Annotated in this window: 43 protein-coding genes and 1 pseudogene; 20 read left to right on the forward strand and 24 right to left on the reverse strand. The window is 61.6% G+C overall.

The features are described from left to right. Positions 1-396: 396 nt before the first annotated feature. Positions 397-1,152: an MBL fold metallo-hydrolase gene (locus AC1D17_RS19530; RefSeq protein WP_477566991.1), complete on the forward strand. Its 756-nt coding sequence runs from the start codon at positions 397-399 to the stop codon at positions 1,150-1,152. Between the two features lie 59 nt (positions 1,153-1,211). On the opposite strand, the gene AC1D17_RS19535 is transcribed toward AC1D17_RS19530, so the two are convergent. From AC1D17_RS19535 to AC1D17_RS19580, 10 genes are all read right to left on the reverse strand, one after another. Beyond that, a complete protein-coding gene (locus AC1D17_RS19535; protein ID WP_477566992.1) occupies positions 1,212-1,982 on the reverse strand; it encodes an enoyl-CoA hydratase in 771 nt (256 codons plus the stop codon). 37 nt (positions 1,983-2,019) lie between these two features. After that, positions 2,020-2,910, reverse strand: coding sequence for a 3-hydroxyisobutyrate dehydrogenase (gene mmsB, locus AC1D17_RS19540; RefSeq protein ID WP_477566993.1), 891 nt, complete (start codon positions 2,908-2,910; stop codon positions 2,020-2,022). Next, entirely contained in the window at positions 2,907-4,010 is a 1,104-nt protein-coding gene (locus AC1D17_RS19545; protein WP_477566994.1) for an enoyl-CoA hydratase/isomerase family protein, read from the reverse strand. Before AC1D17_RS19545 ends, mmsB begins: the two co-directional genes overlap by 4 nt. Next, positions 3,994-5,385, reverse strand: a complete 1,392-nt coding sequence (gene lpdA, locus AC1D17_RS19550; protein ID WP_477566995.1) for a dihydrolipoyl dehydrogenase — start codon at positions 5,383-5,385, stop codon at positions 3,994-3,996. Before lpdA ends, AC1D17_RS19545 begins: the two co-directional genes overlap by 17 nt. A gap of 4 nt (positions 5,386-5,389) precedes the next feature. Then, positions 5,390-6,661 (reverse strand): dihydrolipoamide acetyltransferase family protein, encoded by a 1,272-nt coding sequence (locus AC1D17_RS19555; RefSeq protein ID WP_477566996.1) that lies wholly within the window; start codon positions 6,659-6,661, stop codon positions 5,390-5,392. Between the two features lie 2 nt (positions 6,662-6,663). Beyond that, positions 6,664-7,677, reverse strand: a complete 1,014-nt coding sequence (locus AC1D17_RS19560) for an alpha-ketoacid dehydrogenase subunit beta (protein ID WP_477566997.1) — start codon at positions 7,675-7,677, stop codon at positions 6,664-6,666. A 1-nt stretch (position 7,678) separates the two neighbouring features. Next, positions 7,679-8,911, reverse strand: coding sequence for a thiamine pyrophosphate-dependent enzyme (locus tag AC1D17_RS19565; RefSeq protein ID WP_477566998.1), 1,233 nt, complete (start codon positions 8,909-8,911; stop codon positions 7,679-7,681). 67 nt (positions 8,912-8,978) lie between these two features. Further along, complete coding sequence (locus tag AC1D17_RS19570) at positions 8,979-10,106, reverse strand: acyl-CoA dehydrogenase family protein (protein WP_477566999.1); 1,128 nt, start codon at positions 10,104-10,106, stop codon at positions 8,979-8,981. 15 nt (positions 10,107-10,121) lie between these two features. Further along, positions 10,122-11,309: an acetyl-CoA C-acyltransferase gene (locus AC1D17_RS19575; RefSeq protein ID WP_477567000.1), complete on the reverse strand. Its 1,188-nt coding sequence runs from the start codon at positions 11,307-11,309 to the stop codon at positions 10,122-10,124. Positions 11,310-11,330: 21 nt separating this feature from the next. Further along, on the reverse strand, positions 11,331-12,098 hold the full coding sequence (locus tag AC1D17_RS19580; protein ID WP_477567001.1) for a 3-hydroxyacyl-CoA dehydrogenase: 768 nt from the start codon (positions 12,096-12,098) through the stop codon (positions 11,331-11,333). Positions 12,099-12,293: 195 nt separating this feature from the next. Between AC1D17_RS19580 and AC1D17_RS19585 the strand changes: the two genes are divergently transcribed. Further along, positions 12,294-13,304, forward strand: a complete 1,011-nt coding sequence (locus AC1D17_RS19585) for an AraC family transcriptional regulator (RefSeq protein ID WP_477567002.1) — start codon at positions 12,294-12,296, stop codon at positions 13,302-13,304. Positions 13,305-13,353: 49 nt separating this feature from the next. Here AC1D17_RS19585 and AC1D17_RS19590 read toward each other — a convergent pair. The 12 genes and pseudogenes from AC1D17_RS19590 to AC1D17_RS19645 all read right to left on the reverse strand — a co-directional run. Then, positions 13,354-13,457 (reverse strand): annotated as a pseudogene (locus tag AC1D17_RS19590) (GntR family transcriptional regulator); the annotation flags it as partial. A 40-nt stretch (positions 13,458-13,497) separates the two neighbouring features. Beyond that, on the reverse strand, positions 13,498-15,582 hold the full coding sequence (gene pbpC / locus AC1D17_RS19595; RefSeq protein WP_477567003.1) for a penicillin-binding protein 1C: 2,085 nt from the start codon (positions 15,580-15,582) through the stop codon (positions 13,498-13,500). After that, positions 15,582-21,032: an alpha-2-macroglobulin family protein gene (locus AC1D17_RS19600; RefSeq protein ID WP_477567004.1), complete on the reverse strand. Its 5,451-nt coding sequence runs from the start codon at positions 21,030-21,032 to the stop codon at positions 15,582-15,584. Before AC1D17_RS19600 ends, pbpC begins: the two co-directional genes overlap by 1 nt. A 178-nt stretch (positions 21,033-21,210) precedes the next feature. Beyond that, on the reverse strand, positions 21,211-22,380 hold the full coding sequence (ssuD, locus tag AC1D17_RS19605; protein ID WP_477567005.1) for an FMNH2-dependent alkanesulfonate monooxygenase: 1,170 nt from the start codon (positions 22,378-22,380) through the stop codon (positions 21,211-21,213). A 252-nt stretch (positions 22,381-22,632) separates the two neighbouring features. Then, positions 22,633-24,030, reverse strand: coding sequence for an FAD/NAD(P)-binding protein (locus AC1D17_RS19610; RefSeq protein ID WP_477567006.1), 1,398 nt, complete (start codon positions 24,028-24,030; stop codon positions 22,633-22,635). A 240-nt stretch (positions 24,031-24,270) separates the two neighbouring features. Next, positions 24,271-24,663 carry a BRA0787 family protein gene (locus AC1D17_RS19615; RefSeq protein WP_477567007.1) on the reverse strand — a complete coding sequence of 131 codons (393 nt, stop codon included), beginning with the start codon at positions 24,661-24,663 and terminating at the stop codon, positions 24,271-24,273. A gap of 164 nt (positions 24,664-24,827) precedes the next feature. Further along, positions 24,828-25,544: an ABC transporter ATP-binding protein gene (locus AC1D17_RS19620; protein WP_477567008.1), complete on the reverse strand. Its 717-nt coding sequence runs from the start codon at positions 25,542-25,544 to the stop codon at positions 24,828-24,830. Continuing rightward, complete coding sequence (locus AC1D17_RS19625; protein WP_477567009.1) at positions 25,525-26,289, reverse strand: ABC transporter ATP-binding protein; 765 nt, start codon at positions 26,287-26,289, stop codon at positions 25,525-25,527. The genes AC1D17_RS19620 and AC1D17_RS19625 overlap by 20 nt, the downstream gene beginning before the upstream one ends. Beyond that, the gene (locus AC1D17_RS19630) at positions 26,286-27,293 is read right to left on the reverse strand and encodes a branched-chain amino acid ABC transporter permease (protein WP_477567010.1); all 1,008 of its coding nucleotides are present in this window, start codon (positions 27,291-27,293) and stop codon (positions 26,286-26,288) included. Before AC1D17_RS19630 ends, AC1D17_RS19625 begins: the two co-directional genes overlap by 4 nt. Before the next feature lies 1 nt (position 27,294). After that, a complete protein-coding gene (locus tag AC1D17_RS19635) occupies positions 27,295-28,158 on the reverse strand; it encodes a branched-chain amino acid ABC transporter permease (RefSeq protein WP_477567011.1) in 864 nt (287 codons plus the stop codon). A 130-nt stretch (positions 28,159-28,288) separates the two neighbouring features. After that, entirely contained in the window at positions 28,289-29,461 is a 1,173-nt protein-coding gene (locus tag AC1D17_RS19640) for an ABC transporter substrate-binding protein (RefSeq protein WP_477567012.1), read from the reverse strand. A 358-nt stretch (positions 29,462-29,819) separates the two neighbouring features. Further along, entirely contained in the window at positions 29,820-30,050 is a 231-nt protein-coding gene (locus AC1D17_RS19645) for a hypothetical protein (RefSeq protein ID WP_477567013.1), read from the reverse strand. Between AC1D17_RS19645 and repA the strand changes: the two genes are divergently transcribed. The 12 genes from repA (at position 30,037) to AC1D17_RS19705 (ending at position 45,097) form a co-directional block, all read left to right on the forward strand. Continuing rightward, complete coding sequence (gene repA / locus AC1D17_RS19650; RefSeq protein WP_477567014.1) at positions 30,037-31,263, forward strand: plasmid partitioning protein RepA; 1,227 nt, start codon at positions 30,037-30,039, stop codon at positions 31,261-31,263. The genes AC1D17_RS19645 and repA overlap by 14 nt on opposite strands. 190 nt (positions 31,264-31,453) lie before the next feature. Continuing rightward, on the forward strand, positions 31,454-32,458 hold the full coding sequence (gene repB, locus AC1D17_RS19655) for a plasmid partitioning protein RepB (RefSeq protein WP_477567015.1): 1,005 nt from the start codon (positions 31,454-31,456) through the stop codon (positions 32,456-32,458). A gap of 231 nt (positions 32,459-32,689) precedes the next feature. Continuing rightward, entirely contained in the window at positions 32,690-34,000 is a 1,311-nt protein-coding gene (gene repC, locus AC1D17_RS19660; RefSeq protein WP_477567016.1) for a plasmid replication protein RepC, read from the forward strand. Positions 34,001-34,077: 77 nt separating this feature from the next. Continuing rightward, positions 34,078-36,588, forward strand: coding sequence for a DNA translocase FtsK (locus AC1D17_RS19665; protein WP_477567017.1), 2,511 nt, complete (start codon positions 34,078-34,080; stop codon positions 36,586-36,588). A gap of 419 nt (positions 36,589-37,007) precedes the next feature. After that, on the forward strand, positions 37,008-37,868 hold the full coding sequence (locus AC1D17_RS19670) for a DUF1403 family protein (protein ID WP_477567031.1): 861 nt from the start codon (positions 37,008-37,010) through the stop codon (positions 37,866-37,868). Between the two features lie 2 nt (positions 37,869-37,870). Next, positions 37,871-38,569, forward strand: a complete 699-nt coding sequence (scpB, locus tag AC1D17_RS19675; RefSeq protein WP_477567018.1) for an SMC-Scp complex subunit ScpB — start codon at positions 37,871-37,873, stop codon at positions 38,567-38,569. A 115-nt stretch (positions 38,570-38,684) separates the two neighbouring features. Further along, entirely contained in the window at positions 38,685-39,278 is a 594-nt protein-coding gene (locus tag AC1D17_RS19680; protein ID WP_477567019.1) for a DUF922 domain-containing Zn-dependent protease, read from the forward strand. 328 nt (positions 39,279-39,606) lie between these two features. Further along, on the forward strand, positions 39,607-40,764 hold the full coding sequence (locus tag AC1D17_RS19685) for a Gfo/Idh/MocA family protein (RefSeq protein ID WP_477567020.1): 1,158 nt from the start codon (positions 39,607-39,609) through the stop codon (positions 40,762-40,764). Between the two features lie 11 nt (positions 40,765-40,775). Next, positions 40,776-41,660, forward strand: coding sequence for a carbohydrate ABC transporter permease (locus AC1D17_RS19690; RefSeq protein WP_477567021.1), 885 nt, complete (start codon positions 40,776-40,778; stop codon positions 41,658-41,660). Next, positions 41,657-42,517: a carbohydrate ABC transporter permease gene (locus AC1D17_RS19695; RefSeq protein ID WP_477567022.1), complete on the forward strand. Its 861-nt coding sequence runs from the start codon at positions 41,657-41,659 to the stop codon at positions 42,515-42,517. Before AC1D17_RS19690 ends, AC1D17_RS19695 begins: the two co-directional genes overlap by 4 nt. 115 nt (positions 42,518-42,632) lie before the next feature. Further along, positions 42,633-43,796 carry an ABC transporter substrate-binding protein gene (locus tag AC1D17_RS19700; RefSeq protein ID WP_477567032.1) on the forward strand — a complete coding sequence of 388 codons (1,164 nt, stop codon included), beginning with the start codon at positions 42,633-42,635 and terminating at the stop codon, positions 43,794-43,796. A gap of 167 nt (positions 43,797-43,963) precedes the next feature. After that, complete coding sequence (locus AC1D17_RS19705; protein ID WP_477567023.1) at positions 43,964-45,097, forward strand: ABC transporter ATP-binding protein; 1,134 nt, start codon at positions 43,964-43,966, stop codon at positions 45,095-45,097. A gap of 120 nt (positions 45,098-45,217) precedes the next feature. Here the strand turns inward: AC1D17_RS19705 and AC1D17_RS19710 are convergent, their stop codons facing one another. Both AC1D17_RS19710 and AC1D17_RS19715 read right to left on the reverse strand, forming a co-directional pair. Continuing rightward, entirely contained in the window at positions 45,218-46,675 is a 1,458-nt protein-coding gene (locus tag AC1D17_RS19710; protein WP_477567024.1) for a M81 family metallopeptidase, read from the reverse strand. Between the two features lie 23 nt (positions 46,676-46,698). Beyond that, positions 46,699-47,190 carry a hypothetical protein gene (locus AC1D17_RS19715; RefSeq protein WP_477567033.1) on the reverse strand — a complete coding sequence of 164 codons (492 nt, stop codon included), beginning with the start codon at positions 47,188-47,190 and terminating at the stop codon, positions 46,699-46,701. 114 nt (positions 47,191-47,304) lie between these two features. Between AC1D17_RS19715 and AC1D17_RS19720 the strand changes: the two genes are divergently transcribed. From AC1D17_RS19720 to AC1D17_RS19745, 6 genes are all read left to right on the forward strand, one after another. Then, complete coding sequence (locus AC1D17_RS19720) at positions 47,305-47,694, forward strand: RidA family protein (protein ID WP_477567025.1); 390 nt, start codon at positions 47,305-47,307, stop codon at positions 47,692-47,694. Between the two features lie 123 nt (positions 47,695-47,817). Then, positions 47,818-48,681, forward strand: a complete 864-nt coding sequence (locus tag AC1D17_RS19725) for a MurR/RpiR family transcriptional regulator (RefSeq protein ID WP_477567026.1) — start codon at positions 47,818-47,820, stop codon at positions 48,679-48,681. 27 nt (positions 48,682-48,708) lie between these two features. After that, positions 48,709-49,485: an SDR family oxidoreductase gene (locus AC1D17_RS19730; protein ID WP_477567027.1), complete on the forward strand. Its 777-nt coding sequence runs from the start codon at positions 48,709-48,711 to the stop codon at positions 49,483-49,485. A 17-nt stretch (positions 49,486-49,502) separates the two neighbouring features. Next, positions 49,503-51,422 (forward strand): beta-N-acetylhexosaminidase, encoded by a 1,920-nt coding sequence (locus AC1D17_RS19735; RefSeq protein ID WP_477567028.1) that lies wholly within the window; start codon positions 49,503-49,505, stop codon positions 51,420-51,422. A gap of 23 nt (positions 51,423-51,445) precedes the next feature. Then, positions 51,446-52,882, forward strand: a complete 1,437-nt coding sequence (locus AC1D17_RS19740; RefSeq protein ID WP_477567029.1) for a M81 family metallopeptidase — start codon at positions 51,446-51,448, stop codon at positions 52,880-52,882. A gap of 170 nt (positions 52,883-53,052) precedes the next feature. Then, positions 53,053-53,992, forward strand: a 940-nt coding sequence (locus AC1D17_RS19745; RefSeq protein WP_477567030.1) for an MFS transporter, incomplete at its 3' end; no start/stop codon positions are given.

A 53,992-nucleotide genomic window follows, 5' to 3' on the forward strand; every position in this document is an offset into this window, starting at 1 on the left:
CCTGAGGTCATTGCCAAAAGGCAGCAGGCGCTGGCGCGCATGGAGGCAGCGGAATGAACCGCTGGCACTCATAGTCTCAAAGCTAAAGCCGAAGGGGTGTCCTTCACCCGCCCCCGCTCCTCCCTCGCAACCCGGCCCAGCCGGTCGGATCGGGGGCTGCCGTCAGCGCCAGCGGAGATGCTGAGTGTCGCATTTCTAACTGGCTGGCGACGTCGCGCATCTAACCAGCTTTGACAGAACCTGTAGCCGCAAAGTTAAAGTGTCCTGTTTCTGCAAAGTTGGAATGTCACTCTCCCCGGGTTTTGATGCCCCTCTCTTTCGGGGCTTGATTTTACCGTGGCCGTGGTGAGGATGGCGGCCGAACATATCCGCCAATTCTGCGCCAGGAAATCCCCCATGAAACTTCAATTGTTCCGCAACGCCACGTTGAAGCTCGACTATGCCGGGCGTACCGTACTGATAGACCCCTATCTGGCGCCGAAACACAGCCTGCCGTCGTTTACCGGCCGGTCGCCCAATCCGATGGTCGAGCTTCCAGCTAAGATCGACGATATTCTTAAGGGCGTGGAACTGGTGATCGTTTCACACCTGCATGACGATCATTTCGATAGCGTCGCCATGGAGCGCGTGCCGAAACATCTGCCGCTTTTCTGTCAGCCGGGCGATGAGGCGACGATCCGCGAGGCGGGGTTCACCAATGTGATGCCGCTGACCGAAAGCGCAACCTGGGAGGGGCTGACGCTGACGCGCCGCGAAGGTAGCCACGGGCTCGGGCCGGTGGTCGAGCTGATGGGGCCGGTCATGGGGTTCAGCCTTGAGGCGGCGGGCGAGCCATCTCTCTATTGGGCCGGTGATACGGTGCTTTATCCGCCGGTGGCGGCTGTGATCAGCGATACCAAGCCGGATATTATCGTCACCCATTCCTGCGGCGCACGCTGGGATGGCGATCTGATCGTCATGGACGCTCAGGAAACGGTTGCCGTGTGTGAAGCGGCGCCGGATGCGATCGTCATCGCCACCCATATGGAGGCGCTCGATCATGCGACGATCAGCCGTCAGGACCTGCGCCAGGCCGCAGATGAAAGGGGCATCACGCCGTCGCGGCTGCTGATACCTGCGGATGGTGAGACGGTGGTTCTGAACCGGCCCTAACCGGGTAGGTAATGCGCTGAAGGCCGGCCCCTTCAGCGCATCGTATATCGGCCGAAATTCTATTTGCCCTGAAACTGCGGGGGACGCTTTTCGATGAAGGCGGCCATGCCTTCCTTCTGGTCGCTGGTGGCGAACAGCGCGTGGAAGATGCGGCGTTCGAACAGGATGCCTTCCCGCAGGCCGCCTTCGAGCGCGCGATCGACCGCCTCGCGCGCCGCCATGGTGGCGGCCTTGCCGTAACCGGCGATCGTGCGGGCGGCGGCCAGCGTCTCATCCATGAGCTTGTCTGCCGGCAGGACGCGGGCGGCAAGCCCGCAGCGCTCGGCCTCGGCCGCATCCATCATTCGTCCCGTCAGGATCATGTCCATCGCCTTTGCCTTGCCGACCAGCTTGGTCAGCCGCTGCGAGCCGCCCATGCCGGGGATGACGCCGAGCTTGATCTCGGGCTGGCCGAACATGGCCGTGTCGGCGGCAAAGATCATGTCGCACATCATCGCCAGTTCGCAGCCGCCGCCGAGCGCATAGCCGGAGACCGCAGCGATCTTCGGCGTGCGGAAGGATGCGAACCGGTCCCAGGCGGCAAAGAAGTCTTCGCCGAACATGTCTGGGAACGACTTGCCGGCCATCTCCTTGATATCGGCGCCTGCGGCAAAGGCCTTGTCGGAGCCCGTCAGCACGAAACAACCGACGCCCGGGTCGCGGTCAAGCGGCGCAAGTTCGGTCGCCAGTGCGTTCATGATCTCGGAATTGAGCGCGTTGCGGGCAGAGGGCCGGTTCAGCGTAACGATGACCACCCGGTCCTGCTGTTCGACGATGATCGGTTTTTCCATGGGCGTGATCCTCTTGGCGGACGGTTCAAGGTTTTTGTCAGGCGGTGCTGCCGGATTGTTGCCGTAGCATGTCGATGATGCCGGAGAAATCCTTGTCGGCGTTTCCAAGCTCGTTGAACAGCGCGTAAAGCTCGGCGGCCTTGGCGCCAAGCGGCGTCGTGGCGCCGGCCGACTGCGCTGCCTCCTGCGCAAGCTTCAGGTCCTTCAGCATCAGCGCACCGGCAAAGCCCGGCTTGTAGCCGTTGTTGGCCGGCGACGTGGGAACCGGGCCGGGCACCGGGCAGTAGGTGCTGAGCGACCAGCACTGGCCCGACGATACCGAGGCGACATCGAAAAGCGCCTGATGCGACAGGCCGAGCTTTTCGCCGAGTACGAAGGCCTCGCCGACGGCGATCATGCTGATGCCGAGGATCATGTTGTTGCAGATTTTGGCCGCCTGCCCTGCCGCCGGTCCGCCGCAATGGATGATGCGCTTTCCCATCGCTTGGAAGACCGGCTGAGACTTCGAGAACACATCCTCACCGCCGCCGATCATGAACGTCAGCGTACCGGCAGCGGCGCCGCCCGTTCCGCCGGATACGGGCGCATCGAGCGACGGGCAGCCCTTCCCGGCCGCCATCTCATGCGCCTTGCGGGCGCTGTCGATATCGATGGTCGAGCAGTCGATCAAAAGCGTGCCGGATGGGACCACTGCCACCAGTTCCTGCCAGACCGACAGGACATGTTTGCCGGCGGGAAGCATGGTGATGACCGTATCGACGCCCGCGACGGCTTGGCCAAGCGACGCGCAGGCGGTGACGCCCTTGCTGCGCGCTTCCTCCAGCAGCGGCTGCGAAAGATCGAAACCGTTGACCGCATGGCCTGCCTTGACGAGATTGGCGGCCATCGGGCCACCCATATGACCGAGACCGATAAAGCCGATCGTCATGTTCGTGATCCTTCCTTGATCATATCCGCAAAAAGCGGGTGGGCAGATGGCTGGAAATAGGCGTCGATATCGGCTGCGGTGACATCGGCAAGCCGGGCCGGCCGCCACTGCGGATTGCGGTCCTTGTCGATCACCGCGGCACGCACGCCCTCGTAGAAATCATGGCTGCGCAGAACCGCGGCCGTTGCCGCAAATTCCCGTTCAAGGCAGTCTTCCAGCCGTGCGGTTTGCCGGCCAAGCCGTAGCAGCCGCAGCGTGACGCTCAGACTGAGCGGTGATTTGACCGAAAGAACGGACAGGGCCTTTTCGGCGAAAGGACTGCCATCCCGGCGCAACGCCTCCAGAATGTCTTCGATGGTGTCGAAGTCGAAGAGGCGGTCGATTGCTTCTCTCACGGGTTCGAGAACACCGGCTGGCGGCATTTCTGAACAGCCTTCGATCGCGGCTGAAACCGCTTCACGCGGAGTTCCCGCTGGCAGTGATGCCAACATCTCGATCAAGGCCGGAAGCCGCCCGGAATGGACAAAAACATCGGCAAGGCCGGCGAGGATGGCGTCGGCGGGGCCGAGCGGTTCGCCGGTCAGGCCGGCATAGGTTCCCAGCTCGCCTGCATGGCGTGTCAGGAACCACGATGCCCCGATATCCGGGAAAAAGCCGATGCCGGTTTCCGGCATGGCAAGGCGGGTGCGCTCCGTGACGATCCGGTGGCTGCCATACACGGAGATACCGACACCGCCGCCCATGACGATGCCGTCCATGACGGCGACATAGGGTTTCGGAATGCGGCCGATGCGGGCGTTGAGCGTGTACTCCTCGCGCCAGAACGTCGTTGGCGCGTCCGAGCCGGCTTTCCCGCCGTTATAGATGGCGCGGATATCGCCGCCGGCGCAAAGGCCGCGCTCCCCCTCGCCGGTGACAAGCACGGCTGCAATGGCCGGGTCATCCTGGAAATCGTCCAGTGCCGCCTCGATGTCGCGCACCATCCGCAGTGTCAGACTGTTGAGCGCCTTGGGGCGGTTGAGCCGGATACGGCCGAGCCCGCCGTGGCGTTCAACCAGTGTCTCGGGTTCAGCGGTGGCGGTTTCAGATATGGAGGGCATGGCCAAGGGCTTTCAAGGCGGCTTCCTGGAAGCCTTCGCTGCGTGTCGGATGCGCATGGATCGTCGCGGCGACGTCCTCGAGGCGGGCGCCCATTTCGATTGCCAGCGCAAAGGCGCTCGACAGCTCGGAAACACCGGCGCCAACGGCCTGGATGCCGAGAACGAGATTGCTGTCCGCACGCGCGACGATGCGCACGAAACCGTCTTCCGAGAGCATGGTCATGGCGCGGCCATTGGCATTGAACGGGAATTGCCCGGCACGGACGTCGTAACCCTGCGCACGCGCCTCGTCCGGCGACAGGCCGGCAGTGACGATTTCCGGGTCGGTAAAACAGACGGCCGGAATGCAACGCTTGTCCCATGTGCGTTTCCTGCCGGCGACGATTTCGGCGACCATCTCGCCCTGCGCCATGGCGCGATGGGCCAGCATCGGCTCGCCGGTGATGTCGCCAATGGCGTGGATGCCGCGCATCGAGGTCCGGCACCGGTCGTCGATGCGCAGAAATTTGCCGGCGCGGTCTAGGTCCAGCTCGTCCAGTCCCCATCCCTCCGTGCGCGGCTTGCGGCCGACGGTCACGAGGATCTTGTCGGCCTCAAGCTGTTCTTCTCTACCTTCGGCGGTCTCGATCAGCAGCGCATTGCCCGAAAGTCCCTTGGCGCTGGCACCGGTCAAAACACGAATGCCGAGATCGGCGAGCCGCTTGGCCACCGGCTTGACCAGCTCGGCATCATATTGCGGCAGGATCTGTGGCGTCGCTTCGACAACGGTCACCTCGGAGCCCAGTTTTGCAAAGGCGGTGCCCAGTTCAAGTCCGATATAGCCGCCTCCGACCACGACCAGCTTTTGCGGCACAGTTTTCAGAGACAGAGCTTCCGTGGAAGAAATCACCGGGCCGCCGAAGGGCAGGAACGGCAGTTCGACCGGCTCAGAACCTGTGGCGATCACGACTGTTTCTGCGCGGATGACCTGCGTTCCGGTTTCCGTCTCGACCTCGACGGTCTTGCCGTCGCGGAATTGCGCCCGGCCATGGACGATCTTGACCTTGGCCTTGCGCAGCAGGCCGAGCACGCCACTGTTTAGCCGGCCGACGATGCCGTCCTTCCAGGCGATGGTCTTGGCGAGGTCGAGCTTTGGCGTCTCGACAGTGATGCCGAGCGGACTTTTGGCATCAGCCATATGGCTGACCTTCTCGAATTCCTCGGCAGCATGGATGAGTGCCTTGGAGGGAATGCAGCCGATATTGAGACAGGTACCGCCGGCCTTGACGGCCTCGACGATGACGGTATCGACCCCGAGCTGCCCGGCCCGGATGGCGCAGATATAGCCCCCCGGGCCTGCGCCGATGACGAGAAGTTTGCAGACGATCTCTTTCATGGGCTCAGCTTTCAATGAAAATCAGCGCGGGGGTTTCGAGCAGGACCTTGATCCGCTGGACGAAGGTCGCCGCATCCCAGCCGTCCACCACCCGGTGGTCGAAGCTGGACGACAGGTTCATCATCTTGCGCGGGATGAACTGGCTTCCGTCCCAGACCGGGCGGGTCATGATCTTGTTGACGCCGACGATCGCCACTTCCGGGTGATTGATGATCGGTGTGGTGGCGATGCCGCCCATGGCGCCGAGCGAGGTAATCGTGATGGTCGAACCGGAGAGTTCTTCACGCAATGCCGAGCCTGTGCGGGCGGCTTCCGCCAGTCGCACCAGTTCGGCCGCGCACTCCCAGATGCCGCGCGCTTCCGCATGGCGCACCACCGGCACGGTTAGGCCCGCCGGCGTCTGAGTGGCGATGCCGATATGCACGGCTGCGTGTCGGCTGATGATGCCGGCGTCGTCGTCGAAGGTGGCATTGACGACGGGCTGTTCATCGATGGTCCTGACCATTGCCCGCATCAGGAAGGGCAGGATCGTCAGTTTCGTCTGGTCCGGCTTGCGGCCGGCGTTCATCGTCGCGCGCAGGTCTTCCAGATCGGTGACGTCGATTTCCTCGACATAGGTGATATGGGGAATGCGTGACGTCGCCAGCACCATCTTTTCCGAGATGCGGCGGCGCAGGCCGGTGACCTTGATCTCCTCGACGCCGGTTTTGCGGGCAAGGCCCGCGGGCGCCGGTTGCGGTTGCGCGCCACGGGCAAGGAACTGGTCGAGGTCGTCATGGGTGATGCGCCCGGCCGGGCCGGTGCCCGTCACCTGACGCAGGTCGATGCCGCCCTCCTGTGCCCGAAGGCGCACGGCAGGCGAAGCAAGCGGCCTTTCTTGAGGTGTCTGCGCCGCAGCGCGGGCAACCGGCGCGGCCTGAGCGGATTTCCTGATCTCGACCGGCGGCGGGGTTTCCACCTTTGCGGCGGGCTGTTCGGCAGTTTCGACGCTCACCGTTTCGGCCATCGGAACCGCATCCGCCTCGCCGCCCTCGCCTGCGACCTGAATGCGGACCAATGGCGCCTTGACGGCAACGGTATCGCCGATCTCGGCGCCGAGCCAAAGAACAGTGCCCGTGACCGGCGACGGGATTTCAACCGTTGCCTTGTCGGTCATGACGGCGGCAAGCACCATGTCTTCGCGGACGGGATCGCCGGGCTTTACATGCCATTCGACGAGTTCGGCTTCCGCCACGCCTTCGCCGACATCCGGCATCTTGATGACAAATTCACCCATGGTCACGCCTCCATGACTTCGGCGAGCGCGCGTCCGACACGGCCGGGTCCGGGGAAATAATCCCATTCCTGCGCATGCGGATAGGGCGTGTCCCAGCCCGTGACGCGGACGACGGGGGCCTCCAGATGATAGAAGCAATGTTCTTGCACGAGTGCTGCAAGTTCGGCGCCATAGCCTGAAGTCAGGGTTGCCTCGTGCACGACGACGCAGCGGCCGGTCTTGGTGACCGATTGCACGATCGTATCGAGATCGAGCGGCAGAAGGCTGCGCAAGTCGATCACTTCCGCATCGATGCCCATTTCTTCGGCAGCGGCCAGCGCAACGTGGACCATGGTGCCATAGGCGACAACGGTGACCGCAGAGCCCTGCCGGCGGATTTCGGCCTTGCCGATCGGGATGCTATAGTGACCTTCCGGTACCTCGCCCAGTTCATGCCTGGACCAGGGCGTCACCGGTCTTTCATGATGGCCGTCGAAGGGGCCGTTGTAGAGGCGCTTCGGTTCGAGGAACATCACGGGATCTGGGTCTTCGATCGAGGCGATCAGCAGGCCCTTGGCATCATAGGGATTGGATGGAACCACCACCTTCAGGCCGCAGACATGGGTAAACAGTGCCTCCGGGCTCTGGCTGTGCGTCTGCCCGCCGAAAATGCCGCCGCCGGTCGGCATTCTGAGTACGATCGGGCAGGTGAAATCGCCGTTCGAGCGGTAGCGGATACGGGCGGCTTCCTGGGTGATCTGGTCATAGGCCGGATACATATAATCGGCGAACTGGATTTCGACGCAGGGTTTCAGGCCGTAGGCGGCCATGCCGATCGCCGTGCCGACAATGCCGCTTTCGCTAATCGGCGCATCGAAGCAGCGGGTCTTGCCGTATTTTGCCTGAAGTCCCTGGGTGCAGCGGAAGACGCCGCCGAAATAGCCGACATCCTCGCCGAACACGACCACGTCATCGTCGCGCTCCATCGAAACGTCCATGGCGCTGCGCACGGCCTCGATCATCGTCATTCTGGCCATATCAATATCCTGCCTTCTGCCGCTGGCGGCGAATATGGGGCGGCATCTCGGCGTAAACGCCTTCGAAGATATCACGCACGGACGGCTTTCCACCCGCATGCAGCGTTCCGTGTGCTTCCGCCTGCTTCTGCGCCTGGATCACCTCGTCCAAGATTTCGGCTTCTGCCTGCACGTGGCGTTCCTCCGACCAGACATCTTTCACGATCAGGTGCTTCTTCAGGCGCAGGACGGGATCGCCGAGCGGCCAGGCTTCGGATTCCGTTTTCGGGCGGTAGGCGCTCGGGTCGTCCGAGGTCGAATGAGCGCCGACGCGGTAGGTGACGTATTCGATCAGCGTCGGGCCGAGATTGCGCCGGGCGCGCTCGGCCGCCCACCGGGACACGGCATAGACGGCGAGATAATCGTTGCCATCGACGCGAAGGGCCGGAATGCCGAAACCGAGGCCGCGGGCTGCAAACGTTCCAGAACCGCCGCGCGCGATGCCCTGGAAGGTCGAGATTGCCCACTGGTTGTTGACGATGTTGAGAATGACCGGCGCCTTGTAGGTCGAGGCAAAGACCAGCGCCGAATGAAAGTCTGATTCAGCCGTCGAGCCGTCGCCGATCCAGGCGGCTGCGATCTTGGTGTCGTTCTTGATCGCCGACGCCATGGCCCAGCCGACCGCCTGGACATATTGGGTGGCGAGGTTGCCGGAGATCGTGAAGAAGCCATGCTCCTTGGAGGAATACATGATCGGCAGCTGGCGGCCGCGCAGCGGATCGCTTTCGTTCGAGAAGATCTGGTTCATCATCTCGACCATCGGATAATCGTCGGCGATCAACAGCCCCGCTTGACGATAGGTCGGGAAGTTCATGTCGCCCTTCTTCAGCGCCTTGCGGAAGGCGCAGCTGACGGCCTCCTCGCCCAGATGCTGCATGTAAAAGGAGGTCTTACCCTGCCGCTGCGCCATCAGCATGCGGGCATCGAAGGCCCTGAGCTTCATCATGTTGCGCAGGCCGGTGAGCAGTTCCTCATCGGACAAGAGGCCTGCCCATGGTCCGACGGCTTCGCCGTCGCGGTTCAAGACGCGAATGATCGAATAGGCGAGATCGCGGATGTCTTCCGGCGCAGCATCGATCTCGGGGCGCGGGACGGAGCCGGCCTTGGCTATATTGACGTTGGAAAAATCCGGCATGCCGCCGGGGCGGACGGCGGGTTCCGGAACATGCAGGCTCAATTGCGGGAACTCGGTCATGCCGTGCTCTTCCTCCTCTTGGACCCAAGCTTTCCTTGCTCACTCCCGGAAAGCGGGGTCTCTTGTTTTATAGACTACGCGCAATGACGATGCGCTGCACGTCGCTTGTTCCCTCATAGATCTGGCAGATGCGGACATCGCGATAGATGCGCTCGACCGGATAATCCGACATGTATCCGTAGCCGCCATGGATCTGGATCGCGTCCGAGCAGACTTTTTCCGCCATTTCCGAAGCAAACAGCTTGGCCATGGAGGCTTCCGTCAGACAGGGCTCTCCAGCTTCCTTGAGTTCGGCGGCGTGCAGCACCATCTGCCGTGCCGCCGCGATCTGCGTCGCCATGTCGGCAAGGCGGAAGGCGACGGCCTGATGCTCGATGATCGGCTTGCCGAACGTGATGCGTTCGCGGGCATAATCGCGGGCGGCCTCGAAGGCGGCGCGCGCCATGCCGACCGATTGCGAGGCGATGCCGATACGGCCGCCTTCGAGATTGGCAAGCGCGATCCTGTAGCCCTCTCCCTCGGCGCCCAGCCGCAGGTCAGCGGGTATACGCATGTTGGTAAAGGCGATCTGGCAGGTGTCGGAGGAATGCAGGCCGAGCTTGTGTTCGACGCGAACGACCTCATAGCCTGGCGTATCCGTCGGCACGATGAAGGCGGTAATTCCCTTTTTGCCGGCATCGGGATCGGTGACCGCGAAGACGATGATAACGTTGCCGTTCTTGCCTGAGGTGATGAACTGCTTGGCGCCGTCGAGCACATAATGATCGCCGTCGCGGCGGGCGCGGGTGCGCAGGTTCGAGGCATCCGAGCCGGCCTGCGGCTCGGTCAGGGCAAAGCCGCCGATCCATTCCCCGGAGGCCAGTTTCGGCAGGAAGCGCTGCTTTTGTTCCTCGGTGCCGAATTTCAGGATCGGCACACAGCCGACCGAACTGTGCACACTCATGATGGTCGAGCAGGGGCCGTCACCGGCAGCGATTTCCTCAAGCGCCACGGCATAGGCAACAGTGCCGGTTTCCGAGCCGCCATAGGCTTCCGGCACCAGCATGCCGAGGAAGCCGAGTTCGCCCATCTCCTTCAGCTCGTCTTTTGGAAACGCATGCGACACGTCGCGCTCGGCGGCACCCGGCATAAGCCGCTCGCGGGCAAAATCGCGAGCCATGTCGCGAATCTGGATTTGCTGTTCAGACAGGATCATTGACCGGCGCCCTCCCTAATGCCGCTCGACCGCAATCGCCGTCGCCTCGCCGCCGCCGATGCAGAGCGAGGCCATGCCGCGCTTCAGATCGTAGCGCTCAAGGGCCGCCAGCAATGTGACAATGACACGGGCGCCGGATGCGCCGATAGGATGGCCGAGCGCGCAGGCGCCGCCATGCACATTGACCTTGTCGTGCGGCAGGTCGAGATCGCGCATCGCCGCCATGGCGACGACGGCGAAAGCCTCGTTGATCTCGAACAGGTCGACATTTGTGAGGTCCCAGCCGGTGCGTTCGCTGAGTTTTTTCAGAGCGCCGATCGGGGCGGTGGCAAAGAGATTGGGCGCCTGCGCGTGGGTTGCGTGGCCGGCGATGGTGGCAAGGGGCGACAGTCCCCGGCGGTCGGCCTCGGAGCGGCGCATCAGCACCAGCGCCGCTGCGCCATCGGAAATCGAGCTGGCATTGGCGGCTGTCACCGTGCCGTTTTCGCGAAAAGCGGGTTTCAGGGTCGGGATCTTTTCGAGCCTTGCCTTGCCCGGCTGCTCGTCGCGCTCGACGACCTGCTCCGTCTTTCCCGTCTTGATGATGACAGGCGTGATCTCGGCGTCGAAAAGGCCCTCGCGGATGGCTTTCTGCGCGCGGYTGAGCGACGTCACGGCAAAATCGTCCTGTGCCGGACGGGTGAACTGGTAGGCCTCGGCGCAGTCTTCGGCGAATGTCCCCATCAGGCGTCCCTTGTCATAGGCATCCTCCAGCCCGTCGAGGAACATATGGTCGATGACACGGCCATGGCCGAGCCGGTAGCCGCCGCGGGCACGATCCAGCAGATAGGGCGCATTGCTCATGCTTTCCATGCCGCCGGCAACCGCGATGCTGGCGCTGCCCGCCAGGATCAGGTCATGCGCCAGCATCGCGGCCTTCATGCCCGAGCCGCACATCTTGTTGACGGTGCTGGCGCCCGTCGAAAAGGGCAGGCCAGCGCCGATCGCCGCCTGCCTTGCCGGGGCCTGCCCCTGCCCTGCCGGTAGCACGCAGCCGAACACCGCTTCTTCGACCGCATCCGGCGCAACGCCGCTGCGCTCCAGGGCGGCACGAATGGCTGCGGCGCCAAGTTCAGGCGCTGTCGCGTCCTTCAGGTCGCCCTGGAAACCGCCCATGGCGGTGCGGGCGGAGCCGACGATGACGATGGGATCATGCAGTGTCATTTCAACCTCCAGGAACCAGCCTCAACGCGGCGCCATGCGCAGCGCGCCGTCAAGGCGGATGACCTCGCCATTCAGCATGGTATTTTCGCAAATATGGCGCACCAAAGCGGCAAATTCATCCGGGCGGCCGAGGCGCGGCGGAAACGGCACGCTCTTGCCGAGCGCTTCCTGGGTTTCGGGCGGCATGCCGGCCATCATAGGCGTTTCGAAAATGCCGGGTGCGATGGTAACGACGCGGATGCCGTAGCGGGCAAGCTCGCGGGCGATCGGCAGCGTCATGCCGACGACGCCACCCTTGGACGCCGAATAGGCCGCCTGGCCGATCTGTCCGTCGAAGGCGGCGATAGAGGCCGTGTTGACGATGACGCCGCGTTCGCCCTCGCCGTCCGGTTCCTGCGTCTGGATGGCGGCGGCGGCAAGACGGATCATGTTGAATGTACCGACCAGATTGATGCCGATCGCCTTCGCAAAGCTTTCGAGGCGATGCGGACCGTCGCGGCCAAGCATCTTTTCGCCCGGCGCAACGCCGGCACAGTTCACCAGGCCATGCAGGTGGCCGAAGGTCTCGAGCGCTGCTCCGATCGCGGCCTGCCCGTCGGCCTCGCTGGTGACGTCGGTGCGGATGAACCGCGCGCTCGATCCGAGATCGGCAGCGATCTGCGCGCCGGCATCCTGGTTGATATCGGCGACGACAATGCGGGCGCCAGCCCCAGCCAGCAGGCGGGTGACGGCCGCACCAAGACCGGAACCGCCGCCGGTCACCACAAAAACCTTACCGGAAATATTCATGGCGCTGCCCTTGCTGTACGAAGGCGCGCGGCAGCCTGTCCTTGATACGTCATGCAGCCTCCCCGCCGCGTTCCGCCCATCATGCCTGATTTTAATCATAGCATCTTGCAGAACTTTACGCTCGCGCGGTATTGCAAGCGATGACAGAACTGTCCTTCATTTTTCGGCCGGTTTTGCCATATGAGAGGAAGGCCGATGGTGGACGCGGACCGGCGGATGATCTCGCCCTCGTTTGTCGAGGAGGCGCTCGATTGCTTGCGCCGCGCAGGCAAGCCGACAGCGCCGCTTTTGGCTTCGCTGGGATTGCCGCCCGTTGTGGAAAAGCCGATTTCCGCCGAAAGCTACGGTGCGTTGTGGCTGGCGGTCGCGGCCGAAGTGGACGACGAGTTCTTCGGCATGGGCGAGCGGCCGATGCGCAGCGGCAGTTTTACGCTCCTCTGTCACTGCGTGCTGCATGCGAAGACGCTGGATCAGGCCTTGCGGCGTGCGCTTCGTTTTCTCGGCGTGGTGCTTGAGGATCCGAGCGGCGAACTCGTCACCCGCGATGGGCTCGCTGAAATCGTACTGACGGACAAGGGCAAGGCCCGTTCGGCCTTTGCCTACCGGACCTACTGGATCCTGCTGCACGGTATCACCTGCTGGCTGGTCGGGCGCCGCATCCCGATCCGCAGGGTGGATTTTCGCTGCACCGAACCGCTGGAGGGCGCCGACTACCGCCTCTTCTTCGGTGCGCCTGTACAGTTTTCACAACCCGTCAGCCGCCTCGCCTTCGATCGTGCGGTGCTGAAACTGCCGATTGTTCGCACCGAACAGGCCTTGAAACAGTTTCTTCGCGGAGCGCCCGCCAATATTCTCGTGCGCTACCGCTATGACGCCGGTCTTGCAGCCGCTGTGCGCAAGCGCCTGCGCCAGCAGGCGCCGGCGGCCTGGTCCGGGTTTAGCGCTCTCGCCAGGCAGATGCACATGTCTTCGTCGACGCTGCGCCATCGCCTGCAAGGTGAAGGTCAAAGCTATGCCGGCATCAAGGACGAGATCCGCCGCGACCTTGCCATCGAGATGCTGCTGAACAGCGATGCCAGCGTCGGAGAGGTCGCCGCGCAACTTGGCTATTCCGAACCAAGCGCCTTCCACCGCGCCTTCCGAAAGTGGACGTCAAAGAGCCCGGCAGCGTTCCGGCGGGAGACAGCAACGCCCAGCAGCGGATAGGGTCGCAAGTCGGTTCAGGGGTGCTGGTCAGATCAAACGTGCCAGTTGCTCAAGGCGATGCCCGCACCCTGTTCCAGGCATTGAACAGGTGCCGGCCAAGCACCTCGGAGAGGCGGCCTTGTCGCCGGCTTCGAGCGCCGAAATCATTTCCTCGCTCGCCAACGGCGGCGGCACCGCATTTGCCGGGATGATGCTAGTTGAGAAAAACCTGCACGCTTGCTGCCCGACCGGCTGCGTCGATGACGGTCAATGTGGAATAGCCCGCACCATCCGGGATCCACTGATTGGTCCGGCGTCGCGACGTCTGCGGCAGTGGCTTGCCATTGGCAAGCCACCGGAAGGGCGCCCGCCCGCCCTGCAGCTTGAGGACAAGCGGCATGGAGGTCCCGTCGGTATCGACGCCCAATTCGACGCGGGCTCCTTCGGGGGGATAGACGATCTGTGGCGCCGCCTCGCGGATCGTAGCGGAAACGAGACCTGTGGAGGTCAGCGAAAAGCGGCGCTGGCTGATCGGCAATTGCGATTGGGCAATACGAACCGCGCCGGCCGGAGCCCGCGGCAGCGGCGTCACGGCAACGCCGGATTTGGCAAAGCCCTCGAACAGGATCGGTGCGGCCGTTCCATAGCCGGTCAGGCCCGGTACGGCGCTATTGTCCGGCCGGCCGGTCCAGACGCCGAGAACGTAGCGGCCGTCAAACCCGACGGACCAGGCGTCGCGGTAGCCGTAGCTCGTTCCGGTCTTGTAGGCGATGCCGCGCTGGACGGCGCCTGCCGGCGGCAGTACGCCGGAGAGAATGTCGGATATCTGCCATGTGGCGACCGGATCGAGAAGCGGCTCGCTTTCGATCGGTCCCGGTTGTTCGCGGATGCCGTCGCCAAGCCGGACCGGTTTGCCGCGATTGGCAAGGGCGGCGTAGAGCTGGACGAGGTCTTTCAGATTGATCCCCAGTCCGCCCAGCCCGATCGCAAGGCCCGGTGCCTCGTTGGGCGGCAGGATCGGCCTGACTTCGGCGCGCCGGAAGCGCACCATCAGGCGTGTCGGCCCGACGGAATCCAACAGCCGCACGGCCGGAACGTTGAGGGACAGTTGCAGCGCCTGGCGGATGCTGACGTCACCCTGATAGGTCATGTCGAAATTGCGCGGCCGGTAGCCGAAGAAATCCGCCGGCCGGTCCTCGATGATCGTTTCCTGGGAAACCAGTCCTTCCTCGAAGGCGAGGCCGTAGATGAATGGCTTGAGCGTCGAACCCGGCGAGCGGGAGATGCGCGTCATGTCGATCCAGCCAGAGCGGCTGGCATCGAAATAATCGGCGGAACCGAGCTCTCCCACGATCTCGCCGGTGCGTGCATCGGCCATGACCATGGCGATCGATACTTTGGGGCCGAGCCGGGCGGCGGCCTCCTTTGCCACCGTTTCCAGACCTTTCTGGATCGTCCGGCGCAATGTCGTCTGATGCTGAATAAGCTTCGGTTCTTTCCGCCGCGCCGCCTCGGCGACATGGGCGGCAAAGGCCGGCAATTGCAGGCGGCGAGCCGGCACTGCGACCAAGGCGGCCCGCTCGGCCTCCCCTTCCCCGATCACGGCGGAAACCGCCATGCGCTCCAGCACCCGTTGGCGCGCCGTCTCAGCGGCTTTCAGGTGCCGGTCAGGGCGCCGTTTCTCCGGAAGCTGGGGAAGCGCCACAAGCAATGCGGCCTCCGAAACGGTCAGACGTTTTGGTTCCTTGCCGAAATAGGCCAGACTCGCAGCACGAATGCCTTCGAGATTGCCGCCGTAGGGTGCATGGGTGAGATAAAGATCAAGGATTTCTGCCTTGCTCAGGCGCCGCTCGATCTGCACGGCGCGGGCAAGCTGGCGAATTTTTGCCGCAAACGAACGCCCCTCGCGCGGTTCGATCAGGCGCGCCACCTGCATCGAGAGCGTCGAGGCGCCCGAGACGATCCGTCCGTGGGTGGCGAACTGCCACGCGGCGCGCATCAATGCCCAGGGGTCGACACCCTTGTGCTCCCAGAACCGCTGGTCCTCATAGGCAATCAGCATGCGCACGAATTGCGGATCGACGTCTTTCGCCGTCGTCTGCAGCCGCCAGCGGCCCTCCGGTGTCGCAAAGGCGCGCAACAACTGCCCGTCCGCATCGAGCACTTCGGCCGAGACCGTGCGGGCCTGTTCCAGCGGTGGCGGAAAGGCGCGGTCCGCGGCCTCCAGACCAAACATGATGGCGACGCACAAAAGTGCGGAGCCCAGCAAGGCTGCGCAGGTTTTCGCCCAGAGAGACATTACTCGACCGCCTGAACCTCCATGCGCCCCATCGCGGAGCGCGCGGAGAATTGCGGCCGGTACATGTCCTCGACGCTGGCGGCCGGATGATCGTAGGTGCCCGGTGTGACGGCGCGCACGACATAGGCGACGGTGATCGTGCGGTTATCTCCCGCCGAACGGTCGAAGGCGGCGACGAAGCGATCGCTGCGGAACTCCGTATGGGCCGCCTCGACTTCGCCGATCCATTCGAAATTCGACAGTTTGGCGCTATCGACAAGGGTCGGATTGTCGATCTCGAAACCGGCCGGCAGAAGGTCGGTAATCAGTACGCGTGACGGCCAGCTGTTGCTTTCCGTGGCGTTGATGACAACGACATAGCGCTCGTTCTGCCTGGCCTCCGTGACATTGGCTTCCTCGCCGTCAAGCGTGTAGTAAGTCCGCTCGATGCTGAAACCATTGCCGCCGGCGGGCAGCGGCAACGCTGGCGCCGCAACGGTCGTCACCACGGCAGCCACCGGCGCGCTCGACCGGTTGGTGATCGTCACCGGTTGATCGAGGATCTCGTCGCCGGTCAGACGCGCGGCATAACCGCCGCTGCGCGGCGTGCCGTTGATGTCGAGGTTGATATCGCTGTCCCCGCCCTGGATGGCGCGGGCGGCAAGCAGTGTCCACATCTGTTCCTGCGTGCTCGTGTAGGATTGATGTTCCCATTCGCGGGCGACGATCTTGGCGAGCTGCGGGATGATCGTCGGCACCGGCCGGGCCTCGGCTGCGAGCGTCAGCACGGCAGCATCGTCGCGCAAGGCCGAGCCGTAATCGGACCGATCAAGGCTGGCATTGGTGGCGGTTGTCGACATCTGCAGTGCATCTTCGAAAATGCTCTGCGAGCGCTGCGCATCACCATAAAGGGCAAGAGCGGCGGCCAGGTGCCCCTTCGACAGCGGCGTCGGGAATTCCGAGAGCTTGGTGTCGGCATAATAACGCAGATCGCTGATCGCCGCCTTGCGGTTACGGGCGAGCACATAAAGAGAGTAGGCGATTTCGTTGCCCTGGCTCTTCATGTCGATATCGTAGCTCATCGCATTCTGCAGGTTGTCGAGCGCCTGCACCATGGCCTGGTCCGGCACCTGGTACTTCTGTTCGCGGGCCCGTGTCAGGAAGTCCGTGACATAGGCGTCGAGCCAGAGGTCGCCGGAACCGGGGCTCCAGAGGCCGAAGCTGCCGGTCGAGGATTGGTAGGACAGCACCCGATAGATCGCCTCCTGCACCCGCTTCTGGACGTCACCATCCTCCGGCAGCCCGGATTGCTTGGCAAGTTCGCTCAGATAGAGCAAGGGCAGCGCCCGGCTGGTTGTCTGCTCGGCGCAACCATAGGGGTAGCGGTCAAGCGATGTCAGCAGCGCCGGGATATCGAAGGCGGCGGAGCGGGTGACGCTGACGCTGACTGCCGATCCCTGCAGCATGCTTTCGGCCAAAAGATCGCCATCGACCGTCAGGCTGTCATTCGGCTGTATGGTCAAAGGATGCCGGGTCGTCACCGGCAGGGCGGCCGGCCGCACCGCAACGGAGACCGACTGTTGCAGCGACAGGCCGTCGGCGCTGGTCAGCTCGATCGAGATCGCGCCGTCGCCGGGATGAACGCCGGAGATCGGCAGCGTCAGGTCGAATTTACCGCCGGGCTTGACGCTGAAGGTCTGTTCGGCTTGCGCAGCGTCGATCACCACGGCCGAGCTGCTTGTCACCTTGAGGTTCAGGTCGCCGGCCGGGCCATCGGTATTGGCGATGTCGAGACGCATTTCCGTCTTGTCGCCCGGCGCCAGGAATTGCGGCAGGCTTGCCGTTACCACGACCGGATCGCGGATAATGACATCGGTCGAGGCATGGCCGACGCCGGCCTTCGACCAGGCAACAGCCATGACACGGGCGGTGCCGTTAAACTGCGGGATATCGAAACTGATGATCGCCTTGCCGCCTGCATCGAGCTGGACCGGACCGGAGAAGAATGCCACCAGCTTTTCGGTCGGCGGATTGCCCTGAAGCGGCATCTGGCCGCCGTCACCGCCGGTGCGCAGCCGCCCGGTCGCACCGAGCGAGCCATCGATCAGCCGTCCGTAGAGGTCACGGATTTCAAGGCCAAGCTGACGCTGGCCGAAATACCAGCCGTCCGGATCGGGTGCTTCGTAGCGGGTGAGGTTGAGGATGCCGACATCGACGGCGGCGACCGTGACATAGGCCTCGTCGCCCACCCCTGCCCCGGTCACTTCGACCGGAATATTCAGCGTCTGCCGGGGCAGCGTCTTTTCCGGAAGGTCGAGCTTGAYGGACAGCYTGCGTTCGGCGGGAYCGACGGCCAGCCACTTGATACCGATGGCACGCATCGGCATGCGGCTTTCCTGCGCATCGCCCGGACGATAAAGCGTCGCGGTGACATAGGCGCCCGCACCGAAATCTGCAGTGATCGGAATATCGACCTCACCGCCTTCGGCAGGAATGGTCGCGGTTTTCGTGGCGATCAGCTTTTCCGAGCCGATCGTGACCAGAACTTCGCCGGCAAAACGTGGCGAGACGCGCAGCTTGGCGGTGTCGCCGATCACATAGTTCTGCTTGTCGAGCGCGACCTCCAGGCCATCCGGCGTCTCCGTCGAGCTGGCGGTGACATACCAGCCGGAATCGAATTCGACGCTGGATGCCGGTCCATCGATATCGGCCGTTTCGACTTCGAGGCGGTAACGGCCCCAGTCAGCGGACAGGGCGATTTCGCCGCCTTCCGTGGTGACATCAAGCGTGCCGGTCGAGACCTGCTTGGTCGATGTCACCGGCTCATATTTCCAGGCCGTGCCGTCGCGGTACCACTGATAGTCCTGCTCGACGCGCAGCAGCTTCCAGGTCAGGCCGGTTTTGGCCTGCTTCATGCCACTCTGGTCGATGGCGATGACGTGGAACTTGCCGACCGCATTTTCTGCGAGCTCGCCGGAAAATTCCGGTTTGATGCCGATCATCGCACCCGCCGGCTTGACCGGCAGCGTCAGGGACCGCTCGACGGCGCGGCCGCCGGCTTCCTGAACGCGCACGGTGATATTGGCGTTGAGCAGCTGCGTGGTCGATGGTACGTCCGTCAGGTTGACATCGAACGTCGCCTTGCCGTCCTCATCGAGCGGCTCCAGCCCATCGAGCGTCGTGCGGCTGTCTTCTGTCGCCTCCTCATCGGCAAGGCCAAAGAAGTAGCCCTTGAAGCCGGCGCTTTCGCGGGTCGGCTTCAGGCCGACTTCGCCCTCGAGTTCCAGCCCTGCTGCCGGTGCGCCATAAAGGAAGCGGCCATCGATGGTAATCGGCGCCGGCGTATCGATCTCGATCTGCTTGACGGTGCTCGCCATGTCGAACTCGACCCGGTCGGGCACGAAGTCATCGACCTGGAATTGCTTCTCGCTGATCGCCGTGCCCTTGGGGTCTGTAAATATCTGCACGGCCCAGGTGCCACGCATGGCATTCGGCTGCAGGGGGAGATCGAGCGCATAGCCGCCAGCCAGTCCGCCGTCGCTGACAACGCGGCGGTCCTCGACGCCGTCCGGACGCATAAAGATGAAGGTCAGCGGCAGTTTTTCGATCGCCACCGAGGCGCTGTCGCGGGCAAGGGCGGAGACGTGCACGGTCTCGCCGGCGCGGTAGATGCCGCGTTCGGTCCAGGTCAGCACGTCGATGGCACCCGGTGCTGCCCGCCCGGTGACGCCGCGATCGGACAGGTCAAAGCCGGCCCGCGTCAGGTCGAGGAAAACGAAATCGTCCGTGCCGCTCTTTGCGGTGATGACCGCTGGCGTCATGGCGGCGGTGCCGCGCAGCAGGCCGGCGTCGAATGTCGCGCGGCCGTCGGCGTCGGTGGTGGCAGTGCCGAGGATTTCATTGTTCTTGGCAAGAAGCGTCAGTTCGATGCCGGCCAACTGCCTGGCCGACGCGAGCGAGCGGGCAAAGACCGAGAGACCGTCGGTACCGGAATAGGTGGACAGGCCGATATCCGAAATGACAAACCATTGCGTCGCCTGGCTGTCCCATTCGTTGGACGCGCCCGTCGCCGACACTGCTGTTAGCACGTAGACGCCGGGCTTGCGCTGCGGCAGGGCTTCATCGACGGGAAAGCTGGTGACGACTTCCTTGTTGAGTTCGGTCGAAATGTCGATCGATCCCTGCCAGACCATTTCGCCGTTTTCATCCTGGATGCGCTGGGCGCTGTAGCCGTCGAGTTGCGTCAGGAATTGCGAGGCCGTGAGCAGCGAGGCGATGTTGCGGTCACCGATGCGGTAGAGCTTCAGGTTGGCGCTGGCGGTATTGACCGAAACGATCGGGATACCGCGACGGGCCGTTCCCGGCAGCACGAAGCTGTCGCCGGTAAAGCGCACCATCGCCGCCCGATCCGGAATGTAGACGTCGAGATTGACGTTGGCTTCCAGCGGTTCATCGACGGACGACGGCAGGCCGGAGCGGAAGGCCACCTTGTAACGCTGGCCGTGGCTCAGGCCCTCGACGCAGATCTCGCTGCCCTTGGCTTCGACCGCCTTGGGCGCTGCACCGTCCAAAAGGACGAACGGCGTATAATCGACGCCGGCCTTGACCAGCGGCTCGGAAAACTGGACGCAGACCCGTGGCGTGGCGCTGTCGGAATCGACGGTGTGTTCGGTCACGCGAAAACCCTGACGCGTGCGAAGGTCGGCATATTCGGCGCGAACGGACTTGGCTTCGACCAGTTCAAGGCTGGCCTTGAAGGCGCTGAGAGCACCCCGAAAATTCTCAACGTTCTTCAGCGCTGTCGCCAGGAGGGCAAGCGCCTCTGCCCGCGCCTGAGTGGTGCGCGACAATTGATAGGCATTGAGCGCTGCAAGCGACGCCTGCGTGGCAAAATCGGTATTGCCGGCGACGCGGTTTGCCGCACGCGCGGCTTCCGCCCACAACGCACCATCGTCGGGAGTAATGGACAGCGCGCCCTGAAACGCCTGCAGCGCCGGGCCGACATTGCCGGCTGTGAGTTCGCGGTAGGCGGCAGCCTTGCGGCCATTGAGACCCAGAACGTCCTGATCTGCCAGCACCGAGAGATTGTCTTTCGTTGCCCGGGCATCGGTCAGAAGCTGTTCGGTGACGAAGGCCAATGCCGGCGGCGCGCCGATGTCCGGTTCCGCCGCTGTCGCATCGACGATCTTGCCGGCGATCGCGCCGGCGAACGTATTCAGCTTGTTATAGTCGGATTTGAGGAAGCACCATTTCACCTTCGGATTGTAGGTGAAGGCGCGGCAGGAAGAATCTGCGACGCAGACCTTCTCGCAGTCGGCAAGGGAGACATTCTGCGCCGTCCGCAGGTCGAAGCCGAAATAGTCGCCATCCTGCGTGGTGACGATATGCCGGCCTGTTTCTTCCGCGTGGATCGCGGGTGAAAATGCAAGAATGCTCAAAATGATCGCTGAAAATCGGATAAACGCGCGCATAGACAAAAGTCCTCCCCAACGCTGCCGTTTTGACCGGTTTTACTCTTTAGGCTCACCTGGAGTTTGTCAACCGAACACGGGCAGCGACCTTACTGTGGTCACTGCCCTGGTTAACGGTTGAACGTTACGATTTAATCGCAGCGTCGCAATTAAAAACGCCGACTTGGTATAATCTCTTTCAGGACTGCGAAACCTTGAGCGACGGGCGGTGATCGCCGGCGATCGTTTCGCCGAACGGGCCGGTGTTGGCACTGGGCTTGTGGGTCCTGACCGGGTGGTTCAGCGGCAGGTTGGGCAATACAAGCTCGCCGAACTTGTAGGCTTCTTCCAGATGCGGGTAACCTGAGAAGATAAAGGTATCGATGCCGATCTGGCGGTATTCGTCGATCCGGGCCTTGACCTGATCGGGGTCGCCGACCAGGGCCGTTCCGGCTCCGCCGCGAACGAGCCCGACGCCGGCCCACAGGTTCGGACTGATCTCCAGCTTGTCCTTGCGGCCGCCATGCAGTTTGCTCATCCGGCTCTGGCCGACGGAATCCATCCGCTCGAAAACCTTCTGGGCCGCTGCGATCGTGTCGTCGTCGACATATTTGATCAGTTCGTCGGCAGCCGTCCATGCCTCCTTGGCCGTCTCGCGGACGATGACGTGAAGGCGGATGCCGAAGGTAACCTCGCGGCCTTGCGCGGCAGCGAGCGCCCGGACCTCCGCCACCTTCTTCTCGACATCCTCGGGTGGTTCGCCCCAGGTCAGGTATTTGTCGATCGTGCGGGCAGCGACCTGTTGGCCGACGCCCGAGGAACCGCCGAAATAGAGCGGCGGATGCGGTTCCTGGATCGGCTTGAACAGAAGTTTTGCATCCTCGACGTCGAAATGCTTGGTCTTCGTGGTGACGTCTTCGCCGCGCAGGACGGCCTTGTAGATGTTGATGAACTCTTCGGTGACCTCGTAGCGTTCCTCATGCGAATAATGGATGCCGTCCCCCTTGTTCTCGATCGGATCACCACCGGTGACGACATTGATCAGCAGGCGGCCATTGGAGATCCGGTCGAGCGTTGCGGTCATGCGGGCGGCCAGGGTCGGGCTGAGAAGGCCTGGGCGCACGGCGACGAGGTAGCGCAGTTTTTCCGTCAGGGGGGCGAGCGCCGAGGCAACGATCCAGCTGTCCTCGCAACTGCGGCCGGTCGGGATCAGCACGCCGAAATAACCCAGCGTGTCGGCCGCCTGTGCGACCTGTTTCAGGTAGTTGAGATCGACATTGCGGCCGCCGATCGATGTGCCGAGATAGCGGCTGTCGCCATGGGTCGGCAGAAACCAGAGAACGTCGATTTTTTCCGGAACGGTGCTCATGTGCGATTGTCTCCAGCGTGCGCGAGATGCGGAATGGGTCGTCGCGTAGTTTTTCCGGAAATGGTACCGATCGCAAAATTATAATATCTATAAATTTTATCGTGTATGAAAAATCCGTTCTCCGTTCCGGTCTTCTTGAGGCTTTGCGCCCAACGGGAGGCCAGCGCCGTTCAGCGACGGGAAAGGAGAGGCTGACGCCGGCGAACGCCGCAGCGTGACACCGGCTGGTCTGGTGGAGCAATTGCAAGGGTTTTAGCTCGCCTGCAACTGCGGCAGCGACCGTGCCCCGATCAGCGTCGCGGCGGCATAGGTCTGCGTAACGATCTCCGGAACGAGATCGATATCGGGGAGCGAGCCGAGCCCGAGGGGGCCGATGGCGAAAAGGCCAGCCGGCCGGCCCTTCGGCGTGATCAGTTCCCCGGCAGGATTGACGGCGAGCCCCAGATCCAGCTCGTCTGTTGCAGCCAGCCCTGCGTCAAGAAGGTCGGTGACGACGGGGTCCTTGAGGTCCGGCGACAGGCAGCGGCAGTCGATCACCTCGTCGGCGGCGAAATGGCTTGCGGCCGCCTGCCCCGCCCATCGGACCAAAAGGCCATCCGGCGTGCGTTTCAGGGTGGTTCCGCGCTTCAGTTCGGTCAGACCGCTGGCGAATTCGCGTTCCAGCCTTGCATGCACGTCGGCCGGAAGCCGGTTGCGATGGCTGTCATAGATTGCGCGCAGATGCCGGTTGAACTGCCGTTTCTCGCTCGGCGGCAGCGATGCCCAAAGGGTGCGGGCGCGCTTGCGCAGGCCGTTCATCGCGGCCTGCCAGCTCCAGCCGTTTTCTTCCGCCTCCGCGCAGGCTTCGCGCACGAAACGGACGATGTTGCGCAGTTGTGAGGGCATGGGCTGTGTTGGAAAGACCGCATCCGCGGGCATGCGGGTATGCGGCTGCGGCAGGAAACCTCGACGCGACAGGATGGTGATGTGGCCTGTAAAGCCGCCGTCGCGCAACTGCAGAACCTGGTCGACGGCGCGCAGTCCATTGCCCATGACGACCACATGCCGGCGCGTCTTAGGGCGCTCAGGCAAATCAGCGTCCATAGCCTGTCCGCCCGTCTCCAGCGGTGCTTTCAAACCGTATCCGGTGGCAAGAACAACCGTGTTGTAGACGGCCTCGCTGCCATCGGCCAGACGGAGGGTGAACAGGCCGTTATCGTTGCGGCGGATATGGGTGATGCCCTCGTTGGACATCTGCACGGCGACATCCGTCCGCTGCGCCAGCGCCTCAGAGAAGCGTTGATAGACATAATCGCTGAAAGTCGCCTTCGGCACGAAGATCTGGCCGAAGCCCGGGATTGCAGCCGAAACGGCCTCGCGAAACGGCGCATTCGCCTGCAGCCAGCGGGTGAAATCCTTGGGTTCTCCTGTTGAAACGGAGAGATCGCGGGCACGGCTGTTGAGGATTTCGGTGGATCGTGCCGTCGCCAGCGCCTGGCCGCCGCTGATGATCGGTCGGGGATCGAACATGCGCAGCCGAAATGGCTGCTTGACCGACTTCAACAGAGCAATCGCCATCATCAGGCCGGAAAAACCCTGGCCGATGATGGCGATCTGCAAAGGCTGATCGCTGCGAAGACTGAAGGGCGACGAAAGACCGTGAACCGTCATATCATTTCCTCCCCGCATCATGCGGCTGGATGGTTGAACCTTGGCACCCCTACTCAAACGCCAGTTCATAAATATACGGCATACTCTATGTATTTAATCATTTTAAACACGGACAGCCCGTCCTATCAAGCCGTTTTCACGCCCTGTTAAATCCTGATAGGTTTCCGTTACTTAGTTGGTCACCGCTTGAAGCGCCCCGCCTGGGGCCGCACCGGAAGCGGTTTTGGTCCGCGCGAAACCTCATGGATCGGCGCGGCCGGCACGCAGTTTCTCAAACCGGCGGATGAAAGCGCCGATGTCGCTGCCGCTGCGTTGCAGCTGTCTCTTGCGAACCATGACGCACATGACCCGGGCGGCGGTCGAAAATGTCATCTCGTCCAGCGGGCTATCGCTGCTCCACGGCTTGGTCAACCTTTCGGTGATGGCGCTGACCATGTTGTTCGGCAGGATATCGGTGCAGTTTCGCATGTGGTCGAATACCCGCCCGATCGGCACAGGCATGCCCAGGTGGTAAACCACGGGAACGTCCGTTTCGTCACCCCAATCGTCATAGGCTTCCAGCGCATCGCGAAACAGCTGATGCAGCGTGATCGGGGCATGACCCTCATGCAGTTCGGGTAAAAGGTTGTTCATCTGCACATCCTCATCGTTGCGAACGGTGGTTGGTGCCGACAGAAATCGACCAGACGCAGAAATGCCCGAGGGAACGGATTGTTCCCTCGGGATCAAAATATAGTTGCATGGCTTTTTGGGTTAAGCTTCAGAGCGTGTTCGGGTGGATGCTCCCGGCTACCTGGTCAGTGCAGCCCGCCAACGCCGAGCAGGCGATCCACCGCGGTGTGATCGGCAGCCAGCGCCTGCGGCGTGCCGCTCCAGGCCACCCTGCCCCGCTCGAGCACGACGACCTGATCGGCAAAGTCGAGGGCGCTCTGGATGCGCTGCTCGACCAGCACGATGGTCATGTTGCCTGTGCTGGCAAGTTCGGAAAACGCTTTCATCAACTCTTCGCAGATGACTGGCGCCAGACCTTCGAGCGGTTCATCGAGCAGCAGGACCGTAGGGCGGCCAAGAATGGTTCGTGCCGTCGACAGCATCTGCTGCTCGCCGCCGGAAAGCTGCGACCCCAGGTTTCCCTTGCGCTCGAAAAGACGGGGAAACATGACGTAGGCCTCCTGGAGGTCGCTCTTCGGCCGGCCCTTGAGGCCAACGAACAGGTTCTCCTCGACCGTCAGCGTCGGAAAGATGCACCGCGTCTGCGGCACGTAGCCGAGCCCCGTGCGGGCGCGCAGCGCGCTGGAAATACCGGTGACGTCGGTTTCGCCGATGCGGATGCGTCCGTCGTACCGTTTTGTCTGGCCGGCCAGCGTTGCAAGCAGGGTCGTCTTGCCCATGCCGTTGCGGCCGAGCACGGCCAGACGTTGACCAGCGGCAACCGAGAAGGAGACGCTTTCCAGAACCCGTGTGGGACCGTAACCGGCCGACAGGTTTTCGACTTCAAGCGGCGTGGCTGGCATTGGCATAGCTCCCGAGATAGGCCTCGCGCACGGCGGCATCCTTGGTGACGTCGGCGGGCGAGCCGTCGAAGATGATGGTGCCGGCGGCCAGAACGATGACCCGCTTGGCAAAACGGAAGACCAGATCCATGTCATGCTCGATCATCAGCACGGCAAGGTCGGCCGGCAGGTCGGCAAGGGCCTGTTCGATGCGGCCGGTATCGCTCTGCGGCACACCGGCGGCGGGCTCGTCGAGCAACAGCACTTTCGGCTTGAGAGCCAGGGCCATGGCGATTTCGAGCAGGCGCTGCTGGCCATAGGCGATTTCGCTCACCTTGCGGTGCATGAGGTCGCGCAAGCCGAGCTTGGCCAGGAGCACGCCGGCCTCGTCCATGACATCAGGCATGGACAGGAAGTTGCCGAACATCGCTCCGGCGCGCCCGTCCCGCTGCAGGATTGCAAGCGCAACATGTTCGGCCGGGGTCATCTCCTGAAACAGCCGTGTCACCTGAAAGGAGCGGACCAGCCCGCGCCGGACGCGGCCGATGGCGTCGATTTTCGTGACGGTTTCACCGTTAAGACGGACCTCGCCCGAATCCGGGCGAAGATTGCCGGTGACGAGATTGACGAAGGTGGTCTTGCCGGCGCCGTTCGGCCCGATCAGCGCAACCCGGTCACCCGGCGCCATCGACAGGGAGACGTCGTTGGTGACCGTCAGCCCGCTGAAGGCTTTTTTCAGATTGAGAACGTCAAAGACTGCGCTCATGTCCGTTTCTCCAAGCGGCCGGTGACGAAAGCTGCAGCGGTGCCGTAGAGCCCCTTCGGCGCGAACAGGACGACTGCGATCAAAAGAGCGCCGACCATCGTCAGCCAGTGGAAGGGATTGGCGGCCGAAACGTAATCCTCGAACAGCATGAAGACGACGGTACCCGTCAGCGCGCCGAACAGCGATCCGGTACCGCCGAGAACCAGCATCACCAGGGATTCGGCCGATTGGGTGAAAGACAGGCTGTCGAGACCGACGACCTGCGTCGAAATCGCATTCAGAGCTCCGCCGGCGCCGGCAACTGCGCCGGAAATGACGTACATCTTGATCAAGGCGATTTTCGGCGATGCGCCCATGGCCATGATGCGCAGCGGATCCTCCTTGATGCCACGGCAGAGCATGCCGAATGGCGAGCGCACCAGGAAACGCAACAGGATGAAAACCGCAAGCAACAGGACGACGCCGAAGACATAGGCGGTCTGGCCCCAAAGGTCGAACTCGAACCTGCCGAACAGCGGATCGGGTGAAATCCCCGACAGGCCGTCGCTGCCACCGGTCCATGACGAGGCCTTGTTGGCAAATTCATGGAAGAGGTAGATCAGCGAAATCGACAGGACGAGCTGGGGCAATCCGTGTGCCCGCAGGATGATTAAGCCGCAGACCAGACCGGCAATCGCGCCGCAAAGAACACCGGCAAGCGTCATCAACAGCGGATCGGTGATGCCGTAATGCGCGGCAGYAATCCCGGCGGCATAGGCGCCGGATCCGAACAGGGCTGCGTGGCCGAGTGTTGCCACGCCGCAGTAACCGGTGACGAGATCAAGCGACAGGACAAGCAGCGCGATGGCGATGATCCGGGTCAGGAGCGCCAGATTGTCGGGAAACAGGAGATAACCGAGGGCGGCGGCGGCAATGATCGCACCGATGCCAATCAGGTCGCGGCCCATGGTGCGGTTTGGTCGGGCGGTCGTTGCGACCGTTTCGGTGTTCATGATGAGCGTCATCCTAGCGTACCCGTCCGGCAAGGCCACGCGGGAAAATACAGATGATGGCGATGACCGCGAGGTAGAAGAAGAATTCGCCGAATTCCGGCATGAGGTAGCGGCCGGTCGTATCGATGCCGCCGAGCACGAGGCAGGCGAGCAGCGCTCCGGGGATGGAGCCCGCGCCGCCGACGGAGACGACGACCAGGAAGGTGACCATGTAGCGCAAGGCATAGTATGGTTCGACCGGCAGAAGCTCCGCACCGAGCACGCCGCCAAAAGCGGCAAGACCAACCGCGACCGCAAAACTCGCCGCATAGATGATTTCGGTCCGCACACCGAGGGCGGCGGCCATCGACGCATTGTCGACGGAGGCGCGCAACTTCACGCCGAAAGCCGTCTTTTCGATGGCGTACCAGAGAGCACCCGCGACCGCCAGGCCGCAGACGATGGCAAAAAGGCGGTGCACCGCGATAGAGCGGAATCCGAGATCGGCCGACCCTTGCAGAGCGGGCGGCAACGGGATCGTCTTCAGCGTCGGGCCAAAGACATAGTTGGCGATGCCGATGATACAGAAGGTGATGCCAATGGTCATCAGCACCTGCGTCAGTTCCGGCGCGCCGTAGATCCGCCGATAGAGCAGCCGCTCGACGGGGATGGAAATGACGACGGTCCCGAAAACGGCAAGCAGCACGGCTGCGGCGTAACCGAGCCCGAGGTCCTGCGCGGCATAAGAGGCGATGTAGCCGCCGATCATGGCGAAGGCACCATGGGCGAGATTGACGACGCGCATCAGGCCCATGGTGATCGAAAGGCCGATCGAAATGACGAAGAGCACCATGCCGTAGGCAATAGCGTCGATGGCTATGCTGAAGAATGTCTGCATCACGCGATTTCCACTTGGTTGTTTGCGGAACAGGAGAAGGCCCTCCCCTCCCCCGCGTCACAAATCAGGGAAAGGTATCGGCGTTGCGGGATGTCTCGCCGCGCCGCCGACACGATTGCCGTCGGGCTGTTTACTTGGCGGCCGCCAGCCCCGGATCGCCCTGTTTCTCGAATGTCTGGATTTCCTTGTTGTAGTAGGAGCCGTCATCCGCCTTTGTGACTTCACGCAGATAGATGTTCTGCGTGATGTGGCGCGATTCCGGATCGATGGAAACCGGACCACGCGGGCTGACCCATGACAGGCCCTTCACGGCATCCACCGCTTTTTGCGCGTCCTGTTCTCCGCCGGTTGCCTCGATCATCTTGTAGATGACCTTCATGCCATCAAAGGCTCCGACCGAAGGGAAGGACAATTCGGCCGGATTGCCGATCGCCTTGGAGGCGGCTTCGACAAAGGCCTTGTTTTCCGGCGAATCGTGGGAAACCGCATAGTGGAACGTCGTCTGAATGCCGAGGGCCGCATCGCCAAGAGCCGGCAGATCGGATTCCTGTGTCAGATCGCCCGGCGCGAAGAACTTGACACCGGCAGCTTTAAGCCCGTTTTCATTGTAGGCCTTGACGAAGCCGAGTGTCGTTGGACCGGACGGCAGGAAGGCGAACACGCCCTGTGCCCCGGAATCCTTGACGCGCTGCATGATCGGGCTGAAATCGTTGGTGGAAAGCGGCATGCGGATCGCCTCGACGACTGCCCCGCCCTGTTTCTCGAAACCGGCCTTGAACGCGTTCTCGGCGTCGATGCCCGGACCGTAGTCGCTGACGACCGAGATGACTTTGGCAACGCCTGCGTCATGCGCGACCTTGGCGACCGGCGTCGAAGTCTGCCAGGTGGTGAAGGACGTGCGAACGACCAGCGGGCTTTTGGTGACGATCGCTGAGGTGGCGGCGTTCATGACGATCAGCGGCACGTTCGCCTGCTTCAGGATCGGTGTCACGGCCATTGCATCAGGGGTGAAATAGAAGCCGGCAAGGTACTGCACTTTTTCCTTGACCACCAACTCCTGGGCCAACGCCTTGGATTGTGCCGGATCGGCGGCCGGAAGGTCGCGGTAGATTATCTCAACGGTGTCGTCGCCGACCGTTGTCCCGTTCATTGCCATATAGGCGTCGATGCCGGCCTTGAAGTTCTTTCCCTGCAGCGCAAACGGGCCGGAGAATGGACCGACAACGCCGATCTTGATCGTGTCGGCATAGGCAGCGTTGCCCATGATAATGGCCGCGAACGCGGCGATGATGGCCCGTTTCATGATTTTCCTCCCTGAATGACCGGCATGCTCCCGAAGAGCCGGCACATGATGACTGACAGAACAGCTAATCCTAGTTTGTCACGCAGAATGGTGATGTAAAATGAAATATAAAGGGGGATATCATAAGCATATGATTATGGATGAAGGTGATTTTCGCATTTGCGGCTGCTGTCCGTGCCGCTTGCTTCCGACGCCATGGAAAATTCAATCATCGACAGATCTAGGCGTGGCGAGGCCGGATGGCGCGCGACATTGCAATGGTTTTTATGAAGAATGCGCTGCCGGGCGGGTGAGTCGTGTCCGAGCCCCCTCCCCTCTTTCGGCAGGTTGCGGCCTACTTCATAATTACGCACATGAATCATTCGGCCAGGAGTTTTTCATCGCTGCGCAGCGTCAGGGTCGGGAACGTCTTGGATTCATAAGCGAAATGCATCCCGGGTGGGCGCAGAATCAATTTCTCACCCGGCCGGCGTAACCATCTGTTAACCAATAACTTCTTGCGCGAATCGTTCCTTTGCGTATCGTCACGGTTATATCGGCCGTCGGGCCATTTTACCGTGACGAAAGTTTTGAACGTGAGCAATGCCATTCGAGCGACCAAGATTGAGCGGAAGACCGTCGATGAGACGATCGGAGATCATGCGGCAATCATCAGCTCGCAACTCCAGGCTATCAGCGAAGCGCTGTTCCCGCCAACGGCCAACAAAACGCTGCGCCGGTTCACCTCCGGTGAAGCTGGCCGGCTGATGGGCGTTTCGGATTCAACGCTGCGCAAGATGACGCTCGCTGGCGAAGGACCACAGCCCGACCTCACAAGCAACGGCCGCCGTCTCTATACGTTGCGGCAGATAAACGAACTGCGTGAGAAGCTGGCGCAAACCGTGCGCGGCCGCGAGGCCTATAATTTTGTGCCGCGCCGTGGTGCTGGGGACCACCTGCAGGTGATCGCCGTAACCAACTTCAAGGGCGGATCCGGCAAGACCACCACTTCGGTTCACCTCGCCCAGTATCTGGCGCTGCAGGGTTACCGCGTGCTTGCCGTCGATCTCGATCCGCAGGCGAGCCTTTCGGCTCTGCTCGGCGTATTGCCGGAAACGGACGTGAAGTCGAACGAAACGCTCTACGCGGCGATCCGTTATGACGAAGAGAAGCGTCCCCTGGCTGACGTTATCCGCAATACCTATTTTGACGGCCTCGACCTGGTTCCCGGCAATCTCGAACTGATGGAGTTCGAGCACACGACGCCACGTGCGCTGACGACGGGCGCCCGGGATGCCGACGGAATTTTCTTCACGCGTGTGGCTCGCGCCCTCGATGAAGTCGCCGACAATTATGATGTCGTCGTTATCGATTGCCCTCCGCAGCTCGGTTATCTCACGCTGAGCGGGCTCTGCGCCGCGACATCGATGGTGGTGACCGTTCATCCCCAGATGCTCGACGTTGCGTCGATGAGCCAGTTTCTGCTGATGACGCATGATCTGCTCGCTGTCGTTCGCGAAGCCGGCGGCGAACTGAAGTATGATTTCATCCGCTATCTGCTGACGCGCTACGAGCCGCAGGATGCACCRCAGACCAAAGTCGCTGCCCTCCTGCGCAACCTGTTTGACGATCACGTCATGACCAATCCGATGGTGAAGTCGGCTGCTGTCTCTGACGCAGGTTTGACGAAGCAGACGCTCTACGAGATCGGCCGGGAAAACCTGACGCGTTCGACATACGATCGGGCGATGGAGGCACTCGATTCCGTCAATGGCGAGATCGAATCTCTTGTCCGTCAGGCATGGGGGCGCACACCAAAATGAGGTCCCCTCACCCATCAAGTGCAATCTGTTGGGAACTCCCAACAACAGGGCTCAGACACGCCCCGGCCATTGCCGGAGGTCGGTATCGTGCAATTGCAACGGCAATGCCGGGCGCGGGTCTTTCCGTCTGCCGATCATCGTTGGGAGCTCCCAACGCACGTTGTTTTGGATACGATGAAGGTGGCCCGCTGTGAGCCGAAAAGATACTGTCAACACCCTGTTCATGCGAAGGCCGGAAGGCTCGGCGCCTACCGCTGGCGTGGAGAAAAATACCGACCGTGTCCGCACCGGCGCTATTTCCGCGATGGGAGCGTCGCTCCAGGAAATGACTGAGGGCGCCCGTAGTGCCGCCAAGCTGCAGGAGCAACTGGCCTCCGGTTCCTCGGTGGTCGATCTCGATCCCGCCCAGATCGATCATTCGTCCGTGAGCGACCGCATCTCCATTACGGTCGATCCGAATTTCGAGGCGCTGGTCGCCAGCATGCGTGAAAATGGCCAGCAGGTTCCCATTCTGGTGCGTCCGCAAACTGGATTGCCCGGCCGTTTCCAGGTGGCCTATGGCCGCAGGCGGCTTCGCGCGGCAGCACTGCTTGGCACGACGGTCCGGGCAATTGTCCAGACACTGACGGACAACGAACTTGTCATCGCCCAGGGGAAGGAGAACCTCGATAGACAGGATCTCTCCTATATCGAGAAGGCGCAGTTTGCCCGTCGTCTTGAGGATGGCGGGTATGATCGCACGACGATCATGGCGGCGCTTTCGACCGACAAGGGCGATCTCAGCCGCTATATCACCATTGCCCGAAGCATTCCGGAGTATCTCGTCCAGGCCATCGGACCGGCGCCAAAGGCCGGCCGGGCGCGTTGGGCGGCATTGGTGGAACGTGCAGAACGTAAACAGCATATGCTTGAAGCGCTGATCACCGGCGCCGATTTCCTCGCAGGAGACAGCGATGCACGCTTTAGCCGCGTCTTTGAAATGCTGGGAGCGGAGCCTGCAAAACGCAAGCCGAAGGCACAGGAATGGAGAAGCCCGCAGGGACGCAGGGCGGCACGCATCGAGCGCGACGATCTCCAGACGCGGATCGTTTTTGACGAGCGTCAGGTTCCTCAGTTCGGCGGGTATCTCGCCGACCGCCTGGATGATCTCTACGCTGAATTTACGGCAAGCCTGAAACAGGGCGGCCGGCAGTAGCTTATGCCGGGTCACTGGTTGGCAGTGGCCTTTAGATCAACCGCTATCGAAGGATAGGCACAAGAGAAAATAGGCAAAGAAAAAGGCCCCCGAAATCTATTCCGGAAGCCCTTCTCGACTGTTTGGCGACTGAGAGAATCACACTTCCTGGAATCGTAGTCAAGTCTCTTCATTGAGATCGACGTCATTTTGACGAGCCTGACAGCTTTGCCCTTGCGAAAGGCGAAGGCGATGGAAGGTGGAAGTGTGACGACGCCCTTTGGGCGGCGGCCGATGACGCTTGGCATGTTGGCAAGCCAGCTTGTGGCCAAGGATATCGAAGACGGCAAGAGCATCGACAAGTGGAAGCTTTATCGGGCGCTGTGCGAGGCGCGGCCGCTGATTGGCGTAACTGATCGCGCCCTGGCGGTGATGAGCGCATTGCTCAGCTTTTATCCGAAAGATGAACTCTCCGAGACAAATGGTCTTGTCGTGTTCCCATCCAACGCACAGCTCTCGCTGCGATCCCACGGCATGACCGAGCAGACGATCCGGCGTCACCTGGCTATCTTGGTTCAAGCAGGCTTGATCGTCCGCAAGGACAGCCCGAACGGCAAACGCTATGTGCGCAGGAACAATACAGGCGCGATTGACGATGCATTCGGGTTCTCTCTGGCGCCGTTGCTTGCCCGTGCCGGCGAGATAGAGCAGTTGGCAGCCCAGGTGATCGCAGAGCGCCTGCACTTGCGGCGTTTGCGCGAACGGCTGACGCTTTGCCGCCGCGACGTCTCCAAACTGATCGAGGCTGCGGTGGAGGAGGGCGCAAGTGGTAACTGGGAGATGGTCACGATCCATTTCAGGGCCCTTGTAACGGCAATTCCGCGCGCACCAACGGCGATCGAAGTGGCGGCGGCGCTCGACGAAATGGAAATGTTGCGCGAAGAGATCGTCAACCAGTTGGAAATGCAGCTTAAAACCAAGAATACAAGCGGCAATCCCTTCCAAAATGATCGGCACATACAGAATTCAAATCCCGACTCTTCATCTGAATCTGAACCTTGCTTCGAACAGAAGCAGGGTGAAAATTCAGAACCCGATAAAATAACGCTGGAACCGCCGATCGTGAGACAAAGCCAGAATCGCGAACGCGGCCCAGGCAGCGCCGTGGGGCAAAAAGGTGAGGGCGGACAAACTCATTCGGCGGTGACTGGCAAGGTGAAGGCTTTCCCGCTGGCTCTGGTGCTTCAGGCCTGCCCGGAAATCATCCCCTATGGATCCGGAGGGGCAATTTCCAGCTGGCGTGACCTGATGGCGGCGGCGGTCGTTGTGCGGTCGATGCTTGGGGTGAGCCCGGATGCCTACCAGCAGGCGTGCGAGATACTCGGGCCGGAAAATGCAGCGACCGTGATTGCCTGCATTCTGGAGCGGGCAGGCCACATCAATTCCGCCGGCGGCTACCTGCGAGACCTGACCCGGCGGGCGGAAAAGGGCGAATTTGCCATCGGCCCGATGCTGATGTCGCTTGCGAGGGCGAATGGAAATTCTCTGAGACAGGCCGGCTAGAAAGGGCTGATTAACCTTTATTTTCTATTGAAAAGGGGTGTGCCCATTGCCCGTGAATTTTGAGTGAGCAGGTCCTTATGCGTCTTTCCCGAACCAATTTTTCGAACAGCTTCGATAACACGGGAGATCAGCCCGCAGACCCGGAAAACCATCAGGGAAAAACGGAGTTGCAGCGCCGGATCTATGGCGCTCCCGTCGATGTGAAAAGCGACGAAAGCCCCTATGAGGTCGATACCGACGCGATGGCTGAAATCGAAGGGCGAGGGGATGCGCCGGTCTGGCAGAGCGCGTTTGTGCTTGGTCCGAACGTCCGCTTTACCCGAACGCCGGAAAGCGTCTATTCGAAGCGGCCGGCCGGCGATGCACGCAAGGAACCGGAAGAGCCGAGCCCCGCTGCACAGACGGTTGCCAGCGTTCCGGAAACCCCCGTTGTGACTGCGGAACACTTGCCGGTTGTCGAGCCTGTGGCTGAGGAAGCGCCGGTTATATCCGGCATTCAGTTGCTTTCGCTCCGCCTGCGGCAAGAGATGGAAACATCGTTGAGCACCCCCTCTGCGGAGGAATACGCCGACGCTGCGGAAATCGATCTTGCCTGTTTTCCGGCCCAGGAGGAGACCGTGCCCGCAGACAGGCCGGAAACGATGATCAAACAGGCCAATTCCTTCCTGTACGTGTCCGACGAAGTGTTCTGGAACACCATGGATATGGAAGCGGATATCGGTGCGCTGGCGCCGGTCGTGCGCTGGCAGCCTCCCGAGGTTCATTCGCCTTCCGGTTCGGTGACGGCGCTGTATCGGGAAATCGGGATAAAGCCAGCCAATCGGTCGGTCGCAGCGCCTGTCGTCAGTCAGCCCCCACCGGTCAAGAAGGCGCCGCAGCCGATCGTGGAAGAAAGCCAGCCGGTTGTCTGCGAGGTTGCGAGCCCGGTTGAACCGGTGCGTGCCGCAAAGCCACAGACGGCTGCTGTGAGACCGATCCGCGCCGTTCGGCCGGATACGTTCGTGGCCATCCCGGAAATGACGGCGGACGCAGGCGGCGAGTATGTCTTTCCGCCGGTGACACTCCTGCAGGAGCCGCCCGTTCAGGAGGCCGCGGTTATCACCCAGGAGGCTCTGGAACAGAGCGCCGGCTTGCTGGAAAGCGTGCTTGAGGATTTTGGCGTTCGCGGCGAGATCATCGATGTCCGCCCGGGCCCCGTGGTCACGCTTTACGAATTCGAACCGGCGCCCGGCGTGAAATCGTCGCGCGTGATCGGCCTTGCCGACGATATCGCCCGTTCGATGTCGGCTTTGTCGGCCCGTGTCGCCGTCGTGCCCGGCCGCAATGTCATCGGCATTGAACTGCCGAACCCCGTGCGCGAAACGGTGTATTTCCGCGAACTGATTGAGTCGGAAAACTACGGGGAAACCCGCTTCAAGCTGGCGCTATGCCTTGGCAAGACCATCGGCGGCGAACCGGTCGTCGCCGAACTCGCCAAGATGCCGCATCTTCTGGTCGCCGGCACGACCGGTTCGGGCAAATCGGTAGCGATCAACACGATGATCCTGTCCTTGCTCTACCGGCTGAAGCCGGAGGAATGCCGCTTGATCATGGTCGATCCGAAGATGCTGGAGCTCTCTGTCTATGACGGCATTCCGCATCTCCTGACCCCGGTCGTCACTGACCCGAAGAAGGCGGTGATGGCGCTGAAGTGGGCCGTGCGGGAAATGGAAGACCGTTACCGCAAGATGTCGCGGCTCGGCGTGCGCAATATCGACGGTTACAATTCACGTGCCGCAATGGCGCGGTCAAAGGGTGAAACGATCCTGTGCAGCGTGCAGACCGGATTTGACCGCTCGACCGGCGAGGCGATCTTCGAACAGGAGGAAATGGACCTCGCGCCGATGCCTTACATCGTCGTCATCGTCGATGAAATGGCCGATCTGATGATGGTCGCAGGCAAGGAGATCGAAGGCGCGATCCAACGGCTCGCCCAGATGGCGCGCGCCGCCGGTATCCACCTGATCATGGCGACGCAGCGGCCGTCGGTCGATGTCATCACCGGCACGATCAAGGCGAATTTCCCGACCCGCATCTCGTTCCAGGTCACCTCGAAGATCGACAGCCGTACCATTCTGGGCGAGCAGGGTGCCGAGCATCTTTTGGGGCAGGGGGATATGCTCCACATGGTGGGAGGCGGCCGGATCGCCCGTGTGCACGGCCCGTTTGTCTCCGACGAGGAGGTCGAAAAGGTTGTCGCGCATCTGAAGACGCAGGGGCGTCCGGAATATCTGGGCACGGTGACGGAGGACGCCGAGGAAATCGACGAGGCTGCCGAAGAAGACAGCGCTGTCTTCGACAAGGGCGCGATGGCGGAAGAGGACGGCAACGACCTCTACGACAAGGCGGTCAAGGTCGTGCTGCGCGACAAGAAATGCTCAACGTCCTACATCCAGCGGCGCTTGCAGATCGGTTATAACCGCGCTGCGTCCCTGGTCGAGCGGATGGAGCGGGAAGGACTGGTCGGATCGGCAAATCATGTCGGCAAGCGGACGATTCTGTCGGCCGGGCGCGAAGTGGTGGAAATGCCAAGCGGCGACGAGGAATAAGCGGGATGGCGCCTTGCGCGGTTGCGGCAGGGCCGGGCGCCACCCCATGAAGTGACGGTTTCGGGGACGTCTGCCTGTAATCTATGATGCGCAGCGGTCGCTTTAAATTTGCTGCAAGGTTTTTAAGATCGGTTCCGGTTTAAGGACTTATGCACTGGCGCGGCGGAGGTTGTTTGAGCCGGTCAGACCACAAGCTTCAGCCAATCGTCCGGGGCGAACATGTAACAAACGATAAGCCAAGGTTATCGGTCGTTATTTCCTGAGAGCAACCTGTGCAGTTTTACCATTTCAGCTGGTTAAAACCGCTCTTCTCGAATACCATCGTCTCCATGGATTCGAGACCTGCCCCAACGCTTCCCGTATCAGTTCACCTGTCCGTTATCCCGGGATGGGTCAAGTCGCGCGGCGAAGTGAGCGATGTGGATGCGGCTTTCATGGCGGGTGCGGCTCTCAGTTCGCTGGATCAGCTGGTGCGATCGGAGCCTATCTGGTCCGGCTCTTGGCGGCAGCGCCTCGGTCTGAAATGTGCCGCTGCAGCGGTGCGGCTGATGGGACGCACGGAAGACGAAGCGGCGCTGCGTGATGCCGTCTTGCTGCGTGCGCCGGGGGGCGATGCAGGGCCGGCCGGAAGCGTTTTTCTGGCCTATAAGAAACTCTCGGCCCACACCACGGCGCTCGATGTAAAAACGCTGCGCGACATCACAGACCTGATTGCGCTGAAATGGAACGACACCCTGGCGGATTTTTCCCGGGTTGCAGGCGATTTTGTACAGGACGGGCGTGCAGCACCTGTTGCCGTGGCGGAACTGGTGACGACGGTCTGCCGACTTCGGCCGGACGCGGAAATCCTGGCCTGGTGGCTGGCGGACTGGGTTTTGGCAAAAAAACTCAACTGGCAAAGGCCAGTTCCGCTGCTGATGGCACAGCGTTACGATCCAGCCTTCCGGATGGCCGGGGGGAGGGGGCGCGTGCGGCCGGATGATGAAGCGTTTGCCCGGTCGGTCTGCCTGGCGATGGTTCAGGGCGCGCGTGAGGCGCTGCGTCAGTCGGTCGAGATTGGCCGGCGGGCCGAGCAGTTTATTACGGTGGTACCCAAGGTTCGGACCAAGGGCGCGGAGACGGTCATTCGGCAATTGCTGTCCGAGGATGCGCTATCGGCTTCGGCACCCGGCGGCAACCTTTCCCGTTGGGCCAGCCGGCGGTTGTTTGAGCGCCTCGAAACGCTCGGTGGCGTGCGGGAGCTGTCGGGGCGACCCACTTTCCGAATTTACGGCTTGTGATCATGTCCGGATCGAACGTTGCGAAAGCCGGGGGGCGGGGAAAGAGAGCGGCGGCTGAGGATAAACTGCTGTTTGACCGCGCACTGGACTCCCTGCCGCCGGACCTGCGCTGGCGGGAGTGGATGAACCGGGTCGAAGCAGTGATCTTCGCCTCCGCGGCGCCTGTCGATCGGGCAACGCTTGCCCGTGTCGTCGGGCAAGATTGCAATATCGACCTGATCATTGACGACATTCGCGAGGAGCTGCGCGGGCGGCCGTTTGAACTGGTGACTGTAGCGGGTGGTTGGCAGCATCGAACAAAGTCCGCCTATGCACAGGCGATCCGCGCATCCGGGGCTGCAGCCCAGCCGATGGCTGAGTTCAGCCAGCAGGAGGCGACGGTTCTGATCGCGATTGGCTACTACCAGCCGGTGACGCGCGGTGAACTGTCGGCCATGTTCGGCAAGGAAGTCAGCCGCGACACCATTGCCGGCCTGCGTGATGCCAAGCTCATAACCTCAGGCCCTCGCAGTCCGACGCCGGGCGCACCCTATACCTACGTCACGACACCCGTTTTCCTATCGGCGTTCGGTTTCGACACCCTGCGAGACCTGCCGGATATCGAACTGCTGGAAGACAGCGGCCTGCTCAACCGCAAAAGGCTGGCTGATGATGCCGACAGGATGGAAACGGGGCCTGCCGAAGACGATGAGGACGATTGAGCTCTTCCAATCGGGAGCAAAACCGGTTCACAATCGATATCCGGTCGGAATAGTGCCTGATCGAAAGCGGGGCGTGCCCGCCGGTCATGAACGGCGTAACTTTGCGAGAACCTCCTTGAAGATAGTCCTTTCCATTTGTTTGCTGCTCGGTTGCGCGGCGCCCGGTGTTGCACAGGCTGACTGGCAGGCCGTCGAAAACGTTGAGGCCTATTCCATAGCCGGCAAGACGGGAGCCGAGCTCTATGCCTCGATCGGCGAACGGGGGCCCAAGGTCGGAAACGGCGGACGCGCCATCGCCTTCACCAATTTCAAGCTGACATGGACGCGGAAATACGAACCGCAGGGCAGCGCCTGCGTTCTGGTTTTAGCGCGGCCCAAGCTGATCATAACCTATGTGCTGCCAAAGCCGGCCGAGCGCCTGCAGGCACCGATTGCAAAAAACTGGGAAACGTTCATTTCGGGCGTTCGCCGGCATGAGCTGGTACACGGCGATCTCATCAAGGACATGGTAAAAGAGATCGAAGCCGTATCGGTGGGGCTGTCGGCGCCTAACGATCCCAAGTGCCAGAAAATCCGGGCGGATCTAACCACGCGCCTGGGAGAATTGTCGCGCGCGCAGCGGCAGCAGAGCCGGGATTTCGACCGGGCCGAACTGAGCAATGGCGGCAACATTCACCAGCTTGTCCTTGCCCTGATCAATGGACAATAGAGCTGCTAAGCGGCTGGATCCATAACACTGCGGAGATGTTGTCACGGCCGCAGTCCCGGGCGCGCCGATAGATCGGGTGTATTTTTCAGACATGACAGASGCAATGTCMGGTGGAGAAAGCCATCCGGTACGCCCTTCCATGCCCGTCGTCCAAGGGATTGCGGTTTCCGGTGCTGGTTATTGCTCTTATCTTAACGGCGCTGCACATGGGCTTCATGAAAATGAATTTCATAAAAGTGACAATTTTGCGGATTTCGGTTGACGGGTTTGAAAATCTGCCTCAATCTAAGAAAATAAATTACGACAATAAACGGGGAATACCAGAAGAATGAAAGTGGGCATCATTGGGCTCGGATTCCGTCTTGGCTATCTGGGCTATGTTTTCAAGGCCATGGATGAAAGCTTCGAGATCGCGGGTTACGTCGATCCGAACCCGGCCGGCTTGCCCGGTCTTCTGGAGAAAGGCGTGTCCGCCGGAACCGCCTATGCGACGCCCGAGGAGCTGATCGCCAACGAGAAGCTCGATCTCTTGATGATCGGCTCGCCCAATCATATGCACCTTGATCATATCCGGATCGGCCTGGAATCCGGCCTGAAGGTGTTCAGCGAAAAGCCGATCGTCACGACTGTCGAAGAGAGCATTGAGCTCGCCCGGCTGATGGCGAAACATGGTCATGAGCGGCTGATGGTCGGTCTCGTCCTGCGTTACGCTCCGATGTATCGCGATCTGCGTGCAGCTCAGGCCGCCGGAACGCTTGGTCAGATCGTTTCGATCGAGGCTTCCGAACATATCGAACCGTATCACGGCGCCTTCTTCATGCGCGACTGGCGCCGTTATGAGCGCTATTCCGGCAGCTTCATGCTGGAAAAATGCTGCCACGACCTCGACCTCTACAACGGTATCGTCGGTGCGCGGCCGGAGCGGGTGGCAAGCTTCGGTGGCCGCAAGAGCTTCATTCCGGCAAATGACCCTGCCCGCGAAGGTATCAACGATCTCGAACTTTTCCATCGCAAGCCGAGCGGCTGGATGGGATCAGACAAGGTCTTCGACAGCGATGGCGACATCATCGACTATCAGGTGGCTATCGTCGAATATGCCAATGGCGTCGGCATGAACTTCCATACCAATCTCAACGTGCCCGATCAATTCCGCCGGTTCTGCATCATGGGCTCGCGCGGCATGGCCGAGGGCGATTTCATTCGCGGCTATTTCGATGTTCACGAGGTGCTGACCGGCAAGAAGGTCGTCGAGAACAAATACGTTGCGACGGAACTGTCGCAACACTACGGGGCAGACGAGCAGATGGCGACCGATATCATCGGCCATGTCCGCGATGGACGCGCACTGCCCGTATCGACGCGCGATGCGCTCGAAGCCGGTATACTGGCTCTCTCCATGGATGAAGCAAGGCGCAAGCGCAGCGTCGTCGATCTGCGGCCCATCTGGGACCGCTTCGACGAGGCGCTCCACTCCCGCGCGGCTTGAGGGGGCTGGAGATGAACGTTCAACGCAGCACTCTCATCTTCGCCTGGATGCTTCTGCTGCCAGCCGTTCTCTACGTCACGGTGATCGTTGCCTATCCGCTCCTGGATACGTTCATCCTGTCGTTCACCGATGCCTCGTTGAAGAAGACGACGAATTGGGTTGGCTGGATCAATTACGAGAAGATATTCAACTCCACCTTCGCCGAGGTCATCATCCGCACCTTCGTGTGGACCTTCTTCTCGGTGTCGATCAAGATGATCATCGGCGTTTTCGGCGCCTCGATGCTTAACTCCGCCGTTCCCGGCCGCGCATTGTTTCGCGTTCTGACCATGCCACCGTGGATCGTCCCCATGGCGATCGGCATCTTCATGTGGGGCTGGATGTACAACGGCCAGTTCGGGATGATTTCCGGCTTGTTGCAGCGTTTCGGCTTTGCAGATGGTCCGGTCGCCTTTCTCGCACAAGGCTCGACGGCATTCTGGGCAACGATCATCACCGACGTCTGGATCGGTGTGCCTCTGGTGACGCTCTACATGCTGGCGGCCATGCAGTCGATCCCGCAGGATCTCTATGAGGCTGCTTGGACAGATGGGGCGGGCCGTTTCTACCGGTTCCGCCGCATTACCTTGCCGTTGCTGATCCCTTCGCTGATTACGATGTCGATGCTGTCACTCATCGCGACCTTTAATTCCTTCGACATTATCTGGATTCTGACCCGCGGCGGACCGAGCGGGGAGACCACGACGATGATCATCGATACTTACAACACGGCGATCGGATCGAAGAAATACGGGGAAGGCGCCGCACGCGCGGTACTGATCTGCATCTTCCTGTCGATCTTCTGCCTGGCCTATTTCCGCGTCACCAGCCGTCTTTCCTCGGGAGACAACCGATGAGCACCCAGCCCGCAATGATCAACCGCTATCGCTGGTACGAACTGCTCGGCATCTATGCTGGTATCCTGGCCTTTCTCACATTTATCCTGGCGCCCTTCGTCGAAGGGTTCCTGGTTTCTCTGAAGCCGCTCAGCCAGCTCTTTTCGTCGCCCTACCGGTTCATTCCGGAAAATGGGTCCTTCGAAGCCTACCGGACGATGTGGGTGAGCGTGCCGGGCTTTGCCCGCTATATTTTCAATTCTTTCTTTATCTCGACCATCGTCACCATCGTGGTTCTCGTTCTCGTCGTTCCGGCGGCTTATGCCTTTGCCCGCTTCAAGTTCAAGGGCTCAGGCCAGCTGCTCGGAGCATTCCTTGCCGTCAACATGTTTTCCGGTGCAGTGCTGCTCATCCCGCTTTTCCGGCTGATGCGCTCCTTCGGTGTATTGAACACCTATTTCGCCATCATCGTACCGGGCGTCGCCTTTCTGATCCCGTCTGCCATCTGGCTTTTGCGCACCTACATGATGCGTATTCCAAGGGAGCTGGACGAGGCTGCTTTCGTTGATGGCGCAAGCCATTTCTACACGCTGCGCCGCGTCATCCTGCCGATTGCCATGCCGGGCATCACGGTGGTTGCGATTACCACCTTCATCGGTTCCTACGCCCAGCAGTTCATCTATGCGCTGACCTTCAATTCCAAGACGGAATATGCGCCGCTGCCGGTCGGCTTGTTTGCCTATTTCGGTCGGCAGGAGGTCATCTGGAACGAGCTTATGGCCGCGAGCTTCGTGGGCATCGCGCCGGCCATGATCGTGATCTTCTTCCTTCAACGCTATCTCGTCAGCGGGCTGACCGCCGGCGCGGTGAAACAATAAGCCTAACCACCAGAGAAAAATGGGAGCTAAAAACGTGACAACTCATTTCAAGACCGGCCATCTCGCGACCGGATTGTTTGCCCTTGCCTTGCTCGGCTCGACCGCGCTCGGCGCCATGACCGCACAGGCGGCAGACCAGGAAATCAGCTGGATCTATTGCGGCGACAAGATCGACCCGATCCATGAAAAATATATCAAGGAATGGGAAGGCAAGAACGCCGGCTGGAAGATCGCGACCGAGGTTGTCGGCTGGGAGCAGTGCCAGGACAAGGCGACGACGCTTGCCGCTGCCGGTACGCCGGTCGGCATGGCCTATGTCGGCTCGCGCACGCTGAAGGAATTCGCGCAGAACGATCTGATCATCCCGGTCCCGATGACCGACGACGAGAAGAAGAGCTACTATCCGAACATCGTCGACACCGTGACCTTCGACGGCAACCAGTGGGGCGTGCCGGTCGCCTTCTCGACCAAGGCTCTCTACTGGAACAAGGACCTGTTCAAGGCTGCCGGTCTCGACCCGGAAACACCGCCGAAGACCTGGGCCGATGAGATCGCCTTTGCCAAGCAGATCAAGGAAAAGACCGGAACAGCCGGTTATGGCCTGCCCGCCAAGACCTTCGACAACACCATGCACCAGTTCATGCATTGGGTTTACACCAACAATGGCAAGGTGATCGATGGCGACAAGATCGTCATGGATAGCCCCGAAGTTCTGGCAGCGCTGCAGGCCTACAAGGACATCACGCCCTATTCCGTCGAAGGTGCTACCGCCTACGAACAGAACGAAATTCGCGCGATCTTCCTCGACGGCAAGGTTGGTATGATCCAGGCCGGCTCGGGTGCCGCCGCCCGCCTCAAGGACACCAAGATCAACTGGGGTGTCGCAGCCCTGCCGCTCGGACCTTCCGCCAAGGGCGAAGGTACGTTGCTGATCACCGACAGCCTGGCGATCTTCAAGGGGACCGGCGTCGAAGAGAAGGCGGCTGAATTCGCCAAGTACATCACCTCGACCGACATCCAGCACGAGTACGAACTGCAGGGCGGCGCTGGCCTGACACCCCTGCGTCCTGGTCCGCTGGTCGATGAATTCGTAGCCAAGGAGCCCTACTGGAAGCCATTCATCGATGGCATCGCCTATGGTGGTCCCGAGCCGCTCTTCACCGACTACAAAGGCTTCCAGAACGTGATCATCGAAATGGTCCAGTCGGTCGTGACAGGCAAGGCCGAACCGGCCGACGCGCTGAAGAAGGCTGCTGCCGACGTCGAACAGTATAAGTAAGACCGTCGGACCGCGGACCCCTGCATAATTTCCTGGAAGTTATGCAGCATTTGAAAGTGTTGCGGCGACCTTCGCGTCTGAAAAGACGCGTGGCGCCGCAAGGGTCCGCGGTCTATACCACTCTGCTACGAACGGGCCGTTCTTTGCCGGCGGCCGGAGACAGTTTCTTGGGACAGCTTAATCTCAACACGGTTCAGAAATTCTACGGGACGTTCGAGGTGCTGAAAGGCATAAACCTCGAGGTCCGGAACGGCGAATTCGTCGTCTTCGTCGGACCGTCCGGCTGCGGCAAGTCGACCTTGCTTCGCATGATCGCCGGTCTCGACGAGACCAGTTCGGGCGATATCATGATCGACGGCAAGCGCGTCAACGATCTGCCGCCCGTCAAGCGCGGCATTGCCATGGTGTTCCAAAGCTATGCGCTCTATCCGCATATGACTGTCTTCGAGAATATCGCCTTTCCGCTGCGCGTCGAAAAGATGCCGGAGGAGAAACTGAAGGCGAAGGTTGAGAATGCGGCCCGCATCCTCCATCTCGAACAGAGGCTCCAGCAGAAGCCGGGCCTGCTGTCCGGCGGCCAGCGGCAGCGTGTGGCCATCGGCCGGGCGATCGTGCGCGAGCCGAAGATATTCCTGTTTGACGAGCCACTTTCCAACCTCGATGCGGCGCTTCGGGCGGATATGCGTATCGAACTGGCGAAACTCCACAAGCAGCTGAAGGCGACGATGATCTACGTCACGCACGACCAGGTCGAGGCGATGACGATGGCGGACCGGATCGTCGTTCTGAATGCGGGCGAGATTTCCCAGACCGGCGCGCCACTCGAGCTTTATCACAAGCCGGCCAACATGTTCGTCGCAGGCTTCATCGGCAATCCGCGGATGAACATGCTGCCTGTCGTCTGCAAGGCTGTCGAAGACGGCGGCGTGGTCGTCGAATACAAGGGACAGTCCGTCACGATACCGGTTGGCGGACGCTCCGGCCTCGTCGGCCAACCGCTGACGCTCGGCATCCGCCCGGAACACATTCACATCGGAAAATCCGACCTCTCGATGACAGTCGTGCCTACGGTGATCGAACGGCTCGGCGCCCATACGGTTGCCTATGCGTCGCTTGACGGCGAGAGCGAGAATTTCTGCGCGATGCTGCCCGGCAGCGCGGCGATCCAGGCCGACGAGGTGGTTCCGATCGGCATTGCTGCAACCGACTGCCACCTCTTCGACGCTTCCGGCATTGCCCTTGAGCGCCGGGTGGAACTCACCGATATCGATATGGGTCTCTTGAAGATCGCAGGCGCCTGACCCGCGCTGATCCGATGTGTTTGGAATAATTCATGCCCTCCACCTCTGGTGGGGGGCATGATTTTATTCAGACTGGTTGACGGCAGCGCAACCGGCGTAACCGGCTCAGGTCACGCCGATTCATCCATGCGGTTTGTCCACCATGGGCCAGATGTCGCGCGGTGCCCGGCGATAGGGCGTGCGGGCCGGATTGTTCGGGTAGGGGGTCCCCGCCGAACAATAGAGGATTTCCGCCGCGATCGGCGCGAAGGATGCGTAGAAATGATTGGTCGATTTGATGACCAGTATCTTCCTCGAGGTCGGGTCGATGCCCATCACGGAGAACAGGCTGGGATCAAAGCTCTGCGCACGGGTCGAATTCAGGATGATGTCGATGCCGTGGAGATGGATATGGGCGGCGTCGCCGAAGGGCGCGTAACTTTCGCCGAAACGCATTTCCGCATTGCGCACCAGCTTGACGACCTTGACGATGCCGTCGATCGGATTGCCCGTGCCCGGCGCCGACTTTGCGCCGAAGCGCAGTTGAATCTCGGCACCTTCGCCGGCCGCCATGCAGATCTGCACCGCCATCGGGTCCCAGATCGTGCCGACCGCCGTATCCTTTGCACCTTGAGCCAGCAGTTCAGCCAAGAGCACCGTCGCATCGCCCGCCGTACCGCCGCCGGGGTTGTCCCAGACGTCGGCGATCACCACCGGGCCGCTCGTTGCGGCGAGAGCGAGTGAAACGGCTTGCTTTTCGTCGATTTGCGGCATGATGAAGGTGCCACGCTTGGAAAACAGCTCGAGGCCGAGTTCGCGGGCAAGGGCCGCGCCCTTTTCCGGCTTGCCATCTGTGACGACGAGCATTTTCGTACCCATTTCCGGTACGTCGCCGGCCATGAACCCGTGGATGACGGAGATCGAGAGAATATCGGAATCGTCGGCTTCCATCCGCATGATCTTATCTACGAACGAGCGCATCGGATCACGCGAGGTCGGGTAGACGTCGATCATCCGGCAATCGAATACCGACATGACAGGCTTGACGCGGCCGGCCAGGGTATCGAGCGCGACGCGCCATAGATCTTCGGCGCGATCGACGAAGTCCGTGTGCGGAAACTCCTTGAAGTAGACGAAAAAATCCGCAGCTGCGCGACGCTTGGCCGTCAGGTGGCTGTGCGGATCGAGTTCGGCGCAGACAAGGATATCAGGGCCGACAATATCGCGGACGCGGGCAAGGAAGTCGCCCTCGGTATCCTCATAACCATCGGCGACCATCGCACCATGAAGACCAAGCACCACGGCGTCCACCGGCAGCGCGTCCCGCAGCTGATCGAGGATTTCGTCGCGCAGGCCTTCATAGGTCAGGCGATTGACGAGGCCGGCCGGGTCAGCCCAGGTGGCCGTGCCCTCGATCAGATCGAAGCCCTTTTCCACGGCGAGCCGCCGGCCGACCGTGATCGGCGCCGAACAGAGCGTCGGCGTTTCCGGATGCTTGCCCGGCGCGGCGTAGAGCGATGCCTCAAACGCGCGGCGATCGACGCAGATCGGTGAGAATGTGTTGGTCTCGGTCGCCAGAACAGCGGTGAAGATGCGCAATGCCTTAGCCTCGCTCCTGCCTCTCAAGCCTCGCCCATCGGGTTGGGCAGATAACCCGTGAAACCGCAGATTTTCCAGCGCCCTTCGTGAAGGCGGCAATAATAGAGTGTCTGCCACTTCAGAATGTCTGCGCTGCCGTCCGGCTTTTTCAGGCTGCCGTCAAATTTCTTGCGAACGAGCGCCATGTCGCCTTCGATCTCGATGTCTTCGAGCGTCGTAGTGGTGAAAATGGCATTGCGGGTGTCTTCGGCGAAGGACTGCTTGGCGAAATCCTCGGCCTGGCGCAGCCACTCGTCGCGATAGGCCGCCAATGAGGGAAAGGCGAGCCGCCATTTGTCGGGGCTGGTCTGACGTTTTGCATCGATGCCGATGAAGCCTTCCTCGACGAAATCGCCAGCGACTTTGGACCAGTCGGCAGCGAGAAAGGCATCGATATCGCGCTCGACCAGCATGGTCCAGATCGCGTGCCGGCTGGGATCGGAAGAAGGGAAGGGATTGCGGAAGGGATCGCGCACGATTGCTCCGTTGATTGAAATTCTTTTCATAAATGGTGTTTTTCGCTGGTCAAATTCCGCTTTATATGGTCATTTGTCAACGGATCACGAAAATAATTTGCAAGGACGGGACAAATGTCCATTACACGTTATGGCACCGTGCAGGTGGGCGCGGGCGGCAAGCCGCTTCCATTCGCGCGTGCGGTCGAGGCGAATGGCTGGCTTCATGTGTCCGGCCAGGTTGCCATGGAAAATGGCGAAATCATCGAGGGCGGCATCATCCCCCAGACGCACAAGACGATTGCCAACCTGCTGGCTATCCTCAAGGAGGCCAATTACGGCCCGGAGCATATCGTCCGCGTCGGCGTCTGGCTCGATGATCCGCGCGACTTCTGGACCTTCAACAAGATCTATCAGGACTATTTCGGCGAGCATCCGCCGGCGCGGGCCTGCGTGCAGGCGTCGATGATGGTCGATTGCAAGGTCGAGATCGATTGCATCGCCTACAAGGATAAGACGGCCTGAGGCCGAGGCGACACGGGAGCRGGGTGGACATCAAGTGAGAATCGTGTGCCGGATCGCAGCATTGCCGCGGTTTCAGGAGGCCTTCCCAGGGCAGCCTGGCGATGTCATTGAAGGTGCTCCCTAATGGATATTTTCTCGACGCTTCAGGAAGAAAAAAGCAAGCTCTCGCAGGCCGAAAGCCGTATCGCCGAGATCCTGCTCACCGATTTCGAATTTGCCGTGAATGCCTCGATCATCGAGCTGGCCGGCAAGGCCGATGTCTCGCCGCCGACCGTCACACGCTTCTGCCGCCGGCTCGGCTGCGACAGTTTCTCCGACTTCAAGGTACAATTGGCGCGCACCGCCTATGTCGGCATGCGCTATCTGAAGCCCGAGCCGAAGAGCCGGGAGCCGGCCTCTGTGGCGCAGGATATCGTGTCCAAGGCGCAGAACGCATTGTTCATGCTGCATCGCAGTCTCGATCTTGCCGCGATCGAGCAGGCCACCGAAAAGCTGGCCGGCGCCGATATGATCTATGCGTTTGGCTCCGGCGGCAATTCCTCGATGATCGCCAGTGAATTGCAGAACAGGCTCTTCCGCCTGGGGCTGCGCATCACCGCAAGCTCCGATCACAGTATGCAGATGATGATGGCCGCCGCCGCCCGGCCGGGCGACGTCGTCATCGGATCCTCGTTCTCCGGGCGCAATGCCGAGCTGGTTCGCTCCTTCACGCTTGCCCGCGACCAGAAGGTGACGACCATCGCGCTGACGCAGAGCGGCAGTCCGGTTGCGCGTGCCGCCGATATCACCGTGCCTGTCGATCTGCAGGAAGGCACCAACATTTATCGCCCGACATCGACTCGCATCGCTTACGTGGCGCTGGTCGATATCCTCGCCAGTCTCGTCGCCTATCACATCCAGCCACAGGCGACCGTGACGCTGCGGCGTATCAAGCAGCAGCTTGTCGCCCATCGCGACGGCGACGACCGCCAGCTCCTCGGGGATTGACTCCATCATGTTCACAAAGGACCCGTCATGACTTCATCTGTTGCGATCGTAACGGGGGCCGCAGGCGACATCGGCAGGGCCATCGCCCGGCGCCTTGGTGAAGACCACGATGTCGTCCTGATGCCTGATCTGGACGGTGCGGCTGTCGAAAAAGCAGCGGCAAGCCTTGGCAATCCCGGCAAGTTCGTTGCCCTGGCCTGCGACATCACCGATCCGGCGAGCGTTGCCGCCATGGCGGCTCGAGCCGCCGGGCTGGGTACGGTGCGGACGCTCGTCAACAATGCCGGAGCCGCACGCGCTGTCAGCCTGCATGACACGACGCCGGAAATCTGGCGGATGGACAATGCCTTGAACCTGGAGGCAGCGTTCCTCTGCTTCCGCGCGGTCGAGGATGCGCTGAAGCAAAGCCAAGGTTCGCTGGTCAACATCGCTTCCGTCAACGGTACGAACGTCTTCGGTCACCCGGCCTACAGTGCCGCCAAGGCCGGCCTTCTGCATCTGACGAAGCTGATCGCGGTGGAATACGGCAAGTTCGGCATCCGTGCCAACGCGGTCTCGCCGGGTACGGTGCGCACGCAAGCTTGGGAGGCCCGCGCGGCCGCCAATCCGAATGTGTTCGAGGACGCCCGCCGTTGGTATCCGCTGCAGCGGATTGCCAGTCCGGAAGATGTGGCCAATGCCGTCGGCTTTTTGGCCAGCCCTCTTGCCTCGGCCATTACCGGCATCTGCCTGCCTGTCGACTGCGGACTGACCGCAGGGCAGGCCGAGCTTGCCCGCACATTCTCCCAGTCGGACCACTACTAGAAACACGAGGAACAGACATGCAACCGGCTTCCTACCGCCTCGAGAGCACGTGGCAACCGGACGGCGGCCCGCACGGCCGATTCACTTTCAACCTGTTCAACCTGTCGGACACAGCGCTTGCAGACTTTACCATCGTCTATACGTCGCTGACGCGGGTCATCGACAAGACTGCATGCGACAACGCCGTCTTCGTCAAGCGGGACGCCAACTACCATGAATTTGCGCCTCCGGCAGGTTTCGTGCTGGCGCCCGGCGCATCCTGGACCTTCACCGTCAGCGGTCTGCATCGCAAGGCCGTGCATTGCACCGATGGCGCCAAATCCGCCTATTTGACGCTCGCCGATGGCCGTCATGTGCCGGTCTCCGTCTCTGACCTTCTGCTCGAGGGCCGGTTCAGCGGGCCACCGCCGGTGCTTTTGCCGGAAGGCAAGCTCGACCTGCCGTTTGCGCTGCAGCCATGGCCGCGCCAGATCGATGCGGAGCCGGGCGATGGCTTTCCGGTCTGCCTCTATCCTGCGCCCGGCACGTCGATCGACGACCTGAAGGCGATCGATGCGGTTATCGGGCTGTTCCGCCGCCTGTTTGAAGCCGACCATGCGCCGCTCAGCCTGGCACCCAATAGCCAGGGCAGGGCGCTACACCTGCAGCAGGATGCGATGCTTGCGGCGGAAGCCTATGCGCTGTCCTTTTCGTCGGTGGCGGTCAAACTCAGCTATGGCGGCGCTGCTGGCCGGCAATACGGTTTGACCTCGCTGGCACAGCTCTTGAACGGTGCCCGCCGTGAGCCCGGAAAATTCCGGTTTCCGGTCTCAGGTACGATTTCGGACGAGCCGCGCTACAGCTGGCGCGGCTGTCATCTCGATGTTTCCCGGCAGTTCTATCCGGTCGCCGATCTCGCAAGACTCATCGACATCCTTGCCTGGTTCAAGCTCAATATCTTCCATTGGCACCTCACCGACGACGAGGCATGGCGGCTGGAAATCAAGGCCTATCCGCAGCTGACCACAACCGGTGTCGTCCGCAGCCCGGATGGTCCCTTGCTGCCGCAACTGGGCAACGGGGCGGAGCCGGCCGGCGGGTTCTATAGCCAGGACGACGTGCGCAGGCTCGTCGCGCATGCGCTGGCGCTCAATGTCGACATCATCCCGGAGATCGACACACCCGGCCACAACTCGGCAACGCTGGTCGCGCTCAGGGATCTTTCAGATGGTCAGGAAGCACCGGAGAGCTATCATTCCGTTCAGGGTTATCCGAACAACGCGCTCAATCCGGCCGTGCCGTTCACCTACGAATTCCTGGAGAAGGTCCTCGATGAAATCGTCGAGCTCTTCCCCTCAGCCTATATTCATATCGGCGGCGATGAAGTCCCGGATGGAGCCTGGCTTGCCTCGCCGCTCGCCCGCAAGCTGATGGAAAAGGAAGGCATTACCGGCACTTTCGAGCTGCAGTCCTATTTCCTGAAACGGGTCAAGGCGATGCTGACGAAGCGCGGCAAGAAGCTTGCGGGCTGGAACGAGGTTGCCCACGGCGGCGGTGTCGATGCGGCAGGAACGCTGCTGATGGCCTGGCAGTCGCCCGAGGTCGGGATCGAGCTTGCCCGCGAGGGTTACGAAGTGGTGATGACGCCGGGACAGGCCTATTATCTCGACATGGTGCAGGCAGAGGAATGGCAGGAGCCGGGCGCCAGCTGGGCCGGCACCGTGCCGCCTGCCCACACCTACGGCTATGAAGCCGAAGGTGATTTCCCGCAAGAGCTGAAGGACCGGCTGAAGGGCGTTCAGGCCTGCATCTGGAGCGAACACTATCTGTCGCGCGGCTATTTCAATCGCCTGGTCTTCCCGCGTCTTCCGGCCATCGCCGAGGCTGCATGGACGCCGAAAAGTGAGAAGAACTGGTTGCGCTTCGCAGCCATCGCCGGTCTCAGCCCGAAATTGTAACGATCGAAATTGTGAGGAAAACGATGCGCATCGCCGTTGGTGGTATTCATACCGAATGCAGCACCTATTCGCCGGTCCTGATGGCTGTCGAGGATTTTTTCGTGCTGCGCGATGCCGATCTGCTCGGTGCCGCGTATTTCGATTTCCTCGATGCCGCCGGGATCGAGCATGTGCCTCTGCTGCACGCCCGGGCCGTGCCGGGCGGTCCGGTATCGCGCAGAGCCTATGAGACCTTCAAGGCAGAGTTCCTTGAAAAACTGCAAGCCGCCCTGCCCATCGACGGTCTTTATCTGGCGATGCATGGCGCAATCAATGTCGAGGGCATGGACGATGCCGAGGGCGACTGGATCTCCGCTGCCCGCACTGTCGTCGGGCCGGATTGCCCGATCGCTGCGAGCTACGATCTTCATGGCAATGTCAGCCAGAGGATCATCGATCAGCTCGATATTTTCGCGGCCTATCGCACTGCACCGCACATCGACACGCGCGAAACCATGGTGCGGGCCTGGTCGATGCTGGTCGAGACGCTGCGCACGGGCAATCGTCCGGGTGTCGCCTGGGCCAAGGTGCCAGTTTTGCTGCCCGGCGAATGTACCTCGACCGAGGATGAACCGGCCAAGTCGATCTATCTCAGCCTTCCGGGCTTCGATGCCCGGCCGGGTATCCTCGATGCCAATCTGATGATCGGTTATGTCTGGGCCGACGAGCCTCGGGCAACAGCCTGCGCCGTGGTCACCGGCATCGACAGGCAGGCTGCATCGAAAGCAGCCGAGGAAATCGCCCTGCAATACTGGAACGCGCGCGAAAACTTCGGTTTTGGGCCAATGACAGGACCGCTGGACGCGATGCTCGATCTTGCTGCGACGGCTACGACATCCCCCGTCATTCTCGCCGATTCCGCCGACAATCCAACCGGCGGCGGCGTCGGTGACCGTGCCGATGTGCTGCGGGCACTGATCACCCGAGATTGGCAAGGCGCTCTGCTCGCCGGGATCACCGATCGCCCGGCCGTCGAGGCCTGTTTCGCTGCCGGGGAGGGTGCCTCGCTTGCCCTTCGGATCGGCGGCAGTCTCGATCCGGCCAGCGTTCCTGCAGACGTAACCGCGACCGTCCTGCGGCTTGACGATCCCGGTTCAGCCGCTGACCGCCAGGCCGTCATTCGCGTTGGCGGTATCGAGATCATTCTGGCTGCGCGCCGCCGTCCCTATCACAATATCGGGGACTTCCGGCGACTGGGGTTCGACCCGAAGACCGTGCGGCTGCTGGTGGTCAAATCCGGCTACCTGTCACCCGACCTGGCGCCGATCGCCAATCCCAACCTGATGGCGCTGACCGACGGCGTCGTCAATCAGGATATCGCCAATCTGGCAAGCGACCGCAGGGCAAGGCCGGTCTTTCCCTTCGACCGCGATTTCGACTATGCGCCCGCAGCGGTATTATCGGCCCGCTGGCGGAGCTGACGCCCGTCCTCAGCGCCGTGCCATCTATGACGCGCAAAGGTCGCTGTAACACTTTAAATTTGCTGCATAATTTTTCCCCGATCTAAGGAATTATGCAACAGCGCACTCGGCTTCTGAATTCCCGTCCGGATTTCCGGACGGTCTTTGACCTCCTTTCCGGTGTTCCCATCATGACATCAACGCTGTCGATCGCCTTCCGCCACCCTGTGGTCCGGTTGAGCATGATCGCGATCTTTATGTTCGGCTTCACGGGCGCTGCGACTTCGCCCTATCAGTCGGTGATCGGCATCACTGAGCTCGGCTTGAGCAATGGCTTCTATTCCATCCTGATTTTCGCGGCGGCGGCCGTCAACGTTATCGTCAGCCTGTGGGTCGGCGTGCTCGCCGATCGTATCGGCAATTACCGGATCCTGCTGATGACCGTGATGTCGTTCGGGGTTTTCGGTTACGGGCTCGTCTATGCGGTTCCGGTTCCGGCCAGCTTCGTCTTCTGTACGCTGGTCATGCTGCCGGTCTACAATTCGATGACATCGCTTCTGTTTGCCAATGTGCGCGCCATCGCCAATGCCGAGGGCGGACGCGATGCGGCGGCGATCAATTCCGGTGTGCGTGCCGCCATTTCGGTCGCCTGGGTGCTGGTGCCGGGTCTCGTGGCTCTCGTGCTGGTCGGACGCGGCAGCATGCTGCCGGCCTATCTGCTTGCCTGCCTCGGCTGCATCGTCAATCTGGCGCTGGTCTTCTTCAAACTGCCGGCCGCCAATGGTCCGCCACCGGAGAAAAGCCACCGCCATTCCTATCTTGCCTCTTTCGCCGAAGTTCTCTCGCCGCGCGTCTTCGTCCGCCTGATGGCGATCTCGCTGATCACCTCGACACTGCATGTCAACGCGGCGGTGCAGCCGCTGATCATTACCGGTGCTGCAGGCGGCACGGTCACCGATATCGGTGTGGTGGTCGGCATCGTTGCGTTTCTCGAGGTCGTGTTCATCTTCGTCTGGGCCCGCATCCAGCTTCACATGCACGCGGTAACGGCGCTCGCAATCGGCGCGGGGCTTTACGCAGTATACCTCACCCTGCTGGGTCTCGCCTCGGCACCCTGGCACGTCTATGCCC

It is taken from the genome of Pararhizobium sp. P1_E7, assembly GCF_056405855.1.

Bases quoted from the DNA above. Each gene is read 5' to 3' on its own strand.
- AC1D17_RS19530 (WP_477566991.1), top strand. From the start codon at position 397: ATGAAACTTCAATTGTTCCGCAACGCCACGTTGAAGCTCGACTATGCC.
- AC1D17_RS19535 (WP_477566992.1), bottom strand. From the start codon at position 1,982: ATGGAAAAACCGATCATCGTCGAACAGCAGGACCGGGTGGTCATCGTT.
- mmsB (WP_477566993.1), bottom strand. From the start codon at position 2,910: ATGACGATCGGCTTTATCGGTCTCGGTCATATGGGTGGCCCGATGGCC.
- AC1D17_RS19545 (WP_477566994.1), bottom strand. From the start codon at position 4,010: ATGCCCTCCATATCTGAAACCGCCACCGCTGAACCCGAGACACTGGTT.
- lpdA (WP_477566995.1), bottom strand. From the start codon at position 5,385: ATGAAAGAGATCGTCTGCAAACTTCTCGTCATCGGCGCAGGCCCGGGG.
- AC1D17_RS19555 (WP_477566996.1), bottom strand. From the start codon at position 6,661: ATGGGTGAATTTGTCATCAAGATGCCGGATGTCGGCGAAGGCGTGGCG.
- AC1D17_RS19560 (WP_477566997.1), bottom strand. From the start codon at position 7,677: ATGGCCAGAATGACGATGATCGAGGCCGTGCGCAGCGCCATGGACGTT.
- AC1D17_RS19565 (WP_477566998.1), bottom strand. From the start codon at position 8,911: ATGACCGAGTTCCCGCAATTGAGCCTGCATGTTCCGGAACCCGCCGTC.
- AC1D17_RS19570 (WP_477566999.1), bottom strand. From the start codon at position 10,106: ATGATCCTGTCTGAACAGCAAATCCAGATTCGCGACATGGCTCGCGAT.
- AC1D17_RS19580 (WP_477567001.1), bottom strand. From the start codon at position 12,098: ATGAATATTTCCGGTAAGGTTTTTGTGGTGACCGGCGGCGGTTCCGGT.
- AC1D17_RS19585 (WP_477567002.1), top strand. From the start codon at position 12,294: ATGGTGGACGCGGACCGGCGGATGATCTCGCCCTCGTTTGTCGAGGAG.
- pbpC (WP_477567003.1), bottom strand. From the start codon at position 15,582: ATGTCTCTCTGGGCGAAAACCTGCGCAGCCTTGCTGGGCTCCGCACTT.
- ssuD (WP_477567005.1), bottom strand. From the start codon at position 22,380: ATGAGCACCGTTCCGGAAAAAATCGACGTTCTCTGGTTTCTGCCGACC.
- AC1D17_RS19610 (WP_477567006.1), bottom strand. From the start codon at position 24,030: ATGACGGTTCACGGTCTTTCGTCGCCCTTCAGTCTTCGCAGCGATCAG.
- AC1D17_RS19615 (WP_477567007.1), bottom strand. From the start codon at position 24,663: ATGAACAACCTTTTACCCGAACTGCATGAGGGTCATGCCCCGATCACG.
- AC1D17_RS19620 (WP_477567008.1), bottom strand. From the start codon at position 25,544: ATGCCAGCCACGCCGCTTGAAGTCGAAAACCTGTCGGCCGGTTACGGT.
- AC1D17_RS19625 (WP_477567009.1), bottom strand. From the start codon at position 26,289: ATGAGCGCAGTCTTTGACGTTCTCAATCTGAAAAAAGCCTTCAGCGGG.
- AC1D17_RS19635 (WP_477567011.1), bottom strand. From the start codon at position 28,158: ATGCAGACATTCTTCAGCATAGCCATCGACGCTATTGCCTACGGCATG.
- AC1D17_RS19640 (WP_477567012.1), bottom strand. From the start codon at position 29,461: ATGAAACGGGCCATCATCGCCGCGTTCGCGGCCATTATCATGGGCAAC.
- AC1D17_RS19645 (WP_477567013.1), bottom strand. From the start codon at position 30,050: ATGGCATTGCTCACGTTCAAAACTTTCGTCACGGTAAAATGGCCCGAC.
- repC (WP_477567016.1), top strand. From the start codon at position 32,690: ATGGAAGGTGGAAGTGTGACGACGCCCTTTGGGCGGCGGCCGATGACG.
- AC1D17_RS19665 (WP_477567017.1), top strand. From the start codon at position 34,078: ATGCGTCTTTCCCGAACCAATTTTTCGAACAGCTTCGATAACACGGGA.
- scpB (WP_477567018.1), top strand. From the start codon at position 37,871: ATGTCCGGATCGAACGTTGCGAAAGCCGGGGGGCGGGGAAAGAGAGCG.
- AC1D17_RS19685 (WP_477567020.1), top strand. From the start codon at position 39,607: ATGAAAGTGGGCATCATTGGGCTCGGATTCCGTCTTGGCTATCTGGGC.
- AC1D17_RS19690 (WP_477567021.1), top strand. From the start codon at position 40,776: ATGAACGTTCAACGCAGCACTCTCATCTTCGCCTGGATGCTTCTGCTG.
- AC1D17_RS19695 (WP_477567022.1), top strand. From the start codon at position 41,657: ATGAGCACCCAGCCCGCAATGATCAACCGCTATCGCTGGTACGAACTG.
- AC1D17_RS19700 (WP_477567032.1), top strand. From the start codon at position 42,633: ATGACCGCACAGGCGGCAGACCAGGAAATCAGCTGGATCTATTGCGGC.
- AC1D17_RS19720 (WP_477567025.1), top strand. From the start codon at position 47,305: ATGTCCATTACACGTTATGGCACCGTGCAGGTGGGCGCGGGCGGCAAG.
- AC1D17_RS19725 (WP_477567026.1), top strand. From the start codon at position 47,818: ATGGATATTTTCTCGACGCTTCAGGAAGAAAAAAGCAAGCTCTCGCAG.
- AC1D17_RS19730 (WP_477567027.1), top strand. From the start codon at position 48,709: ATGACTTCATCTGTTGCGATCGTAACGGGGGCCGCAGGCGACATCGGC.
- AC1D17_RS19735 (WP_477567028.1), top strand. From the start codon at position 49,503: ATGCAACCGGCTTCCTACCGCCTCGAGAGCACGTGGCAACCGGACGGC.
- AC1D17_RS19740 (WP_477567029.1), top strand. From the start codon at position 51,446: ATGCGCATCGCCGTTGGTGGTATTCATACCGAATGCAGCACCTATTCG.